This window comes from Streptosporangium sp. NPDC049644 (genome assembly GCF_040675205.1).
GTDB lineage: Bacteria > Actinomycetota > Actinomycetes > Streptosporangiales > Streptosporangiaceae > Streptosporangium > Streptosporangium fukuiense.
In genome coordinates this window covers 57672-114038 of sequence record NZ_JBFAOJ010000016.1, presented here as the reverse complement: position 1 = coordinate 114038, position 56367 = coordinate 57672, and the positions used below count along the sequence as shown (strand labels likewise).

The following is a 56367-nucleotide window of genomic DNA, read 5'->3' as shown; positions in this document are numbered from 1 at the left end:
CCTCGGCGCTCTGGGCGTCGCTGGAGGGCGGCCCGCGCGAGCACATCGAGCGCTCCGTCAGGCGGCAGTACGGTGAGATCTTCGCCGCGATGCCGACCCCCGCCTACCTCACCTACGGCAACGTGGACCTGCCGCGCTACTGGCCCGAGTACGTGCGCGAGGGCCACCGGGTGCTCGACGGCGAGACCGTGGAGATCGGCGGCCTGCGCTTCGGCTTCGTCGGGGGCGGGCTGCGCACCCCGTACCGGACCCCGTACGAGATCGACGAGGAGGAGTTCGCCCGCAAGGTGGAGGCCGTCGGCGAGGTCGACGTGCTCTGCTGCCACATTCCGCCGGCCATCCCCGAACTGCTCTACGACGTGGTGGCCCGGCGGTTCGAGCGGGGCAGCGAGGCCACCCTGGAGGCGATCCGGCGGACCCAGCCGCGCTACGCCCTCTTCGGTCACGTACACCAGCCCCTCGCCGCCCGCACCCGGGTCGGCAGGACCGAGTGCCTCAACGTGGGGCACTTCAGGAACCGGGGTGTTCCCTTCGCGCTGGAGTGGTAGCCGGTCGCGGCCCTGCCAGGCGTACGCGGACGATCGTGAAGCAGTACGGTTGGCCCATGGCTGATCGCACCACCTCCAGCATCACGATCGGCGCGGACCGGTCGACCATCATGGCGGTCATCGCCGACTTCCCCTCCTATCCCCGGTGGGCGGGCCAGGTGAAGTCCGCGCGGATCCTCTCCACGGGGGAGGACGGCCGCCCGGCCACGGTCAGGTTCGTCCTCGATGCGGGTGTGATCAGCGACGAGTACACCCTCCGCTACACCTGGTACGGCGACGAGTCGGTCGACTGGCACATCGCCGAGGCGGGGAAGATGGTCTCCGGGCTCACCGGGAGCTACCGTCTCGCCGACGCGGGCGGCGGCACCGAGGTGACGTACGAACTCGCCGTCGACCTCAAGGTTCCGATGATCGGCATGATCAAGCGGAAGGCGGAGAAGGTCATCGTCGACACCGCCCTGAAGGGGCTGAAGAAGCGCGTCGAGACCCGATGAGGGAGCGGGGCGTGATCGCGGAACCGTCCCTCGGGAGGACGACGTGAGCCGGGTCCTGCTCTTCACCGGCAAGGGCGGCGTCGGCAAGACGACCGCCGCCGCGGCCACCGCCACCCTCGCCGCCCGGTCCGGCCTCAAGACCCTGGTGGTCTCCACGGACACCGCCCATTCGCTGGCCGACGCCCTCGGCGTGCACGCCGCGACGGAGCCCACCGAGATCGCCCCCGGCCTCTCCCTGCAGCAGGTCGACACCCAACGGGCGCTGGAGCGCCAGTGGGGTGAGCTGCGCGACTATGCCAGGGGCGTCTTCGCCGAGCTCGGCCTCGACGAGGTGACCGCCGAGGAGATCACGGTGCTGCCCGGCGCCGAGGAGGTCATCGCGCTGCTGGAGCTGCGCGAGCAGGCGCGCACCGGACTGTGGGACGTCATCGTCATCGACTGCGCCCCGACCGCCGAGACGCTCAGGCTGCTGGCCCTGCCCGAGGCCCTCGACTGGCACGTGAACCGGCTGCTGCCCGTCGGCAGGCGGCTGCTGCGCACCCTCTCCCCGCTGATCCGCCGCCTGGCGCAGGTAAGTGTGCCGGAAGACCACGTGGTGGGCGCCGGGGAGCGGCTCCACCGGGGGTTGCTGGAGGTGCGAGAGCTGCTCACCGGACCCGACGCGAGCGTCCGGCTGGTGCTCACCCCGGAGGCCGTCGTGCTGGCCGAGGCCCGCCGCACGCTCACCTCCCTCAGCCTGTACGGCTACCGCGTCGACGCGGTGATCGCCAACCGGGTCTTCCCCTCGGAGGGCGCCGACGAGTGGCGGCAGCGGTGGGTGCGGGCCCAGGCCCTGCACCTGGCCGAGGTCGAGGAGTCCTTCGCGCCGCTGCCCGTGCACACCGTGCCCTACCTCGAGGCCGAGCCCGTCGGCCTCGACGCCCTCGCCGGTGTCGCCGAGGCCATGTACCGGGGGAGCGACCCCTTCGCCCCGCCCTCCGTCGACCCGCCGCTGCGGATCACCGCCGAGGGCGAGCTGATCCTGGCCCTGCCGCTCGCGGACAAGGACGGGGTGGATCTGGCGCGCAAGGGCGACGAACTGATCGTCAACGCCGGTTCCTACCGCCGGGTCCTGGCCCTGCCCGCCGCGCTGGCTCGCAGGTCGGTGCGGGAAGCCGCGCTCCGAGACGGGTTTCTCCGGGTACGGTTCGAAGCGGGAGGGCCTGATGACTGATAACACGAATGACGCAGAGAAGACCCCGAAGTCGCGTGCGCCCAGGAAGCCGGGTAAGGCGGCCGGCGCCGTGACGCCGGAGGTCGCCGCCGAAACCGCCGGCACCGGAGCCGCCGAGAAGACTCCGAAGTCGCGTGCGCCCAGGAGGCCGCGTAAGGCGGCCGGCGTGGCGCCGGAGGTCGCGGCCGACACCGGGGGCGCCGAGAAGGTCCAGAAGAGCCGCCGCGCGAAGCCTGCCGGAGGATCCGCAAAGTCCGGGCGTACCGGATCGGCCGAGTCCGCCGAGCTGGCCGAGGTGGTCGAGGCGGCTGAGGCGGGGATCGAGCCCGGCGAGCGGATCGAGATCGCGCCCGGGGCTTCGGATCCCGGGCGGGCCCCGGCCTCGGAGCAGGCCGAGCGCGACGCGCGCGCCGAGTGGTTCGAGCGCGCCGACCGGGCCCGGCGCGAGGAGCGGACCGGCTGGGCCCCGTGGGACCGCCCCGGCGAGCGCGAGGAGCCGGGCGGGACCGAGGAGCGCGGGCGGGACGAGCAGGCGCGTGAGGAGTGGGCCGAAGCAGGTAGGGACCCACTGGGCAGCGCGGCCGAGGAGGCGTTCAAACTCTTCGACACGCTGCAGCAGAAGGCGACCAGGGAACTGCGCAAGAATCTGATCAAGGGCACGATGACCGGTTTCGGCAGCGCGTTCTCCGGTGGCGGCCGAGGAAGAGAGCGGGACGTGTGGGAGGAGGCGGTCTCCGAGCCCGAGGAGTACATCTGCCGGGCCTGCCCCGTCTGCCGCGCGATGGCCGCGCAGCGTGAGTCGGGAGCCGCCGTCACCGATCACCTCATGCAGGCCGGCACCGAGTTGTTCGCCGCCTTCAAGTCGGCGGTCGAAGGGCTCGGCAAGCCCGCGCCAGGCCAGCGGGCACGGGAGCGCGAGCGCGAGGACACCCCCGTGGAGCACATCGACCTGGGGTGAGCCCCAGGGGGAGAGGAAGAAACGGACAATGGCGCTGACCATCGGCGTGGACATCGGCGGTACGAAGGTCGCGGCGGGAGTCGTCGACGAGGACGGCCGGATCGTCGCGCACCTGCTGCGGCCCACCCCGGCCGAGAACCCCGAGCGGGTCGCCCACACGATCGGTGACGTGATCCTGGAACTCGCCAGGGACCGCGAGATCGAGGCCGTCGGTCTCGGCGCCGCCGGGTTCGTCGACGAGACCCGGTCCATCGTCCGGTTCGCCCCCAACCTCGCCTGGCGCGAGGAGCCCCTGCAGAAGAAGGTCTCCGACCTGGTCGGCCTGCCCGTCGTGGTGGAGAACGACGCCAACGCGATGGCGTGGGGTGAGGCCAGGTTCGGCGCCGGTCGGGGGGAGAGCCACCTGGTGTGCGTGACCGTCGGCACCGGCATCGGCGGCGGCATCGTGTTCGACGGTTCCCTCTACCGGGGGCGCTGGGGCATGGGCGCCGAGTTCGGCCACATGCAGGCGGTCCCCCAGGGCCGCCTGTGCGGGTGCGGCAACCTCGGCTGCTGGGAGCAGTACGCCAGTGGCAGCGCCCTGGTCAACGAGGCCAGGAAGATCGCCGAGGCCGAGCCGGACAGGGCCGTCACGCTCCTGAAGATCGCCGGCGGAACGCCGGAACAGATCGAGGGCCACGAGGTCACCGAGGCGGCCAGGCAGGGCGACCCGGCCGCGCTGGCCGCGTTCTCCTCGATGGCCCGCTGGATCGGTCAGGGGCTGACCGACCTCGTCGCCGTCCTCGACCCCGGCTGCTTCGTGCTCGGCGGCGGTGTCTCGCGCGCCGCGGATCTGTGGATCGACGAGACCCGCGAGTTCTTCGCCACGCACCTGAGTGGCCGGGGACACCGCCCGCTGGCCGACATCCGGCTGGCCGAACTCGGTGCCTCGGCGGGCCTGGTGGGCGCCGCGGATCTCGCCCGCAGGCGCTGACCGGGGTCTTCCTCCCGAAAGCCGCTCAGGGGAGCCCTTCTCCGGTCCGCCGGGCGGGGCGCCCCCGGCCGGGGCACGTCGCCGCCCGCCGACGGTCCGCATACCGATCAGGGGCGGATGGCTGGTATATCCGGCGGCGCCCGGTTACCCTCGCGTCACGCGTCGCGAAGTGAGGTAGCCGTGGTGCTCAGGATCGCCAGCTACAACGTGCGTTCCATGAGGGACGACATCCCGGCGCTGGAGCGGGTGGTCGCCGCGCTCCGCGCGGACGTGCTCTGTGTGCAGGAGGCGCCCCGGTTCCTCTGCTGGCGCCGCAGGCGCAGACGGCTGGCCGCCTTCGGCGGACTATCCGTGGCGGCCGGCCGCCGCAGGGGCGGCGTCGCCGTGCTGACCGGTCCCGGCGTGCGGCTGCTGCACGGGGAGGGACGTCTGCTGGAGTCCTGCTTCCCCCTGGAGCGGCGGGCCATCGCGATCGCCGTGGTGGAGGCGGAGGGACGGCGGATCGCCGTCGGCTCCATCCACCTCGACCTCGACGAGACGGCCAGGCGCCGGCACGCGGGTGAGGCGGTGAGGCTCCTGGGAGAGGTGGCCGACCGGTTCGGCGCGCTGCCGGTGCTGGCCGGAGACATCAACGAGCAGTCCGGCCAGCCGAGCTGGCAGCACCTCGCCGAACGGCTGACCGACTGCTACCCGGTCTCACCGCGCGGTGACGGCTTCACCTTCCCGGCCAGGGGGCCGCACAAACGGATCGACGCGATCTTCGCGATGGCCGGCCTCTCCGTGGCCTCCTGCGGGGGTGCCGAGGCCGATCCGGCGGACCTGGTGGCCGCCACCGACCACCTGCCGGTGATCGTCGAACTGGATCTTCGGCACCCCGGGTCCCACCTCTGAGGAGCCCGCCTTCCGGGGAGCCGGGAAAACCGGCGGGATCAGGGTTTTCGTGACGAACGGCAGGGAGTCCTCCCGGATCACGCCCGTCAACTGGAGAGACCGGGACACGGGGAGGGGAGGAGCCCCGTACCATTTGAAACATGACCCGTCGCCTTCCGCGGCGTGCGCTGGCTCTCTGCGCGGGAGGCCTGCTCCTGCTGTCCTCGCACACCTCTCCAGCACATGCCGATCCCGTCAGCCCGCCCGTGGCCGATGCCTGGCAGGCTCCGGCCAGCGCGGGCCTGAGCAGTGACGGATCGCTCTCCGACGTGGTGGGCGTCTCGGCCACGAGTGTGTGGGCGGTGGGCCAGCAGAGCGTCTGGGACGTCTGGCAGAGTCGTGGCGCGATCACCCACTGGAACGGTTCCTCCTGGAACGAGGTCGGCATCCGCAACGACCCGACGGGCGCGGGGCCCCTGCGTTCCGTCGCGGCGGCCTCGGCGTCGGAGCTGTGGGCCGTCGGCGAGGGACATGACGGTCTTCCCTACCTGGCGAAGGGGGACGGGGCGGCCTTCGACAGGGTCGTCGTCGACAAACTGCACGCGGGTGACTGGCTGGGCGGGGTGGCGGCCGTCCCCGGCCGGGTGGTCGCCGTCGGCCGCCGTGGCAGGCTGCCCCTGATCGTGTCCGGCGCCGGTTCGAAGTGGAAGCTCACCCAGCTTCCCGGCAGGGGCACGCTGTACGGCGTGGCGCTGTCGGGCAGGAGCGACGGGTGGGCGGTGGGCGACGCCGCGGGCAGGCCGTTGATCATGAGGCAGTCCGGCGGGCGCTGGAAGCCTTTCAAGACCCCCGAGATCCCCGGCGGCTACCTGCGTGACGTCCACCTCGACGGGCCGAAGCGGGCGATCGCCGTCGGCGGCCTCTACCGGGGGGCCGGCGAGACCGTCCCGTTGATTCTGTCGTGGAACGGTAAGAAGTGGTCCCGGGTGTCCCCGCCCGCCGGTGACATCCGCCTGTACGGGGTGACCGGCGACCGCAAGGGCCACTTCTGGATCTCCGGGGTCGACCTGGACCGGCCAGGCGAGGCGTTCCTGCTCCGCTACGACGGGCACAAGGTCAAGGCGTTGCGCGGTCCCGAGACCACCGACTCCCGGACGGTGCGGCTCCAGGCCGTGACCTATCTGCCGGGCACCGGCACCGTGTGGTCGGTCGGCCACGTGGTCGACGCCTCCGGCAAGTACACGGACGTGATCGAGCGCTTCGGCACCCCGACGCGCGCCAAGCCGTAAGGCGAGGCCTCCCGCTCAGATGACCGCGCCGTCGTCCCAGCCGGAGTCGTTGGGCGGACCGTCTCCCATGCGGACCACCAGCGCCACGAAACCACCGATGAACGCGGCGACCGCGGTGAACAGCATCCAGCCCTGCAGGTTCCAGCTGAGCGCGGCGCTGAGCAGCAGGTAGGCGGGCCCGCCGAACAGGGCCAACCATGCGACCTTGGTGGCGGCGTCGGTCTTGGGCAGCGGGGGTGGTGGCGGAGGCACGTAGTGCTCCTCCTCTTCGCCGTCACTCCGTTCGGTGTCGGTGTCCGCGTCGTCGTCGACCAGGTCGTCCTCACGCAGGAGGTCTTCCTCGTCCGACTGCTTGATCACTCGTCGCGGAGGTTCGGCCGGCAAGTTCTCGCTGTCCGGCCACGGCTGATGTGCCGAGTCATGCTCGGCGGGGTCGTTGAAGGACGCGATGATCTGACGCCAGACCTCGTCCTCGTCACTTTGAGGTGTCACTTAGCTGGGCCCGTTGTTCATCGGCCGATCACTTTCTCCCGGAGACCGCGCATCCTCCGCTCGGGATCAGTCTCTCTGCAAGGGTACAGACGCGTTCGTCTTGATGAACTCCAGGCTCCCCGCAAAGATCTGATCCGCATCATTGTCAAGAGTCGCGACGTGGTAGCTGTCGGCGAGCTCCACCACATTCAGATTCCCCCCGGTCAGCTTCTCACGCAGAATACGCACACTCGCCGGTTTCACAACATGATCCTGTGGGCTATGAAAAACCAGTACGGGCTGGGTGATCTTGCTCAGCTCCGACTGTGTCAGCGCCCAGAGCCGGGGGAGGGTGGCCGCGGCCTTGACCGGTGTGCGCGGATAGCCGAGCTCGGTCGCCCCCTCCTTCTTGATGTCTCCCGCCACGCCGGGCACCGACGCGATCACGAACCTGAGCAGGGGGGCCAGCCTGAGCAGCGGCACGTCGTTGGTCACCGACGGGTTGACGATCACCAGCCCGCTGATCCGGTCGCCGTGCACCTCGGCCAGCCGCAGCGCCATGCAGCCGCCGAGCGACAGGCCCATGACGAAGACCTCGGCGCAGGCGCCGCGCAGGTCCGCCAGGGACTTGTCCAGCTCGGCGTACCAGTCCTCCCAGCGGGTGTGGCTCATCTCCTGCCAGGTGGTGCCGTGGCCGGGCAGCCGTGGCAGCGAAACGGTGATGCCCGCCGCCGCCAGGTACTCGCCCCACGGACGCAGGGACTGCGGCGATCCGGTAAATCCATGACAGAGCAGGACGCCGATCTGTCCTCCCGCATGGTGGTACGCCTCCGCACCGGGCATGACTGGCATCGCGGCTCCTTGTAAGGTTCGCCCGATCGTCGCACGACTGGGGCGTGTTTTGCGAGAGGTCGATTTGGGTGGTTCGGTGGTGTAGGTGACCGAGGCCGGAAGTGGGAGGATAACTCCAGGTCCTCGCCTGTCAACTGAAGGAGCATGGAGTGTTCTACTGGGTGGTGAAGGCGATCCTCGGACCCCTACTCCACGTGATTTTCCGCCCGTGGGTGGAGGGCGTGGACAATGTGCCGAGGCAGGGGCCGGTGATCCTGGCCGGAAACCACCTGTCATTCGCCGACCATTTCTTCGGCGCGCTCTTCCTGCGGCGCAAGGTGATCTCTCTCGGCAAGTCCGACTACTTCACCGGCCGCGGCCTCAAGGGCATGGTGAGCAGGGCCTTCTTCAGTGGCGTCGGCACCGTCCCGATCGACCGCTCGGGGGGCAAGGCCAGCGAGGCGGCGCTCCGCACCGGCAGGCGCATCCTTGACGAAGGCCATGTACTCGCCATCTATCCCGAGGGCACCCGCTCCCACGACGGACGTCTCTACAAGGGCAAGACCGGGGTGGCCCGCCTGGCGCTGGAGTCGCGCGTGCCGGTCATCCCGTGGGCGATGGTCAACACCTTCGAGATGATGCCTCCCGGCCGCATCCTGCCCAAGCTGGGCATCCGTCCCGGTGTGAAGTTCGGCAAGCCGCTGGACTTCACCCGCTACTACGGAATGGAGGAGGACCGCCTCGTGCTGCGCGCCGTCACCGACGAGATCATGTACGCGCTGATGGAGCTCTCCGGCCAGGAGTACGTCGACAGGTATGCCGCGAGCGCCAAGGCCGAGGCCGCCCGCGCCGCCAAGGAGGCCGTCGTTCGGGCACGCGAGCGCACCTGAACGTCCTGGGTCTCCGCGCGGGCGGCCGGCGGAGATCAGCGGGTCGACTCGCGGACGACCAGTTCGGGCTGGAACATGACCTGCTGGTGGGCGTGGGACTCCGGGTTGTCGCACTCGTCGAGCAGCAGTTCGGTGGCCACCCTGCCGAGCCGGTGGGTCGGCTGCCGGATCGAGCTGAGCGAGACCGCGGACGCCGAGGCGAAGTCGATGTCGTCGTAACCGATGAGCAGGACGTCCTGGGGGACCCGCACGCCCGCGTGGAGCAGCCCCCGCAGCACGCCGAGGGCCAGCAGGTCGTTCGCGCAGAACACGGCGTCCGGCAGCCGTCCCTCGGCGACGAGCTTCTCCGCGGCCTGCTGCCCGGACCTGGCGTTCATCGCGCTCACCGCGACCTCCTCCAGCGCCTGCCCGGGGTCGCGGCCCGCCGCGGACAGCGCCCGCTCGGCCCCGGTCAGGCGGTCGGCGCACTGGCGGATGGTGAGGGGGCCGGTGACGTAGGCGATCCGGCCGGCCCCGGCGGCCAGCAGGTGGGAGACCGCGAGGGAGCCGCCGGTGATGTCGTTGACCGCCACCGAGCACTGGTCGGCACGCTCGGCGGGGTGATCCACCAGGACCACGTTGATGCCGCGCCCCCTGAGCTGGTCGAGCTTGGCCAGGTCCCCCCCGGCGGGGGTGATGAGCACTCCGCGGACCCGCTGCTCGGCGAAGACCAGGAGATTGCGCTCCTCCTTGAGCCTGTCGCCCGAGGAGTTGCCCAGGATCACCGCGTACCCGCGCTCGCTGGCCACCTCCTCGACCCCGGCGGCCACATCCGTGAAGAAGGGGTTGCCGATGTCGATGACCGAGAGGCCGACGGTGCGGCTGTGCCCGGCCCGCAGGCTGGAGGCGGAGCCGTGCCGGACGAACCCCAGCTCGCGAATGGCCTTCTCGACCCGGGAGCGGGTGGACTCGGCGACCTTCTCCGGGCGGTTGAGCACGTTGGAGACCGTTCCCGGGGAGACTCCGGCCCGCGCGGCCACTTCCTTGATGCTCACCGAACTCATGTGCACTGATTAAAACGTAACAACCGTACGAGCGCCAGCGAAGTCACCGTTTACAGCTCACCTCTGGCTTTTGACTAAAACGTTTCGACAAGCATATCCGGCCGGTCAGCCCGTCAGCAGTTTCCTGGCGATGCCGAGCTGCTCGGCGATCTGGTCGGACTCGCCCCCCTCGTGGCCGTTGAAGGCCCATACCCGGATGTCCTTGTCACCGGCGTAGTGGTTGTAGGCGGCGAAGACCGTGGAGGCGGGGGTGATGCCGTCGCGCAGGCCGACGGAGAAGAGCGCGGGCGTGGTGTTGCGGGCGGCGAAGTTCATGCCGTCGAAGTGGTCGAGGGTGGCGAAGACCTGGTCGACCCGGCGGCGGTTGGACTTGAGGAACCGGCCGAGCTCGGCGTAGGGGTCCTCGTCGGTGATCTCGGCGGCGCGGCGGATGTGCGACATGAACGGCACGTCGATGAAGGCGAACAGCAGGCCGGGTACCAGCGCGCTCACCGCCATCGCGAGGCCGCCGCCCTGGCTGCCGCCGGAGACGACGATGCGCGAGGCGTCCACCAGTGGGTGCGCGCGGGCGGCCTCGACCGCCCTGACCCCGTCGGTGTAGAGGCGCCGGAAGTAGTAGTCGTCGGGGTCGGACACGCCCTGGGTGAGCTTGCCGCTGCTCTGCGCCCCGGTGCCTCCCACCGGATCGGGCGTGTCACCGGGCCGCCAGCCGCCGCCCTGCCCGCGGGAGTCCATGACGAGGACCGCCCATCCGGCCGCGGGCCAGGTGAGCCAGTCGTGCGGCAGCCCCCGGCCGCCGTTGTAGCCGATGTACTGCACCACACACGGCAGCGGCTCCTCGGCCGCGGCGGGCAGCAGCAGCCAGCCCTTGATCTCCTGGCCGCCGAAGCCCGCGTAACCGACGTCGAAGCAGCGGACCAGGGCCAGGTCCGTCTCCACCTCGGTGAAGACGGCGTTCAGGTCGTGCTCGCGGGTCTCGGCAAGCGTCCTCGCCCAGAAGGCGTCGAACCCGTCGGGTTCCCGGCGTTCGGGCCGGTACTCCCTGAGCTGGTCGAGGGGCATGTCGACGAACAAGAGACCTCCTGGGGGCGGAACGCGCTCCGGCGTCCTGGGCGCCGGCCGATCACTACCGTAGGCCGTCGCGGTGTCCGGGGGTAGTGCGGGGTTCCGGCCGGCGAGAACGTATCAATCCGGCGATCCCGCCTGGGGTGTTGAGGCGGCATCGATGGTGCCCGACCTGTTCGTCACTGCTGAAACGTTTTTAAGCAGGCCGGTCGCGACCCGGCACCTGGAGCGCTGCGGCGGCGCTGCGACCCCGGCCCGGTCGCCGAGGTCCCGCCGGCGGGGTGACGGCGGGACCTCACCCGGTCAGGCCAGGTGGGCGCGGATCTGGCGGATGTGTTCCGGCGTGGTGCGGCAGCAGCCGCCGACGAAGGCGGAACCCGCCGCGTTCCACCCGGCCGCCGCCTCGCCGAACTCCACCGGGTCGGCCAGCCCGAGCCAGCGGTGGTTCGCCGAGTCCCAGACCTCGCCGGAGTTGGGGTAGGCCATGGTGGGCTTGCCCTTGATCTGGGAGATCAGGTTGAGCACGTGGCGCGGTGCCGTGCAGTTGACGCCGATCGCGATCACCTGGGGGTTGCCGGCGAACAGGCGGGCCGCGGTCCGCAGCGGGGTGCCGTCGTTGATGTGCTCGCCGTCGCGGCAGGAGAAGCTCACCCACGCCCGCATCCCCGGCGTCTCGGCCAGCAGCCGCCGGAGCGCCCTCGCCTCGGGGTAGGAGGGGATGGTCTCGCAGGCCAGCAGGTCGGCCTCGCTGTCGGCCAGGATGTGCCAGCGGTCGCGGTGCCAGTCGGTCAGGCCGTCTTCGTCGAGATCGTACTTTCCGGTGTACTCGGCGCCGTTGGCCAGGTAGGCGCCGTACGGTCCGACGCTGGCGGCCACGGTGCCCGAGCCGTGGGTGTCCCTGGCCTGGGCGGCGAGGTGCACGGAGAGCAGGATCAGGTCCTCGGCCTCGGCGGCGCTCAGTCCCCGCCGCAGGAACGCCGGTATGCTCGCCTGATAACTCGCCGTTATCGCCACCTCGGCACCGGCGGTGAAGTAGTCGAGATGCGCCTGCCGGATCACGGAGGGGTTCTCCAGCAGGAGCTTCGCCGACCACAGGTCGTCTCGCAGGTCCGCGCCCAGCTCCTCCAAATGGGTGGCCAGGCCGCCGTCCAGAATCACCATTCCGCTACTTTATGTGGAGCCGCGAGGCCGGGAAGCCCGCTGTCCCGTACCGGCCCCGTCGAACCATGCCCGTGGTGCCGGGAACGGCGGACCTCCGGTGTCCTGCGCCGGAGAACGCCACGGGCGACGGAGTTCAGCGGACACCTTCTCCGGGCCCGGCCCGTCCGATGGTCCGTCCGGGCCCGGAAGAGGTCATCGCTTCCAGAACGGACGGCGTCCGCCAGTGCCCACCAGGGCCTCCAGAACCGCCACGGCCCGCTGCCACAGGGCGTCCACGTCCCCGCCGGCCCGCAGCTCCTCGGCCAGGGCCGCCAGCTCCGCGTGGCCGCCGAGGTAGACCACCAGGGCCGCGAGGCGGCTGCCCAGGTCCTCCAGCACGCACAGCCGTTCGGCGGCGGGCAGGGACGCCGCGGCGCGCAGCCGCTTCAGCTCCTCGGCGAGCAGTTCCCGCGGCGGCTCCTGCGGCCTGCCCTGCGGCTCGGGGGCCGGCACCGGACGGGGCAGCATCCGGGCGCGGTCGTCGAAGCCGCCGGCCGCCGCCTCCTGCGGCAGGCCGCCGCCGATCGCGCTCGCCGCGAACTTCGGCATGGAACCGGGAGCGGCCATCCCGGGCGGCCCCATGGGCGGCCTCGGCATCGCGCTCGGGGCGGCCATCGAGGTCAGCATCATCGGCGCGGCGGCGACGGGGTTCTCCCAGCCGCTGGGCGGCTCCACCGGCTGGATCACCCGGTGCCCGGGACCGCCCTCGGCGACCACCTGCGTGTCGACCGCGACGAAGGCGGTGAAGCGGCAGAGCACCCCGTACCTGAGCGAGGTCTCCACGATCTCGGCCTCCAGCGACCGGTCGCCGATCGCGTAGCGGTCCTCCAGGGTCCGCAGCCGCCCCCGAGCCCAGATCGCCCGTACCGCCGGGTTGTCCACCGTCGCCGAGGCGACCCGCCGCTCCCACGGCAGGCCCGCGGCGTCCCGGCCCCGTACGGTCAGCGCCCCGGTGGCGGCGCCACGGTAGCGGCCGAGGACGGTGAGCGGGACGCCGGAGTAGATCGAGCCGACGTGGCCGACCGTCTCGGTGATCAGGTCGAGCCCGTCGGAGTGCAGGGCCAGGTCGGTGACCAGGGGGGCGCCGATCCTGCGGTGGATGTGCTCCATCGCGTCGTCAAGCCGGTCCTCGGACTCGACCAGCTCGCACCGGCCCCCGCCCAGCCCGGCGAGCCTGCCCAGGAACCCGGCGTTGACCGCCCTGTCGATGCCGACCGTGTGCACCCGCACACCGGCCAGCCGGGATCCGGTCCGCTTCAGGATCTGGTCCTCGTTGCCCACCTGCCCGTCGGTGACCAGCACCAGCACCCGGTCCCTGGCGGAGTCGGCGAGCAGCGCGGCGGCCTGCTCAAGCGGGGCCAGCATCTCGGTGCCGCCGCGCGCCTCCAGCTTGGCCAGATGTTCCACGGCCCGGTAGCGGTTGCGGTCGGACGCCGCACAGAGCCCCTCGCCGAGGCCGTCCGGCCGCTCCACGACGGTGTCGAAGGAGAGCACCGCGAACCGGTCGCGCGAGGTGAGCGTGTCGACGAGGCGGGCGGCGGCGCGCCGGGCGGCCACCATCTTCCAGCCGGTCATGCTGCCCGAGCGGTCGAGCACCAGCACCACGTCCTTGGCCCTCGCTCCGGCGGGTGCCGCCTCGGGGACGACGGTCAGCGTGAACGTGCCCTCGCCGTTCTCGTCGTCGGGGACCACCGCCAGGGAGGTGGAGGCGTTGAAGGCCAGACGCAGGATGAAGTCGCGGTCCAGCCGCTCGCCCGGCTGGAGGCGGATCGTGCCGCCCTCCTGGAGAACCGCGTGCAGGCTGGAGCGGATCTCGCGCAACTCCAGCCCCGCCGGGTCGACGGAGACGGCCAGCGAGAGCCGTACCGGGTTGGGGAAGCCGGGCAGCAGCACCGGCGGGGTGATCCGGGAGGCGTCGGGGACCGCGTCGGTGTCCGGGGTCCACCCGTCGCCCGCCCGCTCGCCGTCCAGCGGGGTGCCGGGGATGTAGCGGGGGGCGACGACCAGCGGGAAGCGGAAGGTGGCCGCGCCGTCCTCGTACGGGAGCGGCTGGTTCAGCGTGAGGTGGACGGTGACCCGCTCGCCGGGCACGATGTTGCCGACCCTGATGGTGAAGACGTCGGGGCGGTCCTCCTCGGCGATCGCAGCCCGCCTGCCCTGGGCGATCGCCTGGTCGTAGTCGGCCCTGGCCTGGCCGCGCTCCTTGAGCACGCCCTCGATGACCCGCCCGTCGGCCTCCATCCTGAAGGCGGTCACGGCGGCGCGGTCGGGCAGCGGGAAGACGTACGTCGCCTCCAGCGCCACGTCGTGCGGGTTGTGGAAGCCCTGGACCACCTCGACCCCGGCCATCAGGCCGGACACGGCGGCGGTCACGTCCACGCTCTCCAGCGGCAGGTTGCCGCGTTCGGTGGTGAGCGTCCCCAGCCCGGCGTCCGGGACGGGCGAGCACTCCTCCGGTGACAGTGTTGCGATCGAGGTAATCATGGTTGCGTTCCTTCCGGAGGTGTGAGGCCGCGTTCGCGCAGGAGCGACAGGAGCTCCCGTGACGCGGCGGCTATCTCGGCGAGGTCGTCGGGTGAGGGGGTGCGTCCGCCGCTGCCGCCGCCGTCGAGCAGCAGCGTCACGCCGTCCGCCAGGCGTACGCCGTGCACGATCACCGCGGGCGGCCGGGTTTCCGCGGCCGGACGGGGGGCCGCCGGACGGGGCGGGGGCGTTGCGGGTGTGCCCGCCCGGGGCACGGGCCGACGGGACGGGGCCGGGCCGTGCGCGGCCCGGCCGGGTGTGGTCTGGCCAGGTGTGGTCTGGCCGGACGGGGCGGGGCGGGGCTCTGCCCGGCCGGGTGGGGGCGTGGCCCCGCCGGACGACGCCGGAAGGGGCGAGGTGTCGGCGGGGGCGGGTTTCGGTGGTGGCACGGGTTTCCGCGGTGCGGTGAGGCCGGTCTCCGCCGGAGCCGAGGACGGCTCGGCCCAGAAACGCGGGCGTGCCGTCCTGGGGGAGAGAGCCTCGGTGGGGTGCTCTGGCGACCGCTCGGGGATGCGGGCGATCGACTCCAGGGTCTGGTCGGTGGCCCCGGTCAGCTCGGCCTGGATCTCGGCGATGGTCCGGCCGTCGGCCTGGCGCCGCTTGACCGCGATGAGCTGGAGCAGGTGGCGCCTGCCGTACAGGGCCACCCGGCCGCGCCGGGCCAAGGGGGGGTCGAGTAGGCCGATCGTGGCGTACCACCGGATGAGTCGCTCGTTGGGCACGTCCCTGACCCGCCCGTTGAGCCGGGCGGTGGGGGTCAGAGCCGCGGACGCCCGCTCAGCCAGTTCACCGATGGTCCATTCCATGTATCGATAGTGACACTGTCATCATGACACTGTCAATTTAAGAAGCTGGATAGGGATGCGGATAGGTGGGTACGGACATTTCGTAGCAAACGGGAAACCGAGCTCGAAATAGGGGGAAAATTTCATGTCCTCGATCACCAGTCCACTCAAGCCAGAAGACAAGAAGGTCGTCGGCCAGGTGCTCCAGGGCGCGCTCGTCGACCTGCTCGACCTGTCGCTCCTGACCAAGCAGGCCCACTGGAACGTGATCGGCCATAACTTCCGCACACTGCACCTGCAGCTCGACAAGATCGTCTCGTCTGCCAGGAAGCACGCGGACACCGTCGCCGAGCGCGCGGTCGCCATGGGGTGCAACCCCGACGGCCGGTCCACCACGGTCGCGAACCACACCGAGGTGCCGCAACTGGAGGCGGGTTACATCAACGACGGCAAGGTCGTCGCCGCCATGACGGACATTCTCGGGTCCATCATCCGCCGGATGCGCGAGCGGATCGCCGCCACCGAGAAGCCCGACCTGGTGACCCAGGACCTCCTGATCGAGATCACTCAGGACCTGGAGAAGCACCACTGGATGATCGAGGCCCAGCGCTAGATCGTCTCACCAAGGCGCCCCGGCCCGCCGGCCGGGGCGCCTTCGGTGTTCTCCGGAGTCCTTCTTTCGGCGGCGACGTCATCGGGACCGGCACCAAGCCCTTCCGCCTGGCCCAGATCCAGGCGCGCGGCGAGAGAGCACCTTTTCACGGCGATGCCGCCGGGCGGGTCGATGCAGGACCTCAGGCGCCGACCAAGGGCATCGACCTACACCGGTGCGGCCGACCCCTCCGGCCATGGGCAGACGTCACATGCCCGCTCACATGCCTGGTCGGCACAGTGACCCTAACGGCCACCCGGATCGTGGGGCCACACCGCGACCGGCCCTTGGCCGGCGCGGTCACGTCGTCACCGGAAAAGGAATCAGCAATGAAGCTCAGCACCCTGAGCAGGCTTGCCGCGATCGGCACCGCACTCATCCTGAGTTGCACGAGCCTGTTCACCCCGAGTGTGGCAAGCGCCACCACCCAGACGAGAGCAGCCGCCCCGGCCGGCGCCACCGTCGCGTCGAACTACACCTACAGACTGTTACGCAACTGGCACAGCAACCTGTGCGTTTCCGGCTCCTCCTCTTACGGCTCCGGCAAGCAGATCAACTGCTTCGACACGGTCAACCATTTCGCGCAGTTTCGCGAGATCGCCACGGTCGGCGGATACGTCAAGTTCGTCAGCGCCTTCAACGGCGCCTGCCTCGCGGTCAGGGGCGCCGCCACCGGCGACAACATGCCGCTCGGGGCGGAAACCTGCACCGGCGCCTCCCACCAGCAGTTCCAGAAGGTGCCGGCTCCGATCGGCGGCGGCTACTTCATGCTGGTCGCCCGGCACAGTGGAAAGTGCGTGACGATCCTGTCGGAGAGTCTGGAGGTAGGGGCGCAGATCGTGCAGTACACGTGCTCGCCCGGCTCAGGCCAGATCGATCCGATCGGCGCCGGCTACTGGAACACTCCACCGGCGACGTACATCTACAACCGGGTGCACAACTGGCACAGCAACCTGTGCGCCAGCGCTTACGACTCCTCCTTCGGCTACGGCCCCAAGCAGGACGCCTGCAGCGGTAGCACCTACCAGCAGTGGATGGAGATCAACTCAAGCGGATATGTCCAGCTCCGCAATGCCGGCACGGGACTGTGCGCGACGGTCGAGAACGCCTCCCAGGCGAACAACGCACGCCTTGCGCTCACCGAGTGCGCCGGTGCCTTCCAGCAGCAGTTCCAGAAGGTGCCGGCTCCGATCGGCGGCGGCTACTTCATGCTGGTCGCCCGGCACAGTGGAAAGTGCGTGACGATCCTGTCGGAAAGCCTGGAGGTAGGGGCGCAGATCGTGCAGTACGCGTGCTCGCCCGGCCAGATCGATCCGATCGGCGCCGGCTACTGGAACACCGTCTGATCGATACTCCTGGCCATGCCCCTGACGCCGCCTCGGTGTCAGGGGCATGGTGCTCCTCGCCTACGGACGGCGGTAGGGCCGGCTTCCGGGGAGGATCGGACCGGATTCGGAGGTAGGCCCAAGCCGGGTGATAAGGCACGCCGGAGAACATGAAAGCCCGTGGTCCCCTGCCGGGGCAGGGGACCACGGGCGGGATGATGTCGATCAGATGCAGTTCACCGGATACGCGGCCTGCTTGGTCGGCCTGTTGTGGTTCAGCACCTCGATGGCGACCGTTCCGCCGGTCTTCGAACTCCGGGTCCAGTGAGCGGACTGGAGGCCGAGGAATCCGCTGGATCCGACCTTGAGCGTGCGGGTGTCGTCCGGCTTCCCGTCGATGATCCAGCGGTAGCTGATCTCCGTGTCCGGAGCCGCATGGAGGTTCGCCCACGCGGTCGGGTACGGCGCGGCGTCGCAGTCGCCGTGGTAGGCCACCGAGGTCAGCCCGCCGATGCGGACCGTGCCCGGGGTCGGGTCCTTCGGCACACAGGTCCAGGAGTAGGTCTGCTGGGTGAACGGCTTGTTGTGGTTGAGCACCTCAAGCCGTACGGTGCCGTTTCCGCTGCTCTGCGCGGACTTGTTCCAGAAATCGCCGATCGTCTGGACGATGCCGGGCTTGAGCACCTGGCTCCTGACCGGCCCCGGCTGGCCGTCGGCCACCAGGCGGTACCTGACCTCGGTCTCCCGGTCCGTCGTGAACAGCCCGTCCACGCGCATGCTGAAGGAACGGTCGCAGTCGCCCGCGTAGAGCGGCACGAGCACGTAGCGGAAGGTCACATTGGCGTCGTTGGGCCCCTCGTCGCAGGTGAAGGTGTACGAGCGCTCGTCAGGCTGGGAGGGGCCGCCCTCGACCGTGAGGCCGACCTTGTGCGGGCCGCCCCCGGCGGCACCGAGGGTCCAGGAGGCGGAGACGTCCTGGGAGCGGGCCTGGGTGGAGGCGGGGAAGTCCAGCACCTGCTTCTGCCAGGCGGCGCCGTCCACGAGCCACCAGTACGTGACCTTCTGCGCGGCTCCGGCGGGGAGCGTGACCCGCCCGGCGGCCCGGTACGCGACCGGCTCCACGCAGGTGCCCGCGTAGTCGCCCGGGGTGAGCTCCACGATCTGCCGTCCCGGCGTCGCCGGAGGCTGTGTGGGCGTGGACGTCGGGGTGGAGCTCGGCGTGGAACTCGGGGTGGAACTCGGAGTGGACGTCGGGGTGGGCGCCGGGCCGCTCTTGCAGGTCACCGCGTAGTCGGCGCGGCCGGAGTCGTGTCCGCCGGGGGTGAGGATACGGACGGCCTTCCACCCGCGGGCGGAGCTGCCCACGCTCATCGGCAGCGTGACCTGGCGGAGGCGCGGCCCGCCGGGGGCGAAGTACAGCGACTCCGGCCGTCCCTCGCCGGTGATGCTGTCGATCCACCGGTAGTCGACGGTGGCCGGGGTGCGCGAGACCTGGATGGTCGCGGTGAACCGTACCGTCGCCGGGCAAACGCCGTTGTAGGCGGCCGGGCTGACGTCCACGTCCGCCGCCGACTCCAGCGGCCGTCCGGGCTGGGCGGGCAGCGGGTGGGAGACGTTCCACACCTGTGCGGGACCCTCACAGGCGACGCTGAACCGCGCCTTGCCCGACAGACCCTTCTTGCCCAGGATCTCGATGGCCTGCCAGCCGGTGGTGTCGCGGTCGAAGGTCTGCCGGTCTCGCACGACCACCTTGCGCGAGCCGTTGACACGGAAGCTCTTGACGACGCTCTTGCCGCCGTCGCCGCGTACCCACCTGTAACGGATGATGCCCTTGCCCTTGGCCGCCACCACCGCGGAGAATCCCACCGTGGTCGGACACGCGCCCGACCGCTTGGCGGGACTCGCCTTCACCTGGGCCACAGCGGTCTTGAGCGCGGGGGCGGAGGATGTGGCGGCGTATGAGGGGGTGGCGGCCAGCAGCCCGCTGAGCACCACCGTGCTCAGCAGCAACGCTGTCCTCTTCATCATGATCCTTTCCGCTTCACGAAAAGGATCATGATCGAGGTTCTCACTTGCTGATCACTTGGTCTTTAGTTGTCACCCCGGCCGACCTGGTGGCCGGTGCGAGCGGATCGCCCGGTGCGAGAAGGAGAGACGGACGTCAGGGTCGGGCCTGGCCGCTGAGCCGGGCGTAGGCGGCGGGTGGCATGCCGACCGCGGCGGTGAAGTCGCGGGTCAGATGGGCCTGGTCGGTGTAGCCGAGCTCGGCGGCCAGTGTGGCGAGGTCGAGGCCCCGGTATACCCGCTCCGCGGCCTCGTGCAGCCGGAAGCGGCGGATCACCCACTTGGGGCCGATGCCGACCTGGTCCCGGAACAGCCGCTGCAGCGAGCGCACCGACCGCCCCGATCTGGCGGCCAGCTCGTCGACCCTGGTCACGGACACGTCGCTCTCCACCATCGCCACCAGCGCCGCGACCTCCTCCGCCAGCGGATCCTGATCCGGCCCCAGACCCAGCAGGAACGCCTCGGTGAGCGCGATGGCGGCCCGCACGTCGGGCTCGGCCAGGACCTGCTCGACCAGGGTCGCGCCCGCTGCGCCGTACATCTCGTCGATCTCCACGAAACGGCCGGTCAGCCGGGACACCGGGCCGCCGAGGAACGGCCGGAAGCCACCGGGGCGGAAGCGCGCGCCGAGCACGCGGCCGCTGCCCCGCATCGTGTAGGAGAACCCACCCTTGATCACTCCCGCGATCCGGTGGAAGTCCTGGGTGATCGTCATGTTCACGGTGGGGTGCGAGACGATGCGCTGTTCGTACGGCTCGGCGAGGTCGGTCCAGCTGACGACCCAGAAGTGATCCACATACGCCGAAATTTCGGGTGATGGCGCCTGGCGGGCGAAATTGAAGGCGCTGAGCCCCGCGTACGGGTCGACCCAGCCGCGCTGTCGCGTTTCTACAAGCCGCGCCTCGGGCAGGCGGGGCACGATGGCTGCCATGGACGACATGATGCCGCTGATGACACACGCCACCGAACGGACCGCGGGATTGGTACGCGCGGTACGGCAGGAGCAGCTCGGGTCCTCGACGCCCTGCGCGAAGTTCGACGTCAAGGACCTGATCAACCACCTCGAGTGGGTGGCGGAGATGTTCGAGTCGCTGGGTCGCAAGGGGCCGAACGTCGAGCAGGGGCCCTACGCGGGCGACTTCCCCGAGCGGGCGGAGCGCATGCTGGCCGCCTGGTCACGGCCCGAGGCATGGGAGGGGAGCAGCCCCGCCATGGGCCTGCCGATGACCATGCTGGCCCACATGTACCTCGTCGACATGGTCGTGCACGGCTGGGACCTGGCCAGGGCCACCGGCCAGGAGTACGAGCCGGACCCCGAGGCCGTCTCGCGGGCGCTGGACTTCACCGGCCGGATGGCGGAGACGGGCAGGCAGCGCGGCGCCTTCGGGCCGCCGGTGGCGGTGCCGGACGACGCCCCGCGGTTCGACCACCTGCTCGGCCTCATCGGCCGGGACCCGGCCTGGACACCGTGATCCGCTCCAGCCTGGTAAGCCGGCTCCCGGCACGGTGTCTCGTGCCAGGAGCCGATGCCTGTGCACCCCTCCGTGGCCGCGGCGGGCCTTGAGACCTACAGGGTTGGATTCCCGTATGCCGCCGTCGCCGACCGGACCGGGGCGGCGGGGTGAAAGCACGCCTTCCTCTCGGCCATGCTGTTCGGCGGATTAGCGAGGGGCCGTTTGCCCCCTTCCTGGCTGACCGATAATCACCCTCCTGGGTGATGCCTCCCGCGGGACGTGGGCCTACGTTCGTCTGACTACTTGTCGGGCAAACGCAAAAGGGGAGACAGGCAGATGTCGGTATGTCAGGGGCCGACGCCGGTTCGGGCGGCTTTCGCAAGGGTGATCCCCATAATCCCCCCGGCGGCGGATGAACCGGTGACGAAGGACCGGCGACTGGGCTGTTCCGCGGCGGAGCGCCGGGCGGGCAAGGAACCCATCGCCGGGGCCCACCACGTCGAGAACGGCGGAGGCGGCCGCACGCGAGGTCTCACGAGTGCGTACGAGCCGGCTTCATGAGCAGGCGCGATCTGATCGGTGACACCCGCCCGCTGCCGGACATCACCTGGGCGGACGTCTTCCAGCGGCGCGCTCGGCGCACGCCGGATCTGACGGCGTTGGTCGCGGACGGCCGCTCCTGGACCTTTCAGGAGCTCGACACCTGGGCCAACCGGCTGGCCCATCTGCTCCGGGCGTCCGGCCCCGGCGCAGCGGGTTCCGGCCCGGGTTTCGGCGTCACGCCCGGTACCGCGGTCGCGTGCGCGATGACCAGATCGGTGCTCGCCGTCATCGTGCCGCTGGCCGTGTCGAAGGCCGGATGCGTGTACGTCCCGGTCGCTGTCGACGCGCCCGAGACCCGGCTTGGGGCGATCCTGGAGGACGCTCGCCCGGGGCTGCTCCTGACCGACGCGCCGGAGCTCACGGTCTCGCTGCCGCCCGGGACCCGCCGGGTGGACCTGCCCCGGGACCGGTGGCAGGCCGACCTGCGTGCCCACGACCCCGCGCCGCCCGCGCCGTCGCCCGCGAGCTCGGCCGCCTATGTCATCTACACCTCCGGTTCCACCGGACGGCCGAAGGGCGTCGTCGTCGCCGACCACGGTCTGGTCAACCTCTACCACGAGCTGGAGGCCCGCCACTTCGGGGGCGGCGACCGCCACCGGGTCGCGCACGGCCTGCCGCTCGTGTTCGACGCGTCGTGGAACCCGCTGCTGTGGATGGCGGGCGGGCACGAGCTGCATCTGGTCCCGGACGACGTGCGCAAGGACCCAGAGGGCTATGTCCGGTTCATCCGGGAGCGGAGACTGACCGTGGTGGAGGCCGTTCCCACGCTCGTCGAGGCCATGGTGAACGCGGGGCTGCTCGTCCCCGGGACACGGCCGGAGCTGTTGCTGATGGGCGGGGAGGCGATCAGCGGAACGCTGTGGTCCCGGCTGTCCCGGGTGGACGGGATGACGGCCGTCAACCTGTACGGTCCCACCGAGTGCACGGTGTTCGCCACCGCCTGCCGGTTGGACGAGCACGACTCCCCGGTCATCGGACGGCCGATCGCGAACGTCCGGGCCCGTCTCGTCGGTGAGGACGGCGGGCCCGTACCGGAGGGAGAGCCGGGCGAGCTCCAGATCGGCGGAGCCTGTGTGGCGACCGGCTACCTGAACCAGGCAGGGCTCACCGCGGAGCGGTTCCCAGAGGAAGGCCGCGAACGGTGGTACCGGACCGGAGACCTCTGCCGGCTGCTCCCCGGCGGTCTTCTGGAGTTCCTCGGCCGCCTGGACGACCAGGTCAAGATCCGTGGACACCGGGTCGAGCCGGGCGAGGTCGAGCGGTTCCTGCTGGCCCAGCCTGGAGTGCGGCAGGCGGCCGTCGTCCCCGAGGGGCCCGAAGGCGACCTCCGCCTCGCCGCCTACGTCGTTCTCACCGACACGGACGTGCGGGAGTCCGTGGCCCAGACGCTGCGGGCGGAGCTGCCCGACTACCTGGTGCCCGCCACGATCACCGTGCTGGACGCCTTGCCGTTGAACGTGAACGGCAAGGTCGACCGCTCCGTCCTCCGACGAGCGGAGACCACGTCCTCGGTACCGCCGCGCACATCGGTCGAGGAGCTGATCGCGGCGATCTGGTGCGAGGTGCTTTCGGTGGAACGGGCCGACATCCGCGACAACTTCTTCGACGTCGGAGGCCACAGCCTCCTGGCGGCCGAACTCGCCGCCCGGCTGCGGGCGGCCGGAATCCACTGCACGATCCGCGACGTGCTGCGGCTTCCCACGATCTCCCAGCTCGCCACTCTCACCCACATCACATCCGGCATCCAGTCCAACATCCCGGAAGAGGTTTCATGACCGATGACTTCGACGTCATCGTCGTGGGGGGTGGACCAGGTGGGTCCACGGCCGCGTCGTTGATCGCGCTCGATGGGCACCGAGTCCTGCTGCTGGAGAAGGAGACGTTCCCCCGCTACCAGATCGGTGAGTCCCTGCTGCCCTCCACGGTTCACGGCATCTGCGCGATGCTGGGCGTGCGAGACGAGATCCTGCGGGCGGGTTTCACCCCAAAACGCGGCGGCACCTTCAAGTGGGGGGCCAATCCGGAGCCCTGGACGTTCTCGTTCGCGCTGTCCCGGCGGATGGCGGGCCCGACCTCCTACGCCCTTCAGGTCGAGCGGACGAGGTTTGACGCGATCCTGCTCCAGAACGCGGTACGGCTCGGCGTGGACGTGCGGCAGGAACACCGCGTGACCGGCGTGCTGCGCGACGGCGGCGGCAGGGTCTGCGGTGTCCGCTACGTGAATCCCGAGGGCACCGCCCGCGAGGCTACCGCCAGGTTCGTCGTCGACGCCTCCGGCTCCGGTAGCAGGCTTCACGACGAGGTGGGCGGAAAGCGGGAGTACTCCCCGTTCTTCCGTAACCTCGCGCTGTTCGGCTACTTCGAGAACGGCCGCAGGATGCCACCGCCCAACTCCGGCAACATCCTCTGCGTCGCGTTCGACAGCGGCTGGTTCTGGTACATCCCGCTCAGTGAAACGCTGACCAGCGTCGGCGCGGTGGTGAGGCGGGAGGCGGCGGACAGGGTACAGGGCGATCCTGAGGCGGCGCTGGCCGCGCTGATCGACGAGTGCCCGTTGATCAAGAGCTATCTGAGCGGAGCCAGGCGGTCGTCCTCGAAGCCGTACGACGAGCTGCGGGTGCGTAAGGACTACTCCTACGACCGGACCGTGTTGTGGTCGCCGGGGCTGGTACTGGTCGGCGACGCCGCCTGTTTCATCGACCCCGTCTTCTCCTCGGGCGTGCACCTGTCGACGTACAGCGCGCTGCTGGCGGCCCGGTCCGTCAACAGCGTGCTCGCCGGGACCCTGGACGAGGAACGCTGCTTCGGCGAGTTCGAGAACCGCTACCGGCAGGAGTTCGCGCTGTTCCGCGACTTCCTGGTGGCGTTCTACCAGACGCACACCGATGAGGAGTCGTACTTCTGGCAGGCGAGGAAGGTGGCCGAGCACCGGGGAGCGGCCGCGGAGGCGTTCGTCGACCTGGTCGGCGGCGTGGTCTCCGACGACTTCTCCGGCATGGCCAAGGCGATGGCGGAGGCGATGGCGGAGGCATCCACCCGGACCGACGACGTCGGCGACGTCACCGGGATGCACGAGGTGGGTGTCATCTCCGAGGTCATGGCCGAGAGCGCGCAGCTCCAGTTGCGCGGAATGCTCGGTGAGGCGACGGGGGACGAGCCGCCCATGTTCCCCGGCGGGCTGGTCCCGTCCGGTGACGGCAGGCGCTGGGCGGAACCGGACCTCACGGTCCGAGTGACAACGGGTTGAGAAGGAGAAGGATGAACGACCACGCGATCGAGTACCCGGCGGAGCCGTGGAGGATCAAGTCGGTAGAGCCGATCAGGCAGACCAGCCGGTCCTATCGGGAGCAGACGATCAGGCAGGCGGGCTGGAATCCGTGCCTGCTCCGCTCCGAGGACGTCTACATCGACCTGTTCACCGACTCGGGAACGAACGCGATGTCCGACCGGCAGTGGGCCGCGCTCATGACCGGCGACGAGGCGTACGCGGGCGCACGCAGCTTCTACGTGCTGGAGCAGGCCGTCCGCACCTACTACGGCTACGAGCACGTCATCCCCGTCCACCAGGGCCGAGGAGGGGAGAACATCATGAGCCGGGTCCTGATCAGACCGGGCAGCCACATTCCCGGCAACATGTTCTTCCCCAGCACCCGCGCTCACCAGGAGCTCAACGGCGCGACCTTCCACGACGTGGTGATCGACGAGGCGCACGACCCGTCCTCCGGCCACCCGTTCAAGGGCGACGTCGACCTTGCCAAGCTGGAGGCGGTGATCGGTGAGTACGGTGACGCGATCCCCTACGTCTCCCTGGCCGCGACCGTCAACATGGCCGGAGGCCAGCCGATCAGCATGGCCAACCTCGCCGCGGTCCGTGAGCTGACCGGGCGGCATGGAATCCCCATCATGTTCGACACGGCACGGGCGGTGGAGAACGCCTGGTTCGTCAAGCAGCGGGAGGCGGGCTGGGGCGACAGGTCGATCGCTGAGATTCTGCTCGCCATGTGCTCGTTCACCGACGGCGCGGTGACGTCCTCGAAGAAGGACAGCTTCGCCAACATCGGCGGCTGGATCGGCCTGCGCGACGGCGAGCTGGCCGAGCGGGCGCGCGGCCTCGCCCTGCTCTTCGAGGGGTTGCACACCTACGGCGGCATGGCCGGGCGGGACATGGAGGCCGTGGCCCGTGGCATCGAGGAGTCGGTGGAGGAGAGCAGCATCCGGGCCAGGGTCGGCCAGGTCGAGTATCTCGGGCATCGGCTTCTCGCCGCAGGCGTTCCGGTGGTTCGGCCGATCGGCGGGCACTGTGTCTGCATCGACGCGCTGGCGGTGCTGCCGCTGCTGCCCAGGGAGGAGTTCCCCGGACAGACCCTGGCGGCCGCGCTCTACGTGGAGGGGGGCATCCGCGGTGTCGAGCGCGGCGGCCTGTCCGCCGGGCGAGACCCGGTGACGGGGGAGAATCGCTACCCGCCGATGGAACTGGTCCGGCTGGCCGTTCCCCGCCGGGTCTACACCCGGGCACACCTGGACGTGGTGGCGGACTGCGTCATCCGAGTCCATGAGGGGCGCGACCGGATCAAACGCGGCCTCCGTTTCGTCCACGAGCCGTCCCACCTGCGATTCTTCCAGGCCAGGTTCGTGCCGGCGGGCGGGAACAGCATCTTCGGCGGGTGACGGTCGCCCGGGGGCGGCCGCACCTGCCGGGCGGGCCGCCGACGGTGTCCGGCGACACCGTCCAACTGATGATCATGGTGTTCCCCGGAAAGGAGAAGCGGTCCAGGATCTACCGTGACTACCCGTCGTCTTGAGCTCAACGGATGAAAGATGTCGCCTCGTGGCCTCCCGGGCGAAAGAAGCGGGGCAGGTAGTAGTCACCACCAGTAGGTGGGATAGCGCGGGGTCACCCCGCTGCGTCCGACGAGCATGCCGACGAGCACCAGGACGACGGTCGCGGCGACGAGTATCGGCAGGAACGGCACCAGGGGCTGCTGCTGGGCGACCACGAGCGTCGCGGTGGCGGCGGCGGGCGAGTGCGGCGTGCGCGTCAGGGCCGTGACCCCGAGGGCCAGGCCGCCGGCGACGGCGGCGGCCCAGACGGAGGAACCGGCGACGGCCAGTACGGCGAATCCGGTGAGCGCTGCCAGGAACTGGCCGCCGATCACGCTTCGCGGCTGCGACAACGGCAGGGTCGGCGCGCCGAAGACCAGGGCGGCGCTGGCGACGAGCGGGGGCATCAGCCAGACCTGGTCCAGCACGGTGCCGAACGCGACCAGGGTGACCAGGGCGATCGTGGCACCCGCGGTGAAGACGGCGATGGTCGCCGTCTTCGGCCGGGCGGGTGCGCGGCTCCTGAGGCCACGCCAGACGTCCGTCGCGGTGGTCTCGTCGCCCCCGCTCGCCGGCGAGACGAAGGCCGTCCTCTCGTCGTCCCCGCCGGAGGCGACCGGGGGCGCCACATAGGCGGTCCGCCTGGGCCGCGACGGCTCCACCCGGGTCTCCGGATCAGGTCTGGCCTCGCCGGGCCCCTTCAGGTGCGTCCTGCCCCCCGGCGAGACCTCCTTCGTGTCCCCGACGGCCCGCGGATCGACCCGCGCGGCCGCCAGGACCTCTTCCGGTCCGGACGCCTGCGGCGGGAACGGCGTCGTCCACCCGCGCATCCGGTCGGCCGGGAAGAAGTTGCGAACCCCCATGGAAAATCTCCTGCGATCTCGGTATCGGTCACCAAAATTCGCAGAAGGTACTTGTGTCTTACTTGGAGGTCAGCGCAAGCGCCTGCCCGCCGGGCGAACATCGGCTGATGCGGCACTACAGCGGTTGGGATGCAGAGGTTACGGGGGCGTCCTGCGGCGAGGGCTGTGACCGGGGCGTGGAGTTCAGCGGACAGGGGGCCTGCCAGACCGGTCGCGCCACCGGCGTCGCAGCAGTACGCAGGGGGCGGCCGACCGCAGATCGCGCGAACGCCGCCTGGGCGGGGCAAAGGGCCCCAACCCCTACTGCGGATTCAACGTTCCTGTCACGATCATCGCTGCTTGTGCATACCGAGATCTAGGAGGTGGATTGCCGCATGCCGCCACTGCTGGTCGCGGAGCCGCTCCCTCGGACGACCTTCGGGCTGGTCGAGGAGCGGACCGGCCGAAGGGCCGTCCGGCGCCGGGACGTCGTCGCCATCAAGCCGGTTCCCGAGGACATCGCCCCGGTGCTCGGCGTGGAGCGCGGCCTGCCGACGCTGACCATGACCAGTCTCCACTGGGACCAGCACGGCGACGTGACCGAGTACACCGTGGATTTCCTCGCTCCCGAGCGTGAACCCTCGGCCGACCACGACCTCGAATAGTCTCGCCCCTCATTGCTGACGGAGGTGGCCCGAGAGGTCCATCCCTCGTGGAGGAACCGCCGAGCCGGATGGCCGAGGGTGGTCACGAGGACCGTCCTCAGAACAGGTCGTGGGAGGGCCAGACGGCGATCTGCTGGAACACCTCCCACATCATCGTGTCGAGGTCGACGCCGTTGCCGTTGGCGAGTGCCGCCCAGCAGAACTCGTTGCTCGTCCGGGCGAGGATGCTCTCCGTGCCGTAGGGAATCAGCCGACCGCTGTGCCACCAGTTGCCGAGGGTGTTGACACCCCAGCCGCAGGCGTACGCCGGTTCGGCCGCCGACGGTGCGGTCATCGTCGCGATCGTGTCCGGCCGGAGCAGGTCGGGGACGGTGGGAAAGCCGTCGGCCCGCAGCGCGAAGCGGACGGCGTCGACGGGTGATGCGAGCCAGCCGCCGTGGGAGTCCATCCGCCGCGCCGGGATGCCGTACGGGTCGCCGGTGCCGTAGTAGACCACCTCGTCGGGGCGTCGTTCGGCGCGGGTGTTCCCGGCGAGGTGCATGTTGGTGATCCCGCTGGGCGTGAGCACGCTCCGGCGTACGAAGTCGGCGTAGGGCTCCCCGGTGACCTGTTCGATGATCCGGCCCAGCAGGCAGTAACCGAAGTTGGAGTACAGGTGGGTGGTGCCGGGCGTGTGCTGGAGGGGCCGGTTGTCGAGCACCCAGCCGATCAGCTGGTCGTGGTTCATCGCCGGGTTGCCGAACATGGGGTCGTCGCCGTCGTTGGTCCAGCCCCCGGCGGTGTGCTGGAGCAGGTGCCTGACCGTGATGGCCTGGAGCCCCGCGCCGTAGGGCCTGCTGCCGTACCGGGTGCCGAGGATGCCGTCCGCGCCGAGGACGCGCCGGTCGAGCGTGAGCCGGCCGGCTTCGACGAGCCGCATGACCGCGACCGCGGTGATCGGCTTGGAGACGCTGGCGATGCGCATCAGGTGCCGTTCGGTGAGCCGCTCGCCGGTCTCCCGGTTCGCCAGCCCGTACCCTCGGGCGAAGACGAGCGCGCCGCGCCGGGCGATCGCGAGTGACACGCCGGCCACTCCGGAGGCCCTCATGTGGCGGTCGACGACCGCGTGGACGGCGGCGAAGGCATCGTCCACGATCTTGTCGCTCAGCCAGATCCCCGCGAACCGCTCCGAGCCGGAGCCGTAGCCGCTGACCCGGGCGGGCCGGTAGCCGTCTCGCTGGTGCTCGTCGAAGACCCCCTGGTAGTCCACCCCCTCCACGCCGTGGCGGGCCGACCAGGCCGGGCCCGCGCCCCGCACCCAGATCGCCGCGTACAGATCGGTGCCGCCGACGGTGTAGCCGCTGACGTGGAAGGGGCGGTATCCCTTCTTTGTCAGCTCGTCGAACTCGGCCTGGTACCGTGCCCCGGTCAGGTCGTGGCGGGCCTCCCAGTCGGGCCCCTGGGCTCCCCAGACCTTCTCCCAGATCGCCGCGAAGTGTGCCTTTCCCGCGATCCCGTACCCGTCCACGTGGATCAGCCGGTACCCCTCCTTGAGCAGCCGGTCGAACTCGGCCTGGTACCGCTCCGAGGGCATGTCGTGCTGGGCGACCAGGTGCGGCCCGCCGGTGAGCTCCCAGATCGCCGCGAAGTACACCTTCCCTGCGACCTCGTATCCGGCCACGTGGACCAGGCGATAGCCCTCCTTCTCCAGCCGCCGGTACTCGGCCCGATACTCCGGCTCGGTCAGGCCGTGGCGGGCGAACTGCGGCGGCCCCGGCGCGTGTTCCCAGATGGCCGCGTATCCCACCTGGCCACCCATCTCGTAGCCGTCCACCTGGATCAGGCGGTACCCCTCCTTGGCCAGGCGGTCGAACTCGGCCTGGTAGCGCTCCGAGGTCAGGCCGTGGCGGGCCACCCACGGGAACGTCCCGGCCGACATCGCCGCACCGGTACGGAGCCTTTCCACGCTTTCCGCGACGCGGGCCGCCGAGGCGACCCCTGATCGTTCGAGACCGAGGAACACGGCCAGCCCGAACCCCGCCAGGAGCGCGCCGCGACGGCTGAACGGCACCGATGAATCCCGCACGTCGAACCCTCCATCCCGGGCTGTCGCGCCCGGCCGATAGCCGAATATCCGAATAAGCGGGGCCGCCGGCTTCAGTGTGCGAACCGGCGCCGCCCGGGAGATGAGTACGCCCCTACTCATCTCCGCCACCGGTCGCGGAGCCGGGGGCCCGGTGTTCAGAGGAGATAGCGGGCCAGGTCGGCGATGGGGTGGGGGCGGGAGAGCAGGTCGCGCAGGGAGTCCAGGTGGGGGCAGTCGTAGGTGGCGAGGCCGGTCTCGTCGATGATCCGCTCCCAGGTCGGGTCGTCGCCCGCGGCGGCCTCCAGACGGCGCAGGATGCTCACCCCGTCGACCTCCCTGGCCAGCAGGGTCAGCAGGTGCGGCCACTGGACGGCCAGCGCGGCGAGCTTGGCGACCTCGCCGTCCGAGGCGGGGATCGCCCCGGCCAGGGCGCGACGGTAGGTCAGGAACGAGTAGAAGCGGAAGACGTTCACGTACCGCTTGATCTCGCGCGGGTTGAAGAAGGTCAGCGCGGGGAGCACGAACTCGATCGCCAGGTAGGCGTTCTCGTCGCTGTAGAGGTCGTCGAAGACCCGGTCGGCGGCCTCACGGGTCGCCGCGCACAGGCCGCCGACGGCGTCCGAGCACTCGATGCCCAGGGCGTCCTGGGCCAGCCGCGCCGCCTCGTCGAGTGTCGTCGTGGTCGGGCGCAGTGCCCAGATGGCGTCCTGCAACCGGCTCACCTGGACCGGGTCCGGCGGATCGGCCGCCCACGAGCCCGGTGCCGGTTGCGATCCCGTCAGGTCCGCCGGTGGGGGCGGTCCCAGCGTCTCAACCGGCGCCCACAGTTCCAGCCTCCGCGCGCCCGGCGTGTGCCGCCCCTGCACGGCCGCTCCCGACCGCGCGGCGGTGCCGGGCGAGCCCGGCGCGGCCGCGTCGTGCGGGAAGGGCCGTGCGGGAGGCAGGGGACCGCGCGAACGCGGTCCGGCCGGATCCGGGGGCGGGTCGAGCCGTTCCAGGGCGGCTGGGGGACCCGCCGGACGCGGTCCGGCCGGATTCGGTGTCCGTATGGCGCCCGGGTCACCCGGTCGTACGGTCTTCAGGTCGGGAAGGGCGTCCGCGGGCCGGACGGTGTCGGCGACGCCGAGCAGCGCCCGTACGAAGGCGGGCAGCCGGTCGGCGTCGTCCAGCAGCGGCACGCTCAGCGGTAGCTGCACGATCTTCTCCAGGAACCGCCAGCCCAGGCCGGACCGCCCGCCGGTGGGCAGCGTCCCGGCCAGTTCCGGATAGGCGGCCTCGACGTGCGCGACGACCACCTCCGGCTCCATGGCCAGCACGAACACGCAGTTGGGGAACTCGCCGGCGAGGAACAGGTTGATCGCCTCGATGACCTGCGCCACCGTTCCGGACGAGCAGCGGTCCAGGTCGTCCACGAACACCACCAGCGGGCGCTCCTCGGTGGCGACCAGGTTCAGGACCTGTCGCATGTCGGTCTGCACCAGGTGCAGGAAGCCGGTCTTGGACCGGTATCCGGGAGCGGTCGCGCCCTCGCCGCCCGCCCCGTCGGCCGCGCCCGGGCCGAGCAGGTCGGGTTGCGTGACCAGGCCGCGGAAGGCGTTGTCCGCCGACTCCCCGAAGAACCGGGCCAGCCGCAGCGCGCCCGCCCCCACCACGGCCGCCGCGCCCGCCGAGCCGACGGCCGCCGCGGCGTTTCCCAGCAGGGAGCCGAAGGCGGGCAGCAGCGCGGCGGCGGCCAGCAGCGCCCCGGTGAGGACGAGGGTGGCGACCAGGCCGAGGGCCACCGGGGCCAGGCGGGTCAGCGCCAGCTGGTAGGCGCGGCCGCGGACCGCCTCCCGGTCGATCCTGGACAGGTTCAGCTCCAGCCAGAACCGCTCCCGCTCGGCGCGGGGCAGCCGCCGGGTGACCTGACTGATGATCTCGTGTGCCAGTCCGGCCCAGACCTGCTCGCCGTTCTGGTACATCCACGGGTTGAACCAGACCGTGGGCCGCCAGTCCGCCCGCCGCAGCGGGAGCGGGTCCGGCTCCGCCCGTCCGGCGCTCCCCCTGGGGCGCCGGCCGGTCCTGGCCAGTACCTCGGCGTTGGTCAGCGCCCGCTCCGCGCGGGAGCCGGGCAGGTGGATCGGGGCGGGATCGTCTCCGGCGGCCCCGGGGTCCAGCAGGTCCTGGATCATCCGCATCAGGGAGGTCTTGCCGGTGCCCCACGGCCCCTTGACGCCGATCGTCAGCGGGGGCCGGGTCTCGGGGTGACGGACGAACGCGGCGATGGCCTCGGCGTAGACCCGGTGCCCGAGCTGGTCCTCGGTGGTCCACCGGTCGGCGGTGAGCCTGGCCCGGGGCCGCACCGTACGGAGCCCGGCCCGGTGGCGGCGGAGCAGCGCCGAGGTCTGCGCCCGTTCGGCCACCGAGAGCCGCGAGTGGCCGAACCTCCGCACGTCCGGATGGACGAACGTGGTCGTGTCGCCCAGCAGGCCCCACTGCCTGAGCTCGGCGGCGTCGCCGAGGATCTCGTCGATCGGCTCGCCCTCGTCGAGCAGGGCGGCCCTGCGCAGCAACTCCCTGGCCGGCTCGCTCAGGTGGAGTTCGTAGACCCGCCGGACGATCTCGATCCCGCAACTGGGCGGGGTGTGGTCGCCGAGCCGCGCCAGAGCGCGGGTGAAGGCGGCGTGCGGGGCGGCGGTGTCCCTCGCCGGGGTCAGGGCGACACCGGCGACGGCTCCGTAGGCGATCAGGATGGGGGTGCGGGCGGCCGAGACCGCCGTGTAGCGGGCGAGCGCGTAGGCGTGCAGGTCCCCGACGCTGATCGCCCCGTCACCGTCGAGGTCGGCGGCCCGCGTCAGCAGGCCCTCCGCGATGACGTCGGTCAGCGTGCGCACCGGGCCGGGTACCGTCTCGTCGAGCCTCAGCGTGAGGGTCAGCGCCGCCGCCGCCACCTTCGGCTCCCCGGCCACGGCGAGCTGCCTGACCGGTTCGGCGGAGCCGTCGAGGGCGCTCCAGCCGAAGTCCACGATCAGCAGTACGGCGGCCGCCAGCGACTCGCCGACCTGCCGTCCGAACGTGCCGATCATCGATCCCAGCTGTCCCGAGGTCCAGCCGCCGTCGGCGGGCAGCCGGATCAGCAGCAGGTCCCCCTCCCGCGCCGAGCGCAGCAGGTTCCACACCCGCTCGCCGTCCGCGTTCGCCCCGCCGCTGCTCTCGGCGTCGACGGTGAACCCCTCGGCGCGCAGCGCGCTCGCCAGCCGCGCGTCCGGCCGCCCGGCACCGGGCCCCGCGGCACGCGGATCGGTGGGGGGGCCGGGGGACGGCGTGCCGGCCCGGTCGTGTGGCGGGGCCGGGTGCGGGGCGGGAGTCCGGGGCGGGAGCGTGTCCGGCGGGGAGTCGAGGAAGACGAGAGCTCGGCGGGTGCCCACCCGGGGCGCGGTCTCGAAGACTGGATTCGCGAACGCGAGTCCCTCGCTCAACGGTCCTCCCGATCCGACGACGGTGAAGATTCCACTGTGGACGCGTCCGGCGGGACAGATGGCGATCTTGGTGATAGGCCGACCTGGTTTGGCGGATCTTTGTCCTCCGGTTCGCGCAAAGTTTGCGCTCAAGGAGTCTCGGCGTTCATGTGAGTTCGATCGGCTTGCGGCGTACCGTGAGGGACGACGAGGAGGGGCCATGCTTCGCCGCACGTTTGTGCGCACCGGATGTCTGACCGCCGGTGCGGTTCTCGCGGGCTCGCTCTGGCAGGGGGTCGCGGGTGCCGTCGCCCCGAGCTTCGAGGGCCCCTACGGTCCGCTCGGCGAGCCCGACGCCAACGGGGTCGCGCTGCCCGAGGGGTTCACCAGCCGGATCGTCGCCCGCACCGGCCGCCGGATCGGCGGGCTGCTCTGGCACCCGGCGCCGGACGGCGGCGCGTGCTTCCCCGACGGCGACGGCTGGATCTACGTGTCCAACTCGGAGATCCCGCTGCTCGGCGGGGCGTCGGCCATCAGGTTCGGGCCGGACGGGGCCGTCGTCGGCGCCTACCGCATCCTGTCGGGCACCAACCTCAACTGCGCGGGTGGCCGCACCCCGTGGAACTCCTGGCTGTCGTGCGAGGAGGTCTTCCGCGGCCGGGTCTTCGAGTGCGACCCCTACGGCTCGCGGGCCGCGATGCCGCGCCTCGCCATGGGCCGGTTCAAACACGAGGCCGCGGCCTGCGACCCGGAGCGGCGGGTGGTCTACCTCACCGAGGACGAGCCCGACGGCTGCTTCTACCGGTTCCGGCCGGTCTACTGGGGTGACCTGACCTCGGGCACCCTGGAGGTGCTCTGCGCCTCCGGCTCGGGCACGGTCACCTGGCGGCGCGTGCCCGACCCCGGCGCGCTGCTGAAGGCCACCCGCGACCAGGTCGCCGGCGCCACCCGCTTCTCGGGCGGGGAGGGCTGCCACTACGCGGACGGCGTGTGCTTCTTCACCACCAAGGGCGACAACCGGGTGTGGGCCTACGACACCGAGAACGAGCACCTGGGTGTCGTCTACGACGCCGACGCCCCGCTGAACGGTGTCGACAACATCACCGGCACCCCGTCCGGGGACCTCTACGTCGCCGAGGACGGCGGTGACATGGAGATCAACCTGATCACTCCCGAGCGGGTCGTCACCCCCGTCCTGCGGATCGCGGGCCACGCCAGGTCGGAGATCACCGGACCCGCTTTCTCACCGGACGGCGGCCGCCTCTACTTCTCCTCACAGCGCGGCGCCCGCGGTGACGCCGCCGGCACCGACGGCGTCACCTACGAGGTCACCGGCCCCTTCCGCCGCTGAGCGACGCGGCCTGTTCGACCACCTCGGTCAGCTCCTCGCGCAACCCGGCGAAGAGCGGGTCGGTGCGGGGGTGATCCCCGTACGGCACGGCCGAGGCGCGGTCGGAGACCACCCGGCCGGGCCTGCCGCTCAGCGCGAGCACCCGGGTGCCGAGGTAGACGGCCTCGTCCACGCTGTGGGTGATGAAGACCACGATCGCTCCGGCCCGCAGCGCCAGGGCTCGCCAGAGGGTGCGGCCGGTGCCCGGCCCCGGCTCCGAGGACGCTCACGCGACAAGCGCGGGGGCCGCCAGCCGGGGAAGGACGAAGTCGCCCACCCGCCAGGCCTCCTCCAGGTGCGGCCAGCCGGACAGCACGAACTCCGACAGGCCCAGCTCGGCGTATTCGCGGAGGCGCTCGGCGACCTCCGGGTAGCTGCCGACCAGCGCGGTACCGGCGCCCTCGCGGACCAGGCCGACCCCGGCCCAGAGGTTGGGGGAGATCTCCAGGGATTCGGCGGAGCCGCCGTGCAGGTCGGCCATCCGGCGCTGTCCCACCGAGTCCATCCGGGCGAACCGCGCCTGGGCGGCGGCGACCCTGCCGGGGTCCATGCCCGTGAGCAGCCGCCTGGCGTACGCCCAGGCCTCGTCGGCGGTGTCGCGGGCGATGACGTGGAGCCGGATGCCGTACCGGAGTTCGCGGCCCGCCTCGGCGGTGAGCCTCCGCATCCGGGCGACCCGCTCGGCGATCATCGCCGGGGGCTCGCCCCACATCAGGTAGACGTCCGCCCCGGCGGCGGCCACCCGCTCGGCGGCGGGGGAGGCCCCGCCGAAGTAGATGTCGGGGGTGTCGAGCAGTGGCGTGGCCAGTCCGCCGCCCGCCACCCGGTAGTGGGTGCCCCGGTGGTCGAACGGCTCGCCGGTCCAGGTGCGCCTGAGCACCTCGATGAACTCGCCGGTCCGTTCGTAGCGGGCGTCGTGGTCGAGGAAGTCGCCGTAGGCGCGCTGCTCCTGCGGGTCGCCGCCGGTGACCGCGTTGAGCAGCAGCCGCCCTCCACTGATCTGCTGGAAGGTCTGTGCCTGCTGGGCGAAGAGCGTCGGCAGGGTGAAGCCGGGCCGGAAGGCCACCAGCAGCTTGAGCCGCTCGGTCCGCGCCGCGACCGCGCCGCACGCCACCAGCGGGTCTGGGCAGCCCGCCCCGACCGGGGTCAGCGCCGCCTCGAAGCCCGCGGACTCCGCGGCCCGGGCCACCTGGGACAGGTAGTCGAGCGTCGCGGGCCGGTCCGCGGCGGCACCCGCCGCGACGGTGGTCGTGGCGGGCCTGACGTGGTGGCCGTCGCCGGTGGTCGGCAGGAACCAGTGCAAGCGCATCTTCGCCTCATACGGAGCTCATACGGAACGGGCCGGTGCTCCCCCCGATATTAACCACATAATACCGATCTATAAAGAGGGAATTAGGGTGGAGGTGGGGTGAGGAAGCCCACTGGCCGAGTCTCGCCGCGTGGCGCCGTCGACGACGGCGGGCCTGGTCGGGGGTGGTGAGCGGCCGAGGCGGGATCGGATCAGAGGTCGCGGACCCAGATCTCGTCGACGATGTCGCCGCGCTGCTCCTTCTCGACGAGCTCGAAGCCCGCCGCCCGGTAGATGCGCCTGGCGCCCAGCAGCACGTCCCTGGTCCACAGCCGCATCCGCCGGTAGCCCGCGGCCCTGGCGAAGCGCACACACTCCGCCACGAGCCGGCCGCCGATGCCCATGCCCCGCGCGGACGGCTCGACCAGCAGCAACCGCAGCTGGGCCGTCTCGTCGTCCTTGCGCACGCAGAAGACGCAGCCGACCCGCTCGCCGTCCACCTCGGCGATCCAGCCCGCCTCGCGCGCCGGGTCGTGGTGGTCCACGTAGTCGGCCGCGACCCTGGCCACCAGCGCCTCGAAGTCCATGCCCCAGCCCTGCTCGGAGCTGTAGAGCGTGCCGTGCCGGTAGATCACCCAGCCGAGGTCGCCCGGCCGCAGCGGGCGCAGGAGGTAAGGAGAGCCCGTCCTCGGCTCCCGGCCGAGGATCTCCTCGATGGCCGCCATGCTCGCGACCAGCCGCCCGCGGTCCTCGTCGGTCACCCCGGCCAGCAGTTCGCGCACCTCTTCGGCCGCGCGCCCGTCGAAGAGCGCGAACCTGGCCCGGCCCTCGTCGGTCAGCTCGACGACCTGCCGCCGCGCGTCGGTGGCGGACCGCTTCCGGACCACCAGCCCGTCGCCCTCGAACCCGGCGAGCATCCGGCTGAGGTATCCGGCGTCGAGCCCGAGCAGCCGCCGCAGGTCGCCGGTCTCCATGCGGTCCGCCCGGTCCAGCTCGAACAGCACCCTCATCTCGGTGAGCGAGTAGGGGGTGTCCAGGATGCCCTGGTGAAGCACGCCGATGAGCCGGGTGTAGAAGCGGTTGAAGGCCCGGACCTCCGCCACGTGTCTCTCCATGCTTGACAGCATCAACGATTTCATTGACCAGGTCAATGAAATGGCGGGGATCTTTCCGGGCAGGCGACTGTGAGATCGCCGGCCGACTGCGCTAACTTCGAATTTTGCCTTGGAACGGACGATGAGCTGGGACGGCGAGTGCCGTGCCCACGGCGGGAGCATGATGGCTGAGGTCGCGTACATCGGTGGGTACACCCCGGACACCGAAGGATCCGGGCCGGGGATCACCCTGATAGAGCTGGGGAGCCTCGCCCGGCTCGGAGAGACGCCCGCCTCGGGGCCGTCGTTCCTCGCCGTTCACCCGGTCCTCCCGATCCTGTACGCGGTGGGGGAGAGCGAGCGCGGTACGGTCGGCGTCTTCGCCCGCGCCGACGACGGCAGGCTGAGCCCGCTCGCGCAACGGTCCAGCGAGGGAACGGCCCCCTGCCACCTGGCGGTGGACCCCACCGGCACGCGCCTGGCGGTGGCCAACTACGGCGACGGCACCCTCAGCGTGCACGGCATCGACGGATCCGGCCTGCTGACCGACACGTGGATCTTCCCCTACCGCGAGGGGGCCCACGCCCACCAGGCGGTCTTCGGCACCGACGGCGTGCTGTACGTGAGCGACCTGGGCGCCGACGAGATCCGTCGCTACCTGGTCGGTGACGAGGTGGTCCCGCATCCGGAGGGACCGGTCAGGCTCGCGTCCGGCATGGGCCCCCGGCACATGGCCACGGCGAGCGGCCACTGGTACGTGGCGGGGGAGCTGGACGGTACCGTGCGCGCCTACGACGCCGAATGGCGCGAGATCCACGTCGTCCCGGCCAGCGGGAGCGGGGAGCGGAACCAGCCCTCACACCTGGAGGCCCGCGGTGAGCTCGTCTACGTCGCCAACCGGGGGCCCGACACGATCTCGGTCTTCGCCGGCCCCGAGTTGAGGCCGGTCGCGGAGGTCGCCTGCGGTGGCGCCTGGCCGAGGCACTTCGCCATCGCCGACGGCCGCATGTACGTGGCCAACCAGCGCTCGGACGCCGTCGCCGTGCTCCCGCTGAAGGACGGCGTCCCACGGCCCGCGGGAGAGCTCTTCGCGGTCGGCACCCCGTCCTGCGTGCTGCCGCTGCCCTGAACCGCCGGTGAGGAGGGGATCGGTGGTCCCGGGCGGGTATGACCCATGAGGTGGCCGGGGAGTCCGGAGTCCGGGGTCCGGCCGGCGCGCCTGATCTGCCCGTGATGTGCGCGACCCCGTCCGGAACCGGACCTCGGGCCCGGTAGAGGCGCTCATATGTCGCTTCTCTGCCGATCGAGGGAGGCGACATGTGGTGACTAGTTCTATTTGGTCTAGACCACTGGCGCATCTGACGGCAGAATGCGTTCCGTCGGTGGCGGAAATCCGTCGCCGACCGGCCCATGCCCTTTAGTCTGATCATCTTGGCTCGGACTCATAACCGGAGGATGTCATGCGTATCGGAGTGCTCACCGGGGGCGGCGACTGCCCCGGCCTGAACGCCGTTATCCGCGCTGTCGTGCGTAAGGGAGTGGGCGTCCACGGGCATGAGTTCGTCGGGTTCCGCGACGGCTGGCGGGGTCCCCTGGAGGGCGAAACCATGCCGTTGGACATCGAGGCCGTACGCGGCATCCTGCCGCGCGGCGGGACGATCCTGGGTTCGTCGCGGACCAACCCGATCAAGATCGACGGTGGTGTTGAGAAGATCAAGGAGAACCTCGCGAAGGGCGGGGTCGACGCGCTGATCGCGATCGGCGGCGAGGACACCCTCGGTGTGGCCAAGCAGCTCTTCGACAAGGGGGTGAAGGTCGTCGGCGTGCCCAAGACGATCGACAACGACCTCAACGCCACCGACTACACCTTCGGCTTCGACACGGCGGTCAACATCGCCGTCGAGGCCATCGACCGCCTGCACACCACCGCCGAGTCCCACCACCGCGCGCTGATCTGCGAGGTCATGGGCCGTCACGCGGGCTGGATCGCCCTGCACGCCGGTATGGCGGGCGGTGCCAACGTCATCCTCATCCCGGAGAAGCCCTTCGACATCGACCGGGTCTGCGCCTACGTCGAGTCCCGCTTCAAGACGAAGTACGCGCCGATAATCGTGGTCGCGGAGGGCGCGCACCCGGTGGAGGGCCAGATGACGCTGCAGGCGGGCGAGCTCGACGCCTTCGGCCACGTGAGGCTCGGCGGCATCGGCGAGAACCTCGCCAGCGAGATCGAGAAGCGCACCGGCAAGGAGGCCCGCACCACGGTGCTCGGCCACATCCAGCGTGGCGGCACCCCCACGGCCTTCGACCGGGTGCTGGCCACCAGGTTCGGCCTGCAGGCCATCGACGCGGTGCAGGACGGCGACTTCGGCAAGATGGTCGCCCTCCAGGGCACCGAGATCGTGCGGGTGGGTCTCGACGAGGCCACCAAGGAGCTGAAGACCGTGCCGGTCGGCCGTTACGAGGAGGCCGAGGTCTTCTTCGGCTGAGGCGTCAGTGCGGTCCGTCGCGGAGAGTGGCCGACTGCAAGCGTTCTGCAAGTGGCCGGCCCTAGCCTCCTGACCGGGCGGCCGGCCGCCTGCGATTCCCCTCCATGTACGGCTTGCGCCCTGACCGAGCGGCCCGGCGGGCGCAGGCCGTACATCATCGCTCTTGGGAATCGAACAGGGAACGGCCCTTCGGCACCTGAGCGGCGGGCGGGGTGACCGGCTCGTGCAGCCGGGCTTCGGCGCGGCGGTTCTCCAGCCTGGCCAGCAGGGCGGCGTCGTGGTCCAGTTCCGGCTGCGACGGCGACAGGATGACGGTGAGCAGCAGGCCGATGGTCAGCAGGCCCAGCACGGCCAGCGTGGGCAGCATGAAGTCGATGCCCTTGGCCCCTCCGAGCGGCGCGGGTGAGAGCCGGGGGCGCACCTCGAGCGCGAACATGCCGGTGTAGTGCATGCCGCAGACCGCCAGGGCCATGATCATCGCGGCGCCGCCGGTGGCGAGCACGCCGCTGACCCGCAGGCTGAACCAGAGCGCCACGATGGACGCGGCGATCGCGATCGCGACCGAGATCCCGACCAGCGTCGGATCGTAGGAGAGGTGGGCCGGCATCCTCATCGCGAACATGCCGATGTAGTGCATGCCCGCCACGCCGAGACCGGTGAGCACGCCGCCGGAGACGAGCGGCACGAACCTCTCGCCCCGGTAGGAGACCAGGAACAGGCCCACGCCCACCACGACGACGGCCAGGGTCGCCGAGCCGATCGTCAGTGGCACGTCGTAGCGGATCTGGCCGTCACCGACGGAGAAGCCCATCATGGCGACGAAGTGCATGACCCAGATGCCGGTGCCGCCGATGGACAGTGCCCCGCCCACCAGCCAGCGGGCCCGTGCCGCCCCCACCGCCTCACGGGCTCTGGCGGTGAGCAGGAGTCCGAGCATGCATCCGACGCTCGACATGACGTAGGCCAGCGCGGGGGTGAGCAGGCCGTAAGAAAAGTGATCTACGTGGGACATGTTCCAGTTTTTCGTGAGAGAGAAATCGGTGGATTATTGCAGTACGCCGCTTTCTTGCTGAGAGGTAGGGCTGGCGGGTGACCGGAATCGAGGGGCCGTTCTGGCGGGCGGTCGCGGTGTTCCGCGTCGCGTCCCTTGGCTACGCGGCGGTTCTGCTCATCCGTGCCGGGGGGTACGCCCACCCGGCGACCGGCTGGCTGGTGATCGGCGTCATGGCGCTGTGGACCGTGGGGACGATCTTCGCCTACTCCGTCGAGGAGCTCCGCGGCCGGCCGCTGCTCGCCGCCGACATGCTCGTGACCGTGGGCTGCCTGCTCGCCACTCCGGCGGTGCAGGGCGCCTACCAGGAGGGCAGCCTGCCGATCACCGGCACCTGGATGGGCGGCGCGGTGCTCGCCTGGGGTGTGTACGGCGGACGGCGGGCGGGGGCCGTGGCCGCGTTGATCGTCTCGCTGGCCGACCTGTGGCTGCACGGCGTGCCCGGAGGCGGCTTCGAGACGCTGCCGATCAACGGCACCGTCCTGCTCTTCCTCGCCGGGACCGTCGTCGGGCACGTCGCCCGGCTGGCCAAGAAGGCCGAGGAGCGCATGGAGCGGGCGATCGAACTGGAGGTCGCGGGACGGGAGCGGGAGCGGCTCGCCAGGGGAATCCACGACTCGGTGCTCCAGGTGCTCGCGCTGGTCCAGCGGCGCGGGCAGGAGATCGGCGGCGAGGCGGCCGAACTGGGCAGGCTCGCGGGTGAGCAGGAGGCCGCCCTGCGCGAGCTGGTCAGGCTCAGGCCCGAGGCACCCGCCGCGGGCACCGCGGACCTGTGCGCCCTGCTGCACAGGTACGGTTCGGCCACGGTCACCGTCTCGGCCCCGGCGACCCCGCTGGTCCTGCCCGCGGCCACCGCGGCGGAGATGGCCGCCGCGGTCGGAGCCGCCCTGGACAACGTCGCCCGCCACTGCGGGGCACGCGCGCCCGCGTGGGTCTTCGCCGAGAGTGACGACGGGCTGGTCACCGTGACCGTCAGGGACGAGGGGCCGGGCATGGCACCCGGACGCCTGGAGGAGGCCGCCGCCGACGGGCGGCTCGGCGTCGCGCAGTCCATCCGGGGCCGTGTCGCGGACCTCGGCGGCACGGTCAGTGTGATCTCCGCTCCCGGCCGGGGCACCGAGATCGAGATGTCGGTGCCGACCGCCTAGACGCGCCGGTGGGCGGGCCGGGCCGCCCGGCGGACGGACACCTCCGGAGGAACGGGCCTAAGGTAAGCCAATGCGCGTGATGGTGGTGGACGATCACCCGATGTGGAGGGACGGGGTGGCCAGGGACCTGGCCGAGGCCGGATACGAGGTGGTGGCCGCGGTCGGGGAGGGGCGGCAGGCGGTCCGGGTGGCCGCGGCGGTCCGGCCCGAGCTGGTGGTGCTGGACCTGCGGCTGCCCGACCTGCCGGGGGTCGAGGTGGCCAGGAGGCTGGCCACCTCGGAGCCGCCGCCCAGGGTGCTGGTGCTGTCGGCCAGCGGCGAGCAGGAGGACGTGCTGGAGGCCATCAAGGCGGGAGCCTCCGGATATCTGCTGAAGTCCGCGAGCAAGGAGGAGTTCCTCGACGCGGTCCGGCGCACCGCCGGGGGCGACGCGGTCTTCACCCCCGGGCTGGCCGGGCTCGTGCTGGGGGAGTACCGGAGGCTGGCGGCCAGATCCGCGCCCGAGGCGACGCCCCGCCTGACCGAGCGGGAGACCGAGGTGCTCCGCCTGGTCGCCAAGGGGTTGTCCTACAAGCAGATCGCCGAGCGTCTCGTGCTCTCCCACCGGACCGTGCAGAACCACGTCCAGAACACGCTGAACAAGCTTCAGCTCCACAATCGGGTGGAACTGGCCCGCTACGCCATCGAGCAGGGCCTCGACGAGTCGTAGTCCCGACTAAAGTAACAAGGTCGAGAGGTTGTCTTTGCGTCAACGCGCGAGAGACTTGACGAAGCCCTACTGCGAAGCCCCTCATATCCCCTCGAAGCTCTACCGGAGGTTGCACCATGACCATGTCCGCCTTGGGCGAGCCCTGCGTTCTGCTCAAACTGGGCGAGGTCGTCCTCAAGGGCAACAACCGTGAGCTCTTCGAGCGGAGGTTGCAGGCCAACATCAAGGCCGCTCTGAAGGATGTCGGCGTCAAGGTCGACGTCCGGCAGCGTCACGGCGTCATCGCGCTCTTCCTGCCGGACGGCACCGAGGTCGAGGTCGCGGACACGGTCGCCGAGCGTGTCTCGTACATTCCCGGGCTGGTCTGGATCCACCGCGCCTGGCGGGTGGCCAAGGACCCCTCGGCGATCACCAAGGCCGCCATCGAGTTGCTGGCCGACCGCGACGACGTCAGGCGCGGCGTCTCCTTCGCGGTCCGCTCCCGCCGCCGCGACAAGCGCTTCCCGCTCACCTCGATGCAGCTGGACCGCTCGGTCGGCGGCGAGCTCAACGACATCTACGGGCTGCCGGTCGACCTGAAGCGCCCCGAGCTGGTGGTCTCCATCGAGGTCGATCGCGACGAGGCGTTCGTCTTCACCGGCGGGCTGCCGGGCCAGGGCGGGCTGCCGGTCGGCACCAGCGGCCGGGGCCTGGTCCTGATGTCCGGTGGCATCGACTCCCCGGTGGCCGCCTACCGGATGATGCGCCGCGGCCTGCGCGTCGACTTCCTGCACTTCTCCGGCATCCCCTTCACCACCTCCGAGTCCATCTACAAGGCGTACGCGCTGGTCAGGGCACTCGACAGGTTCCAGGGCGGGTCCCGGCTGTGGGTCGTCCCCTTCGGCAAGGCCCAGCAGTCCATCAAGGCCTCCGGCCAGGACCGCCTGGCGGTGATCACCCAGCGCCGTCTGATGCTGAAGACCGGCGAGGAGGTCGCCCGCCGGCTGCGCGCCGGTGCCCTGGTCACCGGCGACTCCCTGGGCCAGGTCTCCTCGCAGACCCTGCAGAACATCACCGCCCAGGACGACGCGGTCGACATGCCGATCCTGCGGCCGCTCATCGGCCTCGACAAGACCGAGATCATGGCCGAGGCCCGCCGCATCGGAACTCTGGCGATCTCCGAGCTGCCGGACGAGGACTGCTGCTCGCTGCTGGCCCCCCGCCGCGCCGAGACCGCCGCGAAGGTCGCCGACCTGAAGAAGATCGAACGTCGCCTGGACGCCGAGGAGCTCGCCGTCCAGCTCGCCGGATCCCTGCAGGAGTACCGGCTCGACGCCTGAGATCGGATCTCCCGGCCCCGGGGCGTGTCCGGGGCCGGGGGCCGCGGCGAGCGGGTGGGTCAGGCGGGGGCCAGGGCGTCGACGGCCGCGACCTTGCCCAGCAGCGGCGGGAACCGCTCCATCACCCGGGCCAGTTCGTCCAGGTCGCCGTCGACCAGCGCCTGGGGGCCGTCGCAGAGGGCCTGGTCGGGGCGCGGGTGGACATCGATGATCACGCCGTCGGCACCGGCCGCGATGGCGGCGCGGGTGAGCGGCAGGACCAGGTCGCGGTGGCCGCCGGAGTGGGACGGGTCGACGATGACCGGCAGGTGCGACAGCCGCTGGGCGAGCGGCACCGCGGAGACGTCCAGGGTGTTGCGGGTGGCGGTCTCGAAGGTGCGGATGCCCCGCTCGCAGAGCACGACGTCGAGGTTGCCGCGCTGGGCGATGTACTCGGCGGCCATCAGCCACTCCTCGATGGTGGCGTTCATCCCGCGCTTGAGCATCACCGGCTTGCCGGCGGCGCCGACGGCCTGGAGCAGCGCGAAGTTCTGCGCGTTGCGGGTGCCGACCTGGAGCATGTCGGCGTAGGAGGCCACCAGCGCCACGTCGCCCGCGTCGACGACCTCGGTGACGACCGGAAGCCCGGTCTGCTCGCGCACGTCGGCGAGGATGCGCAGGCCGGCCTCGCCGAGCCCCTGGAAGGCGTACGGGGAGGTGCGGGGCTTGTAGGCGCCGCCGCGCAGCAGGGTGGCCCCGGCCGCGGCGGCCATCCGGGCGGCCTGCAGGGTCTGTTCGGGGGTCTCCACCGCGCACGGGCCGGCGATCAGGGTCACCGTGCCGGGACCGATCGGCACACCGCCGACGCGGACCGTGGACCGCTCGGGGTGGTTGTCGCGGCTCACCAGCTTGTACGGCGCGCTCACCCGCATCACGTCGGCCACCCCGGTCATGCCCCGCAGGTCGAGGGTGGTGAACTGGGCGACATCGCCGACCAGGCCGATGATCGTGCGGCTCACGCCCCGGCTGACGAACGCCTCGCCGCCCGCCGTGCCGATGACCTCCACGATCGCCTCGACGTCCTGCTCCGTGGCGCCGGGTCCCATGACGATGACCATGTCTCTCCCTCTTCGACGGCCCCGGCCGGTCCGGCCGGCTCCGAGGTCTGTGGTGTGTTCGATGAAGGCCGGGAAAAGCAGAAGGCCCCGAGTCCGAAACCGGACCCGGGGCCTTCTGTTCGCCAGGCTGTCAGCGCAGCATCTGGTGGCGAACGGTCCGACTCACGGGTCCGTCGCCATAAAAAAACCAGAACGCTGTACGCATAGTGGGAAATGATAGCGCACGGTCAGAGCGACTCCGTCCCGTCAGGTGAAAGAACGTTATTCGGTAGCCGCCGAGGCGGCGGGAAGTCCGCGATGGCAGGATTACCACGTGCCATAGGGGAACGGCGGAGGGAGTGATGGTGGAGCAGTCCGAACCTTCGTGGGAGGAGCCTCGTCTGCCTCCGGGCCAGTACGTCCCCCGGGGCCGACCGGTGATCCACTACGGCCGGGTGCCCCGGTTCCGCCCGGAGACCTGGCAGCTGCACGTCATGGGGGCGACGGCCTCGGGTGAGCAGCACCGTTTCACCTGGCCCGAGTTCTCCGCGCTGCCGCGTACCACGGTGGTGGCCGACTTCCACTGCGTCACCAAGTTCTCGATCATGGGTAACGAGTGGGGCGGGGTGTCCGCGGCGACGCTGATGGAGGTCGCCCCGCCCGCACCCGAGGTGAGGCACGTGATGATCTGGGGTGAGTACGGCTACAGCGCCAACGTGCGGATAGGCGACTTCGACCGCGCACAGACGATGTTCGCGCTGGAACTGGACGAGAAGCCCATCGCCCTGGAACGCGGGTTCCCGGTGCGGATGATCGTCCCGCACCTGTACGCGTGGAAGAGCGTCAAGTGGGTGCGCGCCGTGGAGTACCTGCTGGAGGACAGGCGCGGCTTCTGGGAGGAGCGCGGCTACCACAACATCGCCGACCCCTGGCGCGAGCAGCGCTACTCCTATCAGGAGGAAGCGGGCGAAGGCCCACCCTGATCGGTCCGTGATCGGCGTTCGCCCCCGATCTCCGGGGCGGGTTGACTACGGTTTTCCGCATGTCGACCACGGGCTGGGTGCTGCTCTGCGCCTTCAGTGCCCTTCTCGGACTCGTCCTTCCCCGTCCGCGCCGGCGGCACCCGGACCGGCAGGGCGGTCCAACGGACGAGGCCACCTTCCTGACACTGCACATCGCGGCGATGGCGGCTCCCTCGCTGCGGGCCGGGCTCACCCACGAGTCCGCCCGTAAGGCGGTCCGCCACCTTCGCACCCTGCTGGGCACCAGTGCCGTCGCGGTCGCCGACGGCGGCGGCCTGCTCGCCTGGGACGGCGCGGCGGGCTGCCACCGCGACCACGCGCCCGAGCACGCCAGGATCGTCCTGGCCTCGGCGCGCCCGCACGTGGTGACCGGGGAGGCGCCGGCCTGCGACGCGCCGGGCTGTGCCACCAGGGGCGGGGTCGTCGTACCGCTCACCGTCGACGGGCGGGTGGTCGGGACGCTCGCCGCCTATGACGCCGTGGTGAGCGTGGCACTGGTGCGGACCGTCACCGAGGTCGCCAGGTGGGTCTCGGGGCAGCTGGAGCTGGCGGAGGTCGACTCCTCGCGGCGGCGGACGATGGAGGCGGAGATGCGGGCGCTGCGCGCCCAGATGTCTCCGCACTTCGTCTACAACGCGCTGACCACCATCGCCTCGTTCGTCCGTACCGACCCCGAGCGGGCGCGGGAGCTGCTGGTGGAGTTCGCCGACTTCAACCGGTACGCGCTGCGCCGGGCGCGTGACTTCACCACCCTCGCCGAGGAGCTGCACTGCGTGGACCGCTACCTGCTCCTGGAACGTGCCAGGTTCGGCGACCGGCTCCGTTTCACCCTCAGGGTGGCGCCGGAGGTGCTGTCGGTCTCCGTCCCGTTCCTCTGCCTGCAGCCGCTGGTGGAGAACGCGGTCAAGCACGGCGTGGCCGCCGCGGGACGTCGTGGAGAGGTGCGGGTGGTGGTCAGTGACGCCGGGGCCGAGGCCCACATCAGCGTGCAGGACGACGGCCTGGGCATGCCGCCCGAGCGGGCCAGGGGGCTCCTCGACGGCTCCGTGCCGCCGCCGGGAGAGGAGGGCGGTATCGGGCTGGCGGGCGTCGACGTGCGGTTCCGCCAGATCTACGGCGAGGACTACGGGCTGATCGTGGAGAGCGCGCCGGGCGCGGGCACGACGGTGCGGCTCCGCGTTCCCAAGCTCCACCCCGCCAGTAGCTATTTGTAGTCAAACTATTACCCGAAGTTGCCATGAGGCTTGCGGCGGATGTGGTTCAGAGGGCAGCGTGGGGTCATGTTGCGAGTCCTGGCCGTTGACGACGAGGTCCCCGCCCTTGAGGAGATCGCCTATCTCCTCCGCCAGGACCCCCGTATCGAGCACGTCTCCACGGCCGCGAGCGGGGTCACCGCGCTTCAGGACATGGTCCAGATGCTCGGCACGGGCGAGCGGCTGGACGGGGTGTTCCTCGACATCCGGATGCCGGGACTGGACGGCCTCGACCTGGCCAGGCTCATCGCGGGTTTTCCCAACCCGCCCCGGCTGGTCTTCGTCACCGCCCACGAGGAGTGCGCGGTGCAGGCCTTCGAGCTGGAGGCGGTCGACTACCTGCTGAAGCCGGTCAGGGCCGACCGGCTGGCCGAGGCGGTACGGCGCCTGGAGTCCATGATCCCGGCGACGGCCGAACCCGTGCCGGAGGACGTCATCCCGGTCGAGCTCGCGGGACGGACGCGGTTCGTGCCCCAGCAGGCGGTCTGGTTCGCCGAGGCGCAGGGCGACTACGTCCGGCTGCACACCGACGAGGGCAGCTACCTGGTCCGCATGTCGCTGGCCGCCCTGGAACGGCGCTGGGCGGGATCGGGGTTCATCCGGGTGCACCGCAGCACGCTGGTCTCGGTGCGGCACGTGAGCGAGCTGCGCTTCGACGGCGGCAGGGTGATGCTCCGGGTGGGCAACGAGACGCTTCCGGTCAGCCGCCGGCACGCCCGCGAGGTCCGCGAACGGCTGGTCCGCCAGTTCCGTGACCGCCCGGCCGTCCCCGGCGTGGTCCGGGCCAGGCCCCTGCCCTCCGCGCCCGCCCTGCGGTAACCGCGGCACGCCCTCCACGGCCCCGCACGGTGATTCGCGCCCGTGCGGGCCTCCGGCGGCCGTTCCACGGTCGCCGTCCTTCCCGTGCGTCCCCGCTCGCCGTCCGACCCGGTGCCTTCCGCGCGCCGTTCCGCGGTCGTACGGCTCATCGGCGTTTTCCGGCACGGGGCGGGTCGCAGGGGTCCCACGAGCCCCCGATCGACCGTTCGTCGCCCGCCGTGTGCCGCTCGTCGTGTCGGCACTCTCCGCACATCGACAACTACTGACCGTTAATCGCGCTGGCGGGAAAGCGCCGCTCGCTCGTCTGGACGCGCCTCTAGTGTTCCCTCATCGGAGAGCGAGACCCGCCGGATCAGGGGGGACAGGGCCGTAAGGCTCGCACAGGACCTGATGCGCGGACACGGGGTGACCGCCGGCATCCGGCCACCGGGTCCTTGACCGGAAGGGGGAGGGGTCGCCGCTCTCCGAGTGCGACGGGACGCCCGCGTTAGCCAGCGGGCCGGACCGTGATCCGGCCACACGGGGGCGGCCGGATCACGAGGACGGGCGTCCCGTCCGACCTTCGGGAAGGTCAGGACCCCGCCCGGTCGCGGAGCCTCTTGAGCGCCTCGATGTCCTCGCGGTGCTTCTCGGCGCCGCCCGGTGTCTCGATGCAGAACGGCACCCCGGCCATCACGGGATGGCTCAGCATGTCGGCGAAGGGCTCGGCACCGATGTGGCCGGAGCCGATGTTCTCGTGCCGGTCCTTCCTGGAGTCGCACACGTCCTTGGAATCGTTGGCGTGGACCAGCCTGAGCCGTCCGGGGGCGATCGCGTGCAGGGCCTCCAGAGTCTCCTTGACGCCCTCGGAGGTCGACAGGTCGTGCCCGGCGGCGAAGGCGTGGCAGGTGTCGAAGCAGACCCCCGCCTTGGGGTGCCAGTCGAGGGCCGCCAGGTAGGGTTCCAGGTCCTGGACCGTCGCGCAGAGCACCGCGCCCTGCCCGGCCATCGGCTCCAGCAGCAGGTCGGGCCCGTCGTCGGGGATCTCGTCCAGGAGCGGCAGGAGATGTTCACGCAGCTGGCGCAGTGCCTCGTCGCGGGACTGGCTCACCGCCGACCCCGTGTGGACGACCACTCCCTTCGCGCCGATCGCGTGGCCGCGCAGCAGGTTGTGCCGCACGGTGGCCACCGACTTCTCCAGTGTCTCCGCGCTGGGCGAGCCCATGTTGACCAGGTAGGGCGCGTGCACGAAGGAGAGCACGCCCGACTCGAGGAGCTTGGCGTCCTGGGCGGGGTCGCCCACGGCGAGCGCCCAGCCACGAGGGTTGGTGACGAACACCTGGATCATCTCGGCACCGATGTCGGAGGCGTAGCGCAGCCCGCCCTTGGCGAGGCCGCCGGTGACGGAGACGTGTCCGCCGATGGGGGAAAGGGAAGTCATGGTGACGCCAGTTTAGGCGCCGCCCCCGGCGCTTCACAGCCGACAGGCCGCCCAGCCGACCTGACCTCCCCGCACTCCGGGGCGAGGTGACCGGTGAGGCGCGCTCAACCGCGTCTTCCAAGTCTTCCAAGGAGAACCGAGCGCCGGGTACCAGCGGGTTTGGAGTATGTTGCGGAAATCTGCGGCAAACCCTTGGCACAGTTTGGGGTGCTTGTCGCTGGACTGTACGCGCCGGTGGTGTGTGTACTGCTCCCATGTCTAACCCGCACTCCGCGCCGCAGGTCGCGGGGCTGGCCGCCTTCAACGCGCTGGGCACCGAGGAGGCCGAGGCCGAACTGCTGGCCTGCTGCGCCTGCCGGGACTTCGCCGCGCGGGTGGCGGCGTCACGCCCCTACCGCGGCCTCGACCGGCTGGCCGAGGTCGCGGAGGCCACCGTGCGGAGCCTGGACTGGTCTGGTGTGCACGAGGCGCTGGCCGCCCACCCCAGGATCGGCGAGCCGCCCCGCGAGGGTGGCCCGGCGGCCGGTCGTTCCGGGAGGGAGGGTGCCTGGTCCCGCCGCGAGCAGTCGGGGGTCGAGGCGGCGGGGCGGGAGGTCCTGGACCGGCTGGCGGAGGGCAACCGCGCCTACGAGCGGCGGTTCGGCCACGTCTACCTGATCTGCGCCACCGGCCTGTCGGCCGAGGAGATGCTGGCCCGCCTCACCGAGCGGCTCGGCAACGACGAGGACACCGAGCGGAACGTGGTCAGGGCCGAGCTCGCGAAGATCACTCGCCTTCGGCTCGGGAAACTCCTCGAAAGCGGCCACTCGTCTCCGGGACCGGCCACATGAACTCCGCGCTCCCCGAACCCACACTTGCGGAAGGTCCAGTATGAGTCTGTCCACGCATGTGCTCGACGCCGCCCTGGGCAGACCGGCGGCGGGTGTCACCGTACGCCTGGAACGGGACGGCGAAGTGCTCGCCGAGGGCGTCACCGACGCCGACGGGCGGATCGCGGGATGGACGTGCGGGGCCGGCGTCCACCGGCTGGTCTTCGAGACCGGGGAGTACTTCGCCGCCCGCGCGGTGGACGCCTTCTACCCGCGGGTCTCGATCGACTTCACGGTGGCGGACCCGGGGGAGCGCCACCACGTGCCCCTGCTGCTCAGCCCGTTCGCCTACTCGACGTATCGAGGGAGCTAGCATGCCCGTCGTTCTCGGACCCAACCGCTACGGCAAGGCGGAGACCCGCCTGGTCCGTGTCGTCAGGGACGGTGACGTCCACCACATCAAGGACGTCACCGTCGGCTCGGCGCTCTCCGGTGACATGGAGGCGGTCCACCTCACCGGCGACAACGCCGCGGTCCTGCCGACCGACACGCAGAAGAACACCGTGTACGCCTTCGCCAGGAAGCACGGTGTCGCCCAGATCGAGGACTTCGCGATCCTGCTGGCCCGTCACTACGTGGACTCCCAGCCCACGGTCCACCACGCCCGGGTGGAGATCGAGGAGTACTTCTGGGACCGGATCCCGGGAGCCTCGGGAGCCGAGGGCGGGCGGCACTCCTTCGTTCGCTCCGGCGGGGAGACGCGCACCTGCGTCGTCCACCACGACCGGGACGGCACCACCACCGTGGTCTCCGGGCTGAAGGACCTGGTGGTGCTCAACTCGACGGGGTCGGAGTTCTCCGGTTTCGTCCAGGACGAGTACACCACCCTGAAACCCACCGGGGACCGTGTCCTGGCCACCGAGGTCTCGGCCCGCTGGCGGCACCTGCCGGGAGTGTCCCCGTACGGGGAGTCCTACGACGAGGTGCGCCGCTGCCTGCTCGGCGCGTTCGCCGAGACCTACAGCCTGTCGCTGCAGCAGACGCTCTACGCGATGGGCGAGCGGGTGCTGAACACCCGGAAGGAGGTCTGCGAGGTGCGCCTGGCGATGCCGAACAAGCACCACTTCCTGGTGGACCTCACCCCCTTCGGGCTGGACAACCCCAATGAGGTGTTCTACGCCGCCGACCGTCCCTACGGGCTGATCGAGGGCAGTGTGCTCCGCGACGACACCCCCGACGCACGCTTCGCCTGGGAGTGATGACCATGGATTTCCTGCGACCCGCCACCTGGGCGGAGGCGCTGGCCGCCAAGGCGGACCGGCCGGAGGTGGCCCCCATACAGGGCGGCACCGACATGATGGTCGAGCTCAACTTCGACGTGCGAAGGCCCGCCGGGCTGCTCGACCTGAACCGGATCGCCGAGCTCGCGACCTGGAGCGAGGAGGCGGACGGCAGGCTCAGGGTCGGTGCGGGCGTGTCGTACGCCCGGCTGATCGCCGAGCTGGGCGACCGGCTGCCGGGTCTGGCCCAGGCCTCCCGCACCGTCGGCTCGCCGCAGATCCGCAACCGGGGCACGGTGGGGGGCAATCTCGGCGCGGCCTCGCCCGCGGGGGACAGTCATCCGCCGCTGCTCGCGGGGGACGCGGTCATCGAGGTCGCCTCCGCCGCCCGGGGCGTGCGGATGATCCCGGCCGCGGCCTTCTACCTCGGGGTCAAGCGCAACACGCTGGAACCCGACGAGCTGATCAGGGCGTTCTGGATGAGCCCCGCGAGCGGCCCGCAGTACTTCTCCAAGGTCGGTACCCGCAACGCCATGGTGATCGCGGTCTGCTCGTTCGCGATCGCGCTCCGTCCCGCGGAGCGCCGGGTCGGCACCGGCATCGGCTCGGCCGCCCCGACTCCCCGGCGCGCCGTCGCGGCCGAGGAGTTCCTGGCCGCCGAACTCGACTGGGAGGCCCGGCTCGACCCCGCGCTGCTCGGGCGCTTCGGTGAGCTGGCCGCCGAGGCCGCCTCGCCTATCGACGACGTGCGCGGCACCGCCGACTACCGGCGCCACGCCATCGCGGTGATGGCGCGGCGCACCCTGACCTGGGCGTGGAACGAGCTGCGCTCCGGGCGCTTCGAGAGGAGGGCAGGCTGATGCGCGTCACCTTCACGGTCAACGGCCGCAGCGAGAGCGCCGACGACGTCTGGGAGGGCGAGAGCCTCCTGTACGTCCTGCGCGAACGAGTGGGCCTGCCGGGTTCCAAGAACGCGTGCGAGCAGGGCGAGTGCGGCTCCTGCACCGTCTACCTCGACGGGGTGCCCGTCTGCGCGTGCCTGGTCGCGGCGGGGCAGGCCGAGGGCCGCGTGGTCCGCACCGTCGAGGGACTCGCCGACGGCGACCGGCTCGATGAGGTCCAGGAGGCGTTCGTCGAATGCGGAGCCGTCCAGTGCGGTTTCTGCACCCCCGGCCTCGTCGTCCAGGCCCACGACCTGATCGAGCGGATCCCGCGCCCGTCCGACGCCGAGATCCGCGAGGCCCTGGCGGGCAACCTGTGCCGGTGCACCGGCTACGAGAAGATCCTCGACGCGGTACGCCTCGCCGCGGCCCGCAAGGCCGGTGCGGGTTCGGGGCCGCGCGGCGAGGGGAAGGGGTCTCGTTGAGCGCCGTCCTGATCGAGAACGTGCATATCGCCCCGGTCGTGGGCCCGGAGATCCCCGCGGGGCACATCCACGTCGAGGGTGACCGGATCGTGGCCCTCGGCGCGGGCCCCGCCCCGGCCGCACCCGGTGCGGTCAGGATCGACGGCACCGGCTGCCTGGCCACTCCCGGCCTGGTCAACACCCACCACCACCTCTACCAGTGGGCCTCCCAGGGGCTCGCCCAGGACGCCACCCTGTTCGAGTGGCTGACGGCGCTCTACCAGGTGTGGGCCGCCATGGACGCCGAGGTGGTGAAGGGCGCGGCGGGCGCGGGGCTGGGCTATCTGGCCCTGTCCGGCTGCACCACCTCCAGCGACCACCACTACATCTTCCCGAAGGGGCGCGGGGATCTGTTCGCCGCGGAGATCGAGGCGGCCCGGGAGGTCGGGCTCCGCTTCCACCCCGCCCGGGGCTCGATGGACCGGGGGAGGTCGCAGGGCGGCCTGCCGCCGGACGTGGTGGTCGAACGGCTCGACGAGATCCTCGAAGCCACGGCCGAGGCCGTCGACACCTACCACGACCCGTCCTTCTCCTCCAGGCTCCGCATCGCGGTCGCCCCCTGCTCGCCGTTCTCCGTCAGCGCCGACCTGATGACCGAGGCCGCCGCGCTGGCCAGGTCCAAGGGGGTACGGCTGCACACGCACCTCGCCGAGACCCTCGACGAGGAGGAGCACTGCCTGCGGCAGGTCGGGCAGCGCCCGGTCGACTACATGGAGAAGCTCGGCTGGCTCGGCCCGGACGTGTGGTTCGCCCACGCCGTCCACCTGAGCGACGGCGACATCGACGTCTTCGCCCAGACCGGTACCGGCTCCGCGCACTGCCCGAGCTCCAACGGCCGCCTCGGCGCCGGCATCGCCCGCGTCTCCGAGATGCTGCGCAGGGGCGCGAACGTCGGCCTGGGGGTGGACGGCAGCGCCTCGGCCGAGCTCACCTCGCTATCCGGCGAGATGCGCCAGGCCCTGCTGTTCCAGCGGGCCAGGTACGGGCCCACCGCGCTCACCGCCCGTCAGGCCCTGGAGATCGCCACCCTGGGCGGGGCGAGGAACCTGGGCCGGCAGGAGGAGCTCGGCTCGCTGGAGGTGGGAAAACTCGCCGACATCGCCCTCTGGCGCACCGGGGCCTTCGCCTCCGCGGTCGCCGACCCGGTCTGCGCCCTGGTCTTCGGCACCCGGCAGCCACCGCTGGCCCGGCTGCTGGTGGGCGGTGAGACCGTCGTCGAGGACGACGAGCTGCGCACCGTCGCCCAGGACGAACTCGGCCGCGCCGGTGGCGAGGCCCATCGCCGCCTCATGCGGCTGGCAGCCGAGCAGGGCTTCACCGCGGGCCAGGAGGTCGGCGGATGAGGACCGGGTGTCGGGGACGCCCGGCGGTGGATGTGATGATTGTGCTCCGTTTCACCGGGGTCAGGCATCCGCTCCCCACCGGCTCGCACGGGCGGGTGGCGCGTGCCGCCCATCCGCCATTGGGGAGCAGGGTTGTCTGAGTCGTCGGGACATGTCGTTATCGCCCCGGACAAGTTCAAGGGCTCGCTGACCGGTGCCGAGGTCGCCGCGCGGATCGCCGCGGGTCTCGGGCCCGGCGTCGCCACGGTCGCGCTGCCGGTGGCCGACGGCGGTGACGGCACCGTGGACGCGGTCGTGGCCTGCGGGTTCACCCGGGTCGAGGTCGAGGTCACCGGCCCCGTCGGTGAGCCGGTACTCGCCTCCTACGCCTGGCGCGACGCCCTCGGGGAAGGAGACGTGGCCACCGCGGTCGTCGAGCTGGCCGAGGCGTCAGGGCTGCGGCGGTTGCCGGCCGCCTCGGGGCCGGCAACCTCGGCGGCGGGCTCGCTCGCGCACGAGGGCGTCGAGACGGCACCTCTCACCGCGACCAGCCACGGCACCGGCGAGCTGATCGCCCACGCCGTACGGCGCGGGGCCCGGCGGATCGTGCTCGGTCTCGGCGGCAGCGCCTGCACCGACGGGGGCGCGGGCATGATGCGGGCGCTCGGCGTCCGCTTCCTGGACGCCGACGGGCGGGAGCTCCCGTTCGGCGGAGCCGCCCTCGGCGACCTGGCAAAAATCGATAAATCCGGCCTTATCAAGATTGATGATGTCGAGTTCGTCGTCGCGGGCGACGTGGACAATCCGCTGCTCGGTCCGCACGGAGCCGCCGCCGTGTACGGGCCGCAGAAGGGCGCGAGCCCCGACGAGGTGAGGCTGCTCGACGCCGCCCTCGCCCGGCTGGCCGCCGTCGCCGCGCACACCCACGGCCTGGTCGGGGCCGCCGAGCACGACGGCGTCGTCCGTTCGATGGGCGTGGCCGGGCAGCCGGGCGCCGGCGCCGCCGGGGGAGTGGGATTCGCCGCGCTGGCCTTCCTGGCCGCCGAGTTCCGGCCCGGCATCGAGTACCTCCTCGACCTGCTCGGATTCCACGACAGCCTGGAGGGCGCGCGCCTCGTCGTCACCGGTGAGGGTTCGCTCGACGAGCAGACGCTGCGCGGCAAGGCGCCGGCGGGGGTCGCGAGCGCCGCGGCCAAGGCGGGGGTCCCCGTCGTCGTGGTCTGCGGGCGCCGGGCTCTCGGCGACGAGGAGCTGAGCGCGGCGGGCATCACGGCCGCCTACGCGCTCACCGACATCGAGCCCGATCCGGCCGTGTGCATGTCGCAGCCGGGCCCGCTGATCGAACGGCTCGCGCGCACGGTCGCCGAGAGGCACCTTTGAGCACCGCTCCGGCGACGTCCGGGCGCGGCGGGAAAGAGGGCCGCGGGAGCGGGAAGGGAACACCGGGTACGGGCGCTCGGACCGGCGCGTGCCGCGGCGAGAAGCAGGCAGGAACGGAGAGCCGATGAGTGCGAGGGCTGAGGACGTGCCGGATCTGCTCATCCGCTCCCGCCGGGCCGTGCTGCCCGGGAAGGAGGGGCCGGCGGCCGTCGCGGTCAGGGACGGGAAGATCGTCGGGGTGCACGCCCACGACGCCCGGTCGAACGCCGCCGAGCAGGTCGACCTCGGCGACGTCGCGCTGCTGCCGGGCCTCGTCGACACCCACGTGCACGTCAACGAGCCCGGCAGGACCCACTGGGAGGGATTCGCCTCCGCCACCCGGGCCGCCGCGGCGGGTGGGGTGACCACCATCGTGGACATGCCGCTCAACTCGCTGCCGCCGACCGTGAACGCGGACGCCCTGGCGGTGAAGAGGAGCGCCGCGGACGGGCGGTGCGCGGTGGACGTCGCCTTCTGGGGCGGCGCGATCCCCGGCAACGTCGCGGACCTGAGGGCGCTGCACGAGGCGGGGGTGCGCGGGTTCAAGTGCTTCCTGTCCCCGTCGGGAGTGGAGGAGTTCCCGCCGCTGGACACGGACGGGCTGCGGGCGGCCATGGTGGAGATCGCCTCCTTTGACGGCCTGCTGGTCGTGCACGCCGAGGACCCCGCGCTGCTCGCGGACCCGGTGGGGCCGCGGTACCCGGAGTTCCTCGACTCCCGCCCGGGGGAGGCCGAGCGCCGTGCCGTCGAGCGGGTCGCCGAGCTGGCCGCGGAGACCGGGGTGCGGGCGCACATCCTGCACGTGTCGTCCGCGCTCTGCCTGGAACCGCTGGCCAGGGCCAGGCGGCAGGGGATCAGGCTCACCGCGGAGACCTGCCCGCACTACCTCACGCTGGTGGCGGAGGAGGTGCCCGAGGGCGCCACCCAGTTCAAGTGCTGCCCGCCGATCCGTGCCGCGGCCAACCGCGACGAGCTC

Annotated in this window: 51 protein-coding genes (2 of these 51 running past the window's edge); 33 read left to right on the top strand and 18 right to left on the bottom strand. The window is 71.3% G+C overall.

The window, feature by feature from the left end; all coding sequences use genetic code 11:
• The 7 genes from AB0J58_RS12555 to AB0J58_RS12525 form a co-directional block, all read left to right on the top strand.
• Positions 1 to 548 carry the 3' portion of a metallophosphoesterase gene (locus AB0J58_RS12555; protein WP_343974252.1) on the top strand. Its footprint begins 220 nt before the window's first position, so only the last 548 of its 768 coding nucleotides appear in the window; its start codon lies beyond the left edge, outside the window; it ends in the stop codon at positions 546 to 548.
• A 56-nt stretch (positions 549 to 604) separates the two neighbouring features.
• The gene (locus AB0J58_RS12550) at positions 605 to 1042 is read left to right on the top strand and encodes an SRPBCC family protein (protein ID WP_364214041.1); all 438 of its coding nucleotides are present in this window, start codon (positions 605 to 607) and stop codon (positions 1040 to 1042) included.
• Between the two features lie 43 nt (positions 1043 to 1085).
• Positions 1086 to 2255 carry an ArsA family ATPase gene (locus tag AB0J58_RS12545; protein ID WP_364214038.1) on the top strand — a complete coding sequence of 390 codons (1170 nt, stop codon included), beginning with the start codon at positions 1086 to 1088 and terminating at the stop codon, positions 2253 to 2255.
• The gene (locus AB0J58_RS12540) at positions 2248 to 3213 is read left to right on the top strand and encodes a hypothetical protein (RefSeq protein ID WP_364214035.1); all 966 of its coding nucleotides are present in this window, start codon (positions 2248 to 2250) and stop codon (positions 3211 to 3213) included. The genes AB0J58_RS12545 and AB0J58_RS12540 overlap by 8 nt, the downstream gene beginning before the upstream one ends.
• Positions 3214 to 3241: 28 nt before the next feature.
• Positions 3242 to 4186 carry an ROK family glucokinase gene (locus tag AB0J58_RS12535; protein ID WP_364214032.1) on the top strand — a complete coding sequence of 315 codons (945 nt, stop codon included), beginning with the start codon at positions 3242 to 3244 and terminating at the stop codon, positions 4184 to 4186.
• Between the two features lie 180 nt (positions 4187 to 4366).
• Positions 4367 to 5077: an endonuclease/exonuclease/phosphatase family protein gene (locus tag AB0J58_RS12530; protein ID WP_364214029.1), complete on the top strand. Its 711-nt coding sequence runs from the start codon at positions 4367 to 4369 to the stop codon at positions 5075 to 5077.
• Positions 5078 to 5217: 140 nt separating this feature from the next.
• Positions 5218 to 6345 (top strand): hypothetical protein, encoded by a 1128-nt coding sequence (locus AB0J58_RS12525; RefSeq protein ID WP_364214026.1) that lies wholly within the window; start codon positions 5218 to 5220, stop codon positions 6343 to 6345.
• Positions 6346 to 6360: 15 nt separating this feature from the next.
• Here the strand turns inward: AB0J58_RS12525 and AB0J58_RS12520 are convergent, their stop codons facing one another.
• Positions 6361 to 6837 carry a hypothetical protein gene (locus tag AB0J58_RS12520; protein WP_364214023.1) on the bottom strand — a complete coding sequence of 159 codons (477 nt, stop codon included), beginning with the start codon at positions 6835 to 6837 and terminating at the stop codon, positions 6361 to 6363.
• Between the two features lie 66 nt (positions 6838 to 6903).
• Entirely contained in the window at positions 6904 to 7668 is a 765-nt protein-coding gene (locus tag AB0J58_RS12515; protein WP_343974276.1) for an alpha/beta fold hydrolase, read from the bottom strand.
• A 149-nt stretch (positions 7669 to 7817) separates the two neighbouring features.
• Between AB0J58_RS12515 and AB0J58_RS12510 the strand changes: the two genes are divergently transcribed.
• A complete protein-coding gene (locus tag AB0J58_RS12510) occupies positions 7818 to 8537 on the top strand; it encodes a lysophospholipid acyltransferase family protein (protein WP_343974279.1) in 720 nt (239 codons plus the stop codon).
• A 35-nt stretch (positions 8538 to 8572) separates the two neighbouring features.
• Here the strand turns inward: AB0J58_RS12510 and AB0J58_RS12505 are convergent, their stop codons facing one another.
• The 5 genes from AB0J58_RS12505 to AB0J58_RS12485 all read right to left on the bottom strand — a co-directional run bounded on the left by AB0J58_RS12505 (position 8573) and on the right by AB0J58_RS12485 (position 15174).
• Entirely contained in the window at positions 8573 to 9580 is a 1008-nt protein-coding gene (locus AB0J58_RS12505) for a substrate-binding domain-containing protein (protein ID WP_364214020.1), read from the bottom strand.
• 105 nt (positions 9581 to 9685) lie between these two features.
• Positions 9686 to 10654 (bottom strand): acetylxylan esterase, encoded by a 969-nt coding sequence (locus tag AB0J58_RS12500; RefSeq protein ID WP_364214017.1) that lies wholly within the window; start codon positions 10652 to 10654, stop codon positions 9686 to 9688.
• A gap of 294 nt (positions 10655 to 10948) precedes the next feature.
• On the bottom strand, positions 10949 to 11806 hold the full coding sequence (gene mmuM / locus AB0J58_RS12495; RefSeq protein ID WP_343974288.1) for a homocysteine S-methyltransferase: 858 nt from the start codon (positions 11804 to 11806) through the stop codon (positions 10949 to 10951).
• 192 nt (positions 11807 to 11998) lie between these two features.
• Positions 11999 to 14329, bottom strand: a complete 2331-nt coding sequence (locus AB0J58_RS12490) for a VIT domain-containing protein (RefSeq protein WP_364214015.1) — start codon at positions 14327 to 14329, stop codon at positions 11999 to 12001.
• Entirely contained in the window at positions 14326 to 15174 is an 849-nt protein-coding gene (locus AB0J58_RS12485; RefSeq protein ID WP_364214012.1) for a MerR family transcriptional regulator, read from the bottom strand. Before AB0J58_RS12485 ends, AB0J58_RS12490 begins: the two co-directional genes overlap by 4 nt.
• A gap of 124 nt (positions 15175 to 15298) precedes the next feature.
• Here AB0J58_RS12485 and AB0J58_RS12480 point away from each other — a divergent pair, with 124 nt between their 5' ends.
• Complete coding sequence (locus tag AB0J58_RS12480) at positions 15299 to 15766, top strand: DNA starvation/stationary phase protection protein (protein ID WP_364214009.1); 468 nt, start codon at positions 15299 to 15301, stop codon at positions 15764 to 15766.
• Between the two features lie 368 nt (positions 15767 to 16134).
• Complete coding sequence (locus AB0J58_RS12475; RefSeq protein ID WP_364214006.1) at positions 16135 to 17151, top strand: RICIN domain-containing protein; 1017 nt, start codon at positions 16135 to 16137, stop codon at positions 17149 to 17151.
• A gap of 204 nt (positions 17152 to 17355) precedes the next feature.
• On the opposite strand, the gene AB0J58_RS12470 is transcribed toward AB0J58_RS12475, so the two are convergent.
• Complete coding sequence (locus tag AB0J58_RS12470) at positions 17356 to 19158, bottom strand: hypothetical protein (RefSeq protein WP_364214003.1); 1803 nt, start codon at positions 19156 to 19158, stop codon at positions 17356 to 17358.
• 133 nt (positions 19159 to 19291) lie between these two features.
• Positions 19292 to 20125 carry a helix-turn-helix domain-containing protein gene (locus tag AB0J58_RS12465; RefSeq protein WP_364214000.1) on the bottom strand — a complete coding sequence of 278 codons (834 nt, stop codon included), beginning with the start codon at positions 20123 to 20125 and terminating at the stop codon, positions 19292 to 19294.
• On the opposite strand from AB0J58_RS12465, the gene AB0J58_RS12460 reads away from it, so the two are divergent.
• The 5 genes from AB0J58_RS12460 to AB0J58_RS12440 all read left to right on the top strand — a co-directional run bounded on the left by AB0J58_RS12460 (position 20124) and on the right by AB0J58_RS12440 (position 26053).
• The gene (locus tag AB0J58_RS12460; RefSeq protein ID WP_364213997.1) at positions 20124 to 20666 is read left to right on the top strand and encodes a TIGR03086 family metal-binding protein; all 543 of its coding nucleotides are present in this window, start codon (positions 20124 to 20126) and stop codon (positions 20664 to 20666) included. The genes AB0J58_RS12465 and AB0J58_RS12460 overlap by 2 nt on opposite strands.
• A gap of 539 nt (positions 20667 to 21205) precedes the next feature.
• Positions 21206 to 23026, top strand: a complete 1821-nt coding sequence (locus AB0J58_RS12455) for an amino acid adenylation domain-containing protein (RefSeq protein ID WP_364213994.1) — start codon at positions 21206 to 21208, stop codon at positions 23024 to 23026.
• Positions 23023 to 24498, top strand: a complete 1476-nt coding sequence (locus AB0J58_RS12450) for a tryptophan 7-halogenase (RefSeq protein ID WP_364213991.1) — start codon at positions 23023 to 23025, stop codon at positions 24496 to 24498. The genes AB0J58_RS12455 and AB0J58_RS12450 overlap by 4 nt, the downstream gene beginning before the upstream one ends.
• Before the next feature lie 11 nt (positions 24499 to 24509).
• Positions 24510 to 25919 carry a tryptophanase gene (locus AB0J58_RS12445; RefSeq protein ID WP_364213988.1) on the top strand — a complete coding sequence of 470 codons (1410 nt, stop codon included), beginning with the start codon at positions 24510 to 24512 and terminating at the stop codon, positions 25917 to 25919.
• Positions 25916 to 26053, top strand: coding sequence for a hypothetical protein (locus tag AB0J58_RS12440; protein WP_364213985.1), 138 nt, complete (start codon positions 25916 to 25918; stop codon positions 26051 to 26053). Before AB0J58_RS12445 ends, AB0J58_RS12440 begins: the two co-directional genes overlap by 4 nt.
• Positions 26054 to 26116: 63 nt before the next feature.
• On the opposite strand, the gene AB0J58_RS12435 is transcribed toward AB0J58_RS12440, so the two are convergent.
• Entirely contained in the window at positions 26117 to 26935 is an 819-nt protein-coding gene (locus AB0J58_RS12435) for an HPP family protein (protein WP_364213982.1), read from the bottom strand.
• Between the two features lie 374 nt (positions 26936 to 27309).
• On the opposite strand from AB0J58_RS12435, the gene AB0J58_RS12430 reads away from it, so the two are divergent.
• A complete protein-coding gene (locus tag AB0J58_RS12430) occupies positions 27310 to 27579 on the top strand; it encodes a UTRA domain-containing protein (RefSeq protein ID WP_364213979.1) in 270 nt (89 codons plus the stop codon).
• A gap of 97 nt (positions 27580 to 27676) precedes the next feature.
• Here the strand turns inward: AB0J58_RS12430 and AB0J58_RS12425 are convergent, their stop codons facing one another.
• Together AB0J58_RS12425 and AB0J58_RS12420 are read right to left on the bottom strand one after the other, a co-directional pair.
• On the bottom strand, positions 27677 to 29644 hold the full coding sequence (locus AB0J58_RS12425; protein WP_364213976.1) for a serine hydrolase: 1968 nt from the start codon (positions 29642 to 29644) through the stop codon (positions 27677 to 27679).
• Between the two features lie 155 nt (positions 29645 to 29799).
• Positions 29800 to 33102, bottom strand: coding sequence for a P-loop NTPase fold protein (locus tag AB0J58_RS12420; RefSeq protein WP_364213973.1), 3303 nt, complete (start codon positions 33100 to 33102; stop codon positions 29800 to 29802).
• A 199-nt stretch (positions 33103 to 33301) separates the two neighbouring features.
• On the opposite strand from AB0J58_RS12420, the gene AB0J58_RS12415 reads away from it, so the two are divergent.
• On the top strand, positions 33302 to 34432 hold the full coding sequence (locus tag AB0J58_RS12415) for an alkaline phosphatase PhoX (protein ID WP_364213970.1): 1131 nt from the start codon (positions 33302 to 33304) through the stop codon (positions 34430 to 34432).
• On the opposite strand, the gene AB0J58_RS12410 is transcribed toward AB0J58_RS12415, so the two are convergent.
• The 3 genes from AB0J58_RS12410 to AB0J58_RS12400 form a co-directional block, all read right to left on the bottom strand.
• Positions 34410 to 34625, bottom strand: coding sequence for a hypothetical protein (locus tag AB0J58_RS12410; protein ID WP_364213967.1), 216 nt, complete (start codon positions 34623 to 34625; stop codon positions 34410 to 34412). The two genes, AB0J58_RS12415 and AB0J58_RS12410, sit on opposite strands and share 23 nt — an antisense overlap.
• Before the next feature lie 72 nt (positions 34626 to 34697).
• Positions 34698 to 35780, bottom strand: a complete 1083-nt coding sequence (locus tag AB0J58_RS12405) for an LLM class flavin-dependent oxidoreductase (protein WP_364213964.1) — start codon at positions 35778 to 35780, stop codon at positions 34698 to 34700.
• Between the two features lie 191 nt (positions 35781 to 35971).
• Positions 35972 to 36874, bottom strand: a complete 903-nt coding sequence (locus AB0J58_RS12400) for a bifunctional helix-turn-helix transcriptional regulator/GNAT family N-acetyltransferase (RefSeq protein ID WP_364213961.1) — start codon at positions 36872 to 36874, stop codon at positions 35972 to 35974.
• A gap of 109 nt (positions 36875 to 36983) precedes the next feature.
• Here AB0J58_RS12400 and AB0J58_RS12395 point away from each other — a divergent pair, with 109 nt between their 5' ends.
• Positions 36984 to 37982, top strand: coding sequence for a beta-propeller fold lactonase family protein (locus tag AB0J58_RS12395; protein ID WP_364213958.1), 999 nt, complete (start codon positions 36984 to 36986; stop codon positions 37980 to 37982).
• Positions 37983 to 38313: 331 nt separating this feature from the next.
• Positions 38314 to 39339, top strand: a complete 1026-nt coding sequence (locus AB0J58_RS12390) for a 6-phosphofructokinase (protein ID WP_364213955.1) — start codon at positions 38314 to 38316, stop codon at positions 39337 to 39339.
• A 154-nt stretch (positions 39340 to 39493) separates the two neighbouring features.
• Here the strand turns inward: AB0J58_RS12390 and AB0J58_RS12385 are convergent, their stop codons facing one another.
• Entirely contained in the window at positions 39494 to 40351 is an 858-nt protein-coding gene (locus AB0J58_RS12385) for an MHYT domain-containing protein (protein WP_364213952.1), read from the bottom strand.
• Between the two features lie 77 nt (positions 40352 to 40428).
• Between AB0J58_RS12385 and AB0J58_RS12380 the strand changes: the two genes are divergently transcribed.
• The 3 genes from AB0J58_RS12380 (at position 40429) to thiI (ending at position 43566) form a co-directional block, all read left to right on the top strand.
• Complete coding sequence (locus AB0J58_RS12380; protein WP_364149450.1) at positions 40429 to 41538, top strand: DUF5931 domain-containing protein; 1110 nt, start codon at positions 40429 to 40431, stop codon at positions 41536 to 41538.
• Positions 41539 to 41608: 70 nt separating this feature from the next.
• Entirely contained in the window at positions 41609 to 42247 is a 639-nt protein-coding gene (locus tag AB0J58_RS12375) for a response regulator transcription factor (RefSeq protein WP_343979714.1), read from the top strand.
• A gap of 116 nt (positions 42248 to 42363) precedes the next feature.
• Entirely contained in the window at positions 42364 to 43566 is a 1203-nt protein-coding gene (gene thiI, locus AB0J58_RS12370; RefSeq protein ID WP_364213949.1) for a tRNA uracil 4-sulfurtransferase ThiI, read from the top strand.
• Between the two features lie 59 nt (positions 43567 to 43625).
• Here thiI and aroF read toward each other — a convergent pair whose 3' ends face one another.
• On the bottom strand, positions 43626 to 44663 hold the full coding sequence (gene aroF, locus AB0J58_RS12365; RefSeq protein ID WP_364213946.1) for a 3-deoxy-7-phosphoheptulonate synthase: 1038 nt from the start codon (positions 44661 to 44663) through the stop codon (positions 43626 to 43628).
• Between the two features lie 341 nt (positions 44664 to 45004).
• Here aroF and AB0J58_RS12360 point away from each other — a divergent pair, with 341 nt between their 5' ends.
• The 3 genes from AB0J58_RS12360 to AB0J58_RS12350 all read left to right on the top strand — a co-directional run bounded on the left by AB0J58_RS12360 (position 45005) and on the right by AB0J58_RS12350 (position 47736).
• Entirely contained in the window at positions 45005 to 45625 is a 621-nt protein-coding gene (locus tag AB0J58_RS12360; RefSeq protein WP_364213943.1) for a molybdopterin-dependent oxidoreductase, read from the top strand.
• 59 nt (positions 45626 to 45684) lie between these two features.
• Positions 45685 to 46878, top strand: coding sequence for a histidine kinase (locus AB0J58_RS12355; protein ID WP_364213940.1), 1194 nt, complete (start codon positions 45685 to 45687; stop codon positions 46876 to 46878).
• Between the two features lie 66 nt (positions 46879 to 46944).
• Positions 46945 to 47736, top strand: coding sequence for a LytTR family DNA-binding domain-containing protein (locus tag AB0J58_RS12350; protein ID WP_343979698.1), 792 nt, complete (start codon positions 46945 to 46947; stop codon positions 47734 to 47736).
• Between the two features lie 571 nt (positions 47737 to 48307).
• Here AB0J58_RS12350 and AB0J58_RS12345 read toward each other — a convergent pair.
• On the bottom strand, positions 48308 to 49156 hold the full coding sequence (locus tag AB0J58_RS12345; RefSeq protein ID WP_364213937.1) for a deoxyribonuclease IV: 849 nt from the start codon (positions 49154 to 49156) through the stop codon (positions 48308 to 48310).
• A gap of 254 nt (positions 49157 to 49410) precedes the next feature.
• Here AB0J58_RS12345 and uraD point away from each other — a divergent pair, with 254 nt between their 5' ends.
• From uraD to allB, 8 genes are all read left to right on the top strand, one after another.
• A complete protein-coding gene (gene uraD / locus AB0J58_RS12340; RefSeq protein WP_364213934.1) occupies positions 49411 to 49986 on the top strand; it encodes a 2-oxo-4-hydroxy-4-carboxy-5-ureidoimidazoline decarboxylase in 576 nt (191 codons plus the stop codon).
• Between the two features lie 40 nt (positions 49987 to 50026).
• Entirely contained in the window at positions 50027 to 50338 is a 312-nt protein-coding gene (gene uraH / locus AB0J58_RS12335) for a hydroxyisourate hydrolase (RefSeq protein ID WP_364213931.1), read from the top strand.
• 1 nt (position 50339) lies between these two features.
• Entirely contained in the window at positions 50340 to 51224 is an 885-nt protein-coding gene (gene pucL, locus AB0J58_RS12330; protein WP_364213929.1) for a factor-independent urate hydroxylase, read from the top strand.
• Positions 51225 to 51229: 5 nt separating this feature from the next.
• Positions 51230 to 52105: an FAD binding domain-containing protein gene (locus tag AB0J58_RS12325; protein ID WP_364214117.1), complete on the top strand. Its 876-nt coding sequence runs from the start codon at positions 51230 to 51232 to the stop codon at positions 52103 to 52105.
• The gene (locus AB0J58_RS12320; protein ID WP_364213926.1) at positions 52105 to 52611 is read left to right on the top strand and encodes a (2Fe-2S)-binding protein; all 507 of its coding nucleotides are present in this window, start codon (positions 52105 to 52107) and stop codon (positions 52609 to 52611) included. The genes AB0J58_RS12325 and AB0J58_RS12320 overlap by 1 nt, the downstream gene beginning before the upstream one ends.
• Entirely contained in the window at positions 52608 to 53993 is a 1386-nt protein-coding gene (locus AB0J58_RS12315; protein WP_364213923.1) for an 8-oxoguanine deaminase, read from the top strand. The genes AB0J58_RS12320 and AB0J58_RS12315 overlap by 4 nt, the downstream gene beginning before the upstream one ends.
• A 132-nt stretch (positions 53994 to 54125) precedes the next feature.
• Positions 54126 to 55352, top strand: coding sequence for a glycerate kinase (locus tag AB0J58_RS12310; protein ID WP_364213920.1), 1227 nt, complete (start codon positions 54126 to 54128; stop codon positions 55350 to 55352).
• Between the two features lie 124 nt (positions 55353 to 55476).
• Positions 55477 to 56367, top strand: partial view of an allantoinase AllB gene (gene allB / locus AB0J58_RS12305; RefSeq protein ID WP_364213917.1) — the 5' portion only. 423 nt of this gene lie beyond the right edge of the window; 891 of the gene's 1314 nt are visible here — the first part of the coding sequence; the start codon lies at positions 55477 to 55479; the stop codon falls past the right edge of the window.

Excerpts from the sequence above, each read along its gene's own strand:
- AB0J58_RS12540 (WP_364214035.1), top strand. The coding sequence starts at position 2,248 with ATGACTGATAACACGAATGACGCAGAGAAGACCCCGAAGTCGCGTGCG.
- AB0J58_RS12550 (WP_364214041.1), top strand. The coding sequence starts at position 605 with ATGGCTGATCGCACCACCTCCAGCATCACGATCGGCGCGGACCGGTCG.
- AB0J58_RS12435 (WP_364213982.1), bottom strand. The coding sequence starts at position 26,935 with ATGGGGGTTCGCAACTTCTTCCCGGCCGACCGGATGCGCGGGTGGACG.
- AB0J58_RS12460 (WP_364213997.1), top strand. The coding sequence starts at position 20,124 with ATGGACGACATGATGCCGCTGATGACACACGCCACCGAACGGACCGCG.
- thiI (WP_364213949.1), top strand. The coding sequence starts at position 42,364 with ATGACCATGTCCGCCTTGGGCGAGCCCTGCGTTCTGCTCAAACTGGGC.
- AB0J58_RS12325 (WP_364214117.1), top strand. The coding sequence starts at position 51,230 with ATGGATTTCCTGCGACCCGCCACCTGGGCGGAGGCGCTGGCCGCCAAG.
- AB0J58_RS12465 (WP_364214000.1), bottom strand. The coding sequence starts at position 20,125 with ATGGCAGCCATCGTGCCCCGCCTGCCCGAGGCGCGGCTTGTAGAAACG.
- AB0J58_RS12390 (WP_364213955.1), top strand. The coding sequence starts at position 38,314 with ATGCGTATCGGAGTGCTCACCGGGGGCGGCGACTGCCCCGGCCTGAAC.
- AB0J58_RS12355 (WP_364213940.1), top strand. The coding sequence starts at position 45,685 with ATGTCGACCACGGGCTGGGTGCTGCTCTGCGCCTTCAGTGCCCTTCTC.
- AB0J58_RS12350 (WP_343979698.1), top strand. The coding sequence starts at position 46,945 with ATGTTGCGAGTCCTGGCCGTTGACGACGAGGTCCCCGCCCTTGAGGAG.
- AB0J58_RS12415 (WP_364213970.1), top strand. The coding sequence starts at position 33,302 with ATGCTTCGCCGCACGTTTGTGCGCACCGGATGTCTGACCGCCGGTGCG.
- AB0J58_RS12360 (WP_364213943.1), top strand. The coding sequence starts at position 45,005 with ATGGTGGAGCAGTCCGAACCTTCGTGGGAGGAGCCTCGTCTGCCTCCG.
- AB0J58_RS12535 (WP_364214032.1), top strand. The coding sequence starts at position 3,242 with ATGGCGCTGACCATCGGCGTGGACATCGGCGGTACGAAGGTCGCGGCG.
- AB0J58_RS12320 (WP_364213926.1), top strand. The coding sequence starts at position 52,105 with ATGCGCGTCACCTTCACGGTCAACGGCCGCAGCGAGAGCGCCGACGAC.
- mmuM (WP_343974288.1), bottom strand. The coding sequence starts at position 11,806 with ATGGTGATTCTGGACGGCGGCCTGGCCACCCATTTGGAGGAGCTGGGC.
- AB0J58_RS12445 (WP_364213988.1), top strand. The coding sequence starts at position 24,510 with ATGAACGACCACGCGATCGAGTACCCGGCGGAGCCGTGGAGGATCAAG.
- AB0J58_RS12490 (WP_364214015.1), bottom strand. The coding sequence starts at position 14,329 with ATGATTACCTCGATCGCAACACTGTCACCGGAGGAGTGCTCGCCCGTC.
- AB0J58_RS12475 (WP_364214006.1), top strand. The coding sequence starts at position 16,135 with ATGAAGCTCAGCACCCTGAGCAGGCTTGCCGCGATCGGCACCGCACTC.
- AB0J58_RS12455 (WP_364213994.1), top strand. The coding sequence starts at position 21,206 with ATGAGCAGGCGCGATCTGATCGGTGACACCCGCCCGCTGCCGGACATC.
- AB0J58_RS12405 (WP_364213964.1), bottom strand. The coding sequence starts at position 35,780 with ATGCGCTTGCACTGGTTCCTGCCGACCACCGGCGACGGCCACCACGTC.
- AB0J58_RS12450 (WP_364213991.1), top strand. The coding sequence starts at position 23,023 with ATGACCGATGACTTCGACGTCATCGTCGTGGGGGGTGGACCAGGTGGG.
- AB0J58_RS12400 (WP_364213961.1), bottom strand. The coding sequence starts at position 36,874 with ATGGAGAGACACGTGGCGGAGGTCCGGGCCTTCAACCGCTTCTACACC.
- AB0J58_RS12345 (WP_364213937.1), bottom strand. The coding sequence starts at position 49,156 with ATGACTTCCCTTTCCCCCATCGGCGGACACGTCTCCGTCACCGGCGGC.
- AB0J58_RS12525 (WP_364214026.1), top strand. The coding sequence starts at position 5,218 with ATGACCCGTCGCCTTCCGCGGCGTGCGCTGGCTCTCTGCGCGGGAGGC.
- pucL (WP_364213929.1), top strand. The coding sequence starts at position 50,340 with ATGCCCGTCGTTCTCGGACCCAACCGCTACGGCAAGGCGGAGACCCGC.
- uraD (WP_364213934.1), top strand. The coding sequence starts at position 49,411 with ATGTCTAACCCGCACTCCGCGCCGCAGGTCGCGGGGCTGGCCGCCTTC.
- AB0J58_RS12385 (WP_364213952.1), bottom strand. The coding sequence starts at position 40,351 with ATGTCCCACGTAGATCACTTTTCTTACGGCCTGCTCACCCCCGCGCTG.
- AB0J58_RS12505 (WP_364214020.1), bottom strand. The coding sequence starts at position 9,580 with ATGAGTTCGGTGAGCATCAAGGAAGTGGCCGCGCGGGCCGGAGTCTCC.
- AB0J58_RS12515 (WP_343974276.1), bottom strand. The coding sequence starts at position 7,668 with ATGCCAGTCATGCCCGGTGCGGAGGCGTACCACCATGCGGGAGGACAG.
- AB0J58_RS12480 (WP_364214009.1), top strand. The coding sequence starts at position 15,299 with ATGTCCTCGATCACCAGTCCACTCAAGCCAGAAGACAAGAAGGTCGTC.
- aroF (WP_364213946.1), bottom strand. The coding sequence starts at position 44,663 with ATGGTCATCGTCATGGGACCCGGCGCCACGGAGCAGGACGTCGAGGCG.
- AB0J58_RS12430 (WP_364213979.1), top strand. The coding sequence starts at position 27,310 with ATGCCGCCACTGCTGGTCGCGGAGCCGCTCCCTCGGACGACCTTCGGG.
- AB0J58_RS12485 (WP_364214012.1), bottom strand. The coding sequence starts at position 15,174 with ATGGAATGGACCATCGGTGAACTGGCTGAGCGGGCGTCCGCGGCTCTG.
- AB0J58_RS12375 (WP_343979714.1), top strand. The coding sequence starts at position 41,609 with ATGCGCGTGATGGTGGTGGACGATCACCCGATGTGGAGGGACGGGGTG.
- AB0J58_RS12470 (WP_364214003.1), bottom strand. The coding sequence starts at position 19,158 with ATGATGAAGAGGACAGCGTTGCTGCTGAGCACGGTGGTGCTCAGCGGG.
- uraH (WP_364213931.1), top strand. The coding sequence starts at position 50,027 with ATGAGTCTGTCCACGCATGTGCTCGACGCCGCCCTGGGCAGACCGGCG.